The organism is Novosphingobium sp. 63-713, from assembly GCF_001898925.1.
Classification (GTDB): domain Bacteria; phylum Pseudomonadota; class Alphaproteobacteria; order Sphingomonadales; family Sphingomonadaceae; genus Novosphingobium.
This window is the reverse complement of the sequence record NZ_MKVS01000023.1, coordinates 1-57,671: the sequence shown is the minus strand read 5'-3', so window position 1 is coordinate 57,671 and position 57,671 is coordinate 1. Positions and strand designations below refer to the sequence as shown.

The 57,671-nt window shown below is 59.6% G+C and carries 45 protein-coding genes and 1 pseudogene (1 of these 46 running past the window's edge); 26 read left to right on the top strand and 20 right to left on the bottom strand.

Annotated features, from left to right (window positions below; genetic code table 11):
- A protein-coding gene (locus tag BGP00_RS10475; RefSeq protein ID WP_292693481.1) for a hypothetical protein crosses the window boundary here: on the top strand, positions 1–894 show its 3' portion. Its footprint begins 213 nt before the window's first position; 894 of the gene's 1,107 nt are visible here — the last part of the coding sequence; its start codon lies off the left edge, out of view; it ends in the stop codon at positions 892–894.
- On the opposite strand, the gene BGP00_RS25395 is transcribed toward BGP00_RS10475, so the two are convergent.
- The 4 genes and pseudogenes from BGP00_RS25395 to BGP00_RS10460 form a co-directional block, all read right to left on the bottom strand.
- Positions 895–1,113: a TIGR02391 family protein gene (locus BGP00_RS25395; RefSeq protein ID WP_366522350.1), complete on the bottom strand. Its 219-nt coding sequence runs from the start codon at positions 1,111–1,113 to the stop codon at positions 895–897.
- Positions 1,114–1,216: 103 nt separating this feature from the next.
- Positions 1,217–1,429: pseudogene (locus tag BGP00_RS25390) on the bottom strand (TIGR02391 family protein); the annotation flags it as partial.
- A gap of 235 nt (positions 1,430–1,664) precedes the next feature.
- Positions 1,665–2,450 carry a hypothetical protein gene (locus BGP00_RS10465; protein WP_292693475.1) on the bottom strand — a complete coding sequence of 262 codons (786 nt, stop codon included), beginning with the start codon at positions 2,448–2,450 and terminating at the stop codon, positions 1,665–1,667.
- Positions 2,447–3,331 (bottom strand): DUF4238 domain-containing protein, encoded by an 885-nt coding sequence (locus BGP00_RS10460; protein WP_292693472.1) that lies wholly within the window; start codon positions 3,329–3,331, stop codon positions 2,447–2,449. The genes BGP00_RS10465 and BGP00_RS10460 overlap by 4 nt, the downstream gene beginning before the upstream one ends.
- A 617-nt stretch (positions 3,332–3,948) precedes the next feature.
- Here BGP00_RS10460 and BGP00_RS10455 point away from each other — a divergent pair.
- Positions 3,949–4,895, top strand: a protein-coding gene (locus BGP00_RS10455) for an IS630 family transposase (RefSeq protein ID WP_292693469.1) whose coding sequence is annotated in 2 segments (ribosomal slippage) — positions 3,949–4,285 and positions 4,285–4,895 — 948 coding nt in all. Because the reading frame shifts where the segments join, the coding sequence is not laid out codon by codon here.
- 117 nt (positions 4,896–5,012) lie between these two features.
- Here the strand turns inward: BGP00_RS10455 and BGP00_RS10450 are convergent.
- On the bottom strand, positions 5,013–6,449 hold the full coding sequence (locus BGP00_RS10450) for a HEPN domain-containing protein (RefSeq protein WP_292693466.1): 1,437 nt from the start codon (positions 6,447–6,449) through the stop codon (positions 5,013–5,015).
- 101 nt (positions 6,450–6,550) lie between these two features.
- Here BGP00_RS10450 and BGP00_RS10445 point away from each other — a divergent pair, with 101 nt between their 5' ends.
- The 8 genes from BGP00_RS10445 to BGP00_RS10410 all read left to right on the top strand — a co-directional run bounded on the left by BGP00_RS10445 (position 6,551) and on the right by BGP00_RS10410 (position 16,262).
- A complete protein-coding gene (locus BGP00_RS10445) occupies positions 6,551–6,778 on the top strand; it encodes a hypothetical protein (RefSeq protein ID WP_292923173.1) in 228 nt (75 codons plus the stop codon).
- Positions 6,779–6,800: 22 nt separating this feature from the next.
- The gene (locus tag BGP00_RS10440) at positions 6,801–8,705 is read left to right on the top strand and encodes an NAD(P)/FAD-dependent oxidoreductase (protein ID WP_292693464.1); all 1,905 of its coding nucleotides are present in this window, start codon (positions 6,801–6,803) and stop codon (positions 8,703–8,705) included.
- A 143-nt stretch (positions 8,706–8,848) separates the two neighbouring features.
- Entirely contained in the window at positions 8,849–9,433 is a 585-nt protein-coding gene (locus tag BGP00_RS10435; RefSeq protein ID WP_292693461.1) for a sigma-70 family RNA polymerase sigma factor, read from the top strand.
- On the top strand, positions 9,402–10,388 hold the full coding sequence (locus BGP00_RS10430) for a FecR domain-containing protein (protein WP_292693458.1): 987 nt from the start codon (positions 9,402–9,404) through the stop codon (positions 10,386–10,388). Before BGP00_RS10435 ends, BGP00_RS10430 begins: the two co-directional genes overlap by 32 nt.
- A gap of 124 nt (positions 10,389–10,512) precedes the next feature.
- The gene (locus BGP00_RS10425; RefSeq protein WP_292693456.1) at positions 10,513–13,170 is read left to right on the top strand and encodes a TonB-dependent receptor; all 2,658 of its coding nucleotides are present in this window, start codon (positions 10,513–10,515) and stop codon (positions 13,168–13,170) included.
- Between the two features lie 250 nt (positions 13,171–13,420).
- Positions 13,421–14,476 (top strand): oxidoreductase, encoded by a 1,056-nt coding sequence (locus tag BGP00_RS10420; protein ID WP_292693452.1) that lies wholly within the window; start codon positions 13,421–13,423, stop codon positions 14,474–14,476.
- Between the two features lie 31 nt (positions 14,477–14,507).
- Positions 14,508–15,815, top strand: a complete 1,308-nt coding sequence (gene fucP / locus BGP00_RS10415) for an L-fucose:H+ symporter permease (RefSeq protein ID WP_292693449.1) — start codon at positions 14,508–14,510, stop codon at positions 15,813–15,815.
- A gap of 33 nt (positions 15,816–15,848) precedes the next feature.
- Entirely contained in the window at positions 15,849–16,262 is a 414-nt protein-coding gene (locus BGP00_RS10410) for a VOC family protein (protein WP_292693446.1), read from the top strand.
- Positions 16,263–16,994: 732 nt separating this feature from the next.
- Here the strand turns inward: BGP00_RS10410 and BGP00_RS10405 are convergent.
- The 4 genes from BGP00_RS10405 to BGP00_RS10390 form a co-directional block, all read right to left on the bottom strand.
- Complete coding sequence (locus BGP00_RS10405) at positions 16,995–17,801, bottom strand: shikimate dehydrogenase (protein ID WP_292693445.1); 807 nt, start codon at positions 17,799–17,801, stop codon at positions 16,995–16,997.
- A 47-nt stretch (positions 17,802–17,848) separates the two neighbouring features.
- On the bottom strand, positions 17,849–19,156 hold the full coding sequence (locus BGP00_RS10400; RefSeq protein ID WP_292693442.1) for an MFS transporter: 1,308 nt from the start codon (positions 19,154–19,156) through the stop codon (positions 17,849–17,851).
- Positions 19,157–19,695: 539 nt separating this feature from the next.
- Positions 19,696–22,092: a TonB-dependent receptor gene (locus tag BGP00_RS10395; protein WP_292693439.1), complete on the bottom strand. Its 2,397-nt coding sequence runs from the start codon at positions 22,090–22,092 to the stop codon at positions 19,696–19,698.
- 218 nt (positions 22,093–22,310) lie between these two features.
- A complete protein-coding gene (locus tag BGP00_RS10390) occupies positions 22,311–23,144 on the bottom strand; it encodes a GntR family transcriptional regulator (RefSeq protein ID WP_292693436.1) in 834 nt (277 codons plus the stop codon).
- Between the two features lie 164 nt (positions 23,145–23,308).
- On the opposite strand from BGP00_RS10390, the gene BGP00_RS10385 reads away from it, so the two are divergent.
- The 7 genes from BGP00_RS10385 (at position 23,309) to mobF (ending at position 35,734) form a co-directional block, all read left to right on the top strand.
- Positions 23,309–24,322: an SIS domain-containing protein gene (locus tag BGP00_RS10385; RefSeq protein WP_292693433.1), complete on the top strand. Its 1,014-nt coding sequence runs from the start codon at positions 23,309–23,311 to the stop codon at positions 24,320–24,322.
- A gap of 24 nt (positions 24,323–24,346) precedes the next feature.
- Positions 24,347–25,192 carry a PfkB family carbohydrate kinase gene (locus BGP00_RS10380; RefSeq protein ID WP_292693431.1) on the top strand — a complete coding sequence of 282 codons (846 nt, stop codon included), beginning with the start codon at positions 24,347–24,349 and terminating at the stop codon, positions 25,190–25,192.
- 21 nt (positions 25,193–25,213) lie between these two features.
- On the top strand, positions 25,214–27,268 hold the full coding sequence (locus tag BGP00_RS10375) for a hydantoinase/oxoprolinase family protein (RefSeq protein WP_292693429.1): 2,055 nt from the start codon (positions 25,214–25,216) through the stop codon (positions 27,266–27,268).
- Positions 27,265–28,878 (top strand): hydantoinase B/oxoprolinase family protein, encoded by a 1,614-nt coding sequence (locus BGP00_RS10370; RefSeq protein WP_292693427.1) that lies wholly within the window; start codon positions 27,265–27,267, stop codon positions 28,876–28,878. The genes BGP00_RS10375 and BGP00_RS10370 overlap by 4 nt, the downstream gene beginning before the upstream one ends.
- 1,136 nt (positions 28,879–30,014) lie before the next feature.
- Positions 30,015–30,314, top strand: coding sequence for a hypothetical protein (locus BGP00_RS10365; protein ID WP_292693425.1), 300 nt, complete (start codon positions 30,015–30,017; stop codon positions 30,312–30,314).
- Positions 30,298–32,766 (top strand): type IV secretion system DNA-binding domain-containing protein, encoded by a 2,469-nt coding sequence (locus BGP00_RS10360; protein WP_292693424.1) that lies wholly within the window; start codon positions 30,298–30,300, stop codon positions 32,764–32,766. Before BGP00_RS10365 ends, BGP00_RS10360 begins: the two co-directional genes overlap by 17 nt.
- Positions 32,651–35,734 (top strand): MobF family relaxase, encoded by a 3,084-nt coding sequence (gene mobF / locus BGP00_RS10355; protein ID WP_292693422.1) that lies wholly within the window; start codon positions 32,651–32,653, stop codon positions 35,732–35,734. Before BGP00_RS10360 ends, mobF begins: the two co-directional genes overlap by 116 nt.
- Before the next feature lie 180 nt (positions 35,735–35,914).
- On the opposite strand, the gene BGP00_RS10350 is transcribed toward mobF, so the two are convergent.
- Both BGP00_RS10350 and BGP00_RS10345 read right to left on the bottom strand, forming a co-directional pair.
- Entirely contained in the window at positions 35,915–37,351 is a 1,437-nt protein-coding gene (locus BGP00_RS10350; RefSeq protein WP_292693421.1) for a DUF6880 family protein, read from the bottom strand.
- 95 nt (positions 37,352–37,446) lie between these two features.
- Positions 37,447–38,217 carry a hypothetical protein gene (locus tag BGP00_RS10345; protein ID WP_292693420.1) on the bottom strand — a complete coding sequence of 257 codons (771 nt, stop codon included), beginning with the start codon at positions 38,215–38,217 and terminating at the stop codon, positions 37,447–37,449.
- Positions 38,218–38,629: 412 nt separating this feature from the next.
- Between BGP00_RS10345 and BGP00_RS10340 the strand changes: the two genes are divergently transcribed.
- The 3 genes from BGP00_RS10340 (at position 38,630) to BGP00_RS10330 (ending at position 40,588) form a co-directional block, all read left to right on the top strand.
- The gene (locus BGP00_RS10340; protein ID WP_292693418.1) at positions 38,630–38,923 is read left to right on the top strand and encodes a DUF1778 domain-containing protein; all 294 of its coding nucleotides are present in this window, start codon (positions 38,630–38,632) and stop codon (positions 38,921–38,923) included.
- Positions 38,920–39,411, top strand: a complete 492-nt coding sequence (locus BGP00_RS10335) for a GNAT family N-acetyltransferase (protein ID WP_292693416.1) — start codon at positions 38,920–38,922, stop codon at positions 39,409–39,411. Before BGP00_RS10340 ends, BGP00_RS10335 begins: the two co-directional genes overlap by 4 nt.
- Positions 39,412–39,676: 265 nt before the next feature.
- Positions 39,677–40,588: a hypothetical protein gene (locus BGP00_RS10330; protein ID WP_292693415.1), complete on the top strand. Its 912-nt coding sequence runs from the start codon at positions 39,677–39,679 to the stop codon at positions 40,586–40,588.
- Between the two features lie 153 nt (positions 40,589–40,741).
- On the opposite strand, the gene BGP00_RS10325 is transcribed toward BGP00_RS10330, so the two are convergent.
- Positions 40,742–41,050 carry a helix-turn-helix transcriptional regulator gene (locus BGP00_RS10325; protein ID WP_292693413.1) on the bottom strand — a complete coding sequence of 103 codons (309 nt, stop codon included), beginning with the start codon at positions 41,048–41,050 and terminating at the stop codon, positions 40,742–40,744.
- Positions 41,051–41,141: 91 nt separating this feature from the next.
- Here BGP00_RS10325 and BGP00_RS10320 point away from each other — a divergent pair, with 91 nt between their 5' ends.
- From BGP00_RS10320 to BGP00_RS25385, 4 genes are all read left to right on the top strand, one after another.
- Positions 41,142–41,918 carry a hypothetical protein gene (locus BGP00_RS10320; RefSeq protein WP_292693411.1) on the top strand — a complete coding sequence of 259 codons (777 nt, stop codon included), beginning with the start codon at positions 41,142–41,144 and terminating at the stop codon, positions 41,916–41,918.
- Positions 41,919–42,336: 418 nt separating this feature from the next.
- Positions 42,337–43,527, top strand: coding sequence for a PfkB family carbohydrate kinase (locus tag BGP00_RS10315; RefSeq protein ID WP_292693409.1), 1,191 nt, complete (start codon positions 42,337–42,339; stop codon positions 43,525–43,527).
- Positions 43,512–44,117 carry a 7-cyano-7-deazaguanine synthase gene (locus tag BGP00_RS10310; RefSeq protein ID WP_292693400.1) on the top strand — a complete coding sequence of 202 codons (606 nt, stop codon included), beginning with the start codon at positions 43,512–43,514 and terminating at the stop codon, positions 44,115–44,117. Before BGP00_RS10315 ends, BGP00_RS10310 begins: the two co-directional genes overlap by 16 nt.
- Positions 44,101–44,766, top strand: coding sequence for a nitroreductase family protein (locus BGP00_RS25385; protein WP_292693398.1), 666 nt, complete (start codon positions 44,101–44,103; stop codon positions 44,764–44,766). The genes BGP00_RS10310 and BGP00_RS25385 overlap by 17 nt, the downstream gene beginning before the upstream one ends.
- Here BGP00_RS25385 and BGP00_RS10305 read toward each other — a convergent pair.
- A complete protein-coding gene (locus tag BGP00_RS10305) occupies positions 44,711–45,082 on the bottom strand; it encodes a hypothetical protein (RefSeq protein WP_292923923.1) in 372 nt (123 codons plus the stop codon). The genes BGP00_RS25385 and BGP00_RS10305 overlap by 56 nt on opposite strands.
- A gap of 167 nt (positions 45,083–45,249) precedes the next feature.
- Between BGP00_RS10305 and BGP00_RS10300 the strand changes: the two genes are divergently transcribed.
- The gene (locus BGP00_RS10300) at positions 45,250–46,497 is read left to right on the top strand and encodes a reverse transcriptase domain-containing protein (protein WP_292693396.1); all 1,248 of its coding nucleotides are present in this window, start codon (positions 45,250–45,252) and stop codon (positions 46,495–46,497) included.
- Between the two features lie 474 nt (positions 46,498–46,971).
- Positions 46,972–47,199, top strand: coding sequence for a hypothetical protein (locus BGP00_RS10295; RefSeq protein WP_292693393.1), 228 nt, complete (start codon positions 46,972–46,974; stop codon positions 47,197–47,199).
- 21 nt (positions 47,200–47,220) lie between these two features.
- Here BGP00_RS10295 and BGP00_RS10290 read toward each other — a convergent pair whose 3' ends face one another.
- The 7 genes from BGP00_RS10290 to trbC form a co-directional block, all read right to left on the bottom strand.
- Entirely contained in the window at positions 47,221–49,290 is a 2,070-nt protein-coding gene (locus BGP00_RS10290; RefSeq protein ID WP_366556807.1) for a conjugal transfer protein TraG N-terminal domain-containing protein, read from the bottom strand.
- A 121-nt stretch (positions 49,291–49,411) separates the two neighbouring features.
- Entirely contained in the window at positions 49,412–50,464 is a 1,053-nt protein-coding gene (locus BGP00_RS10285; protein ID WP_292924852.1) for an IS110 family transposase, read from the bottom strand.
- Complete coding sequence (locus BGP00_RS10280) at positions 50,415–51,308, bottom strand: conjugal transfer protein TraG N-terminal domain-containing protein (RefSeq protein WP_292925746.1); 894 nt, start codon at positions 51,306–51,308, stop codon at positions 50,415–50,417. Before BGP00_RS10280 ends, BGP00_RS10285 begins: the two co-directional genes overlap by 50 nt.
- Positions 51,309–51,322: 14 nt before the next feature.
- Complete coding sequence (locus BGP00_RS10275) at positions 51,323–52,828, bottom strand: conjugal transfer protein TraH (RefSeq protein ID WP_292693389.1); 1,506 nt, start codon at positions 52,826–52,828, stop codon at positions 51,323–51,325.
- Positions 52,828–53,700, bottom strand: coding sequence for a conjugal transfer protein TraF (locus BGP00_RS10270; RefSeq protein WP_292693386.1), 873 nt, complete (start codon positions 53,698–53,700; stop codon positions 52,828–52,830). Before BGP00_RS10270 ends, BGP00_RS10275 begins: the two co-directional genes overlap by 1 nt.
- Before the next feature lie 4 nt (positions 53,701–53,704).
- Positions 53,705–56,827 carry a conjugal transfer protein TraN gene (traN, locus tag BGP00_RS10265; protein ID WP_292693384.1) on the bottom strand — a complete coding sequence of 1,041 codons (3,123 nt, stop codon included), beginning with the start codon at positions 56,825–56,827 and terminating at the stop codon, positions 53,705–53,707.
- Positions 56,824–57,492 (bottom strand): type-F conjugative transfer system pilin assembly protein TrbC, encoded by a 669-nt coding sequence (gene trbC / locus BGP00_RS10260; protein WP_292693380.1) that lies wholly within the window; start codon positions 57,490–57,492, stop codon positions 56,824–56,826. The genes traN and trbC overlap by 4 nt, the downstream gene beginning before the upstream one ends.
- Between the last annotated feature and the right edge of the window lie 179 nt (positions 57,493–57,671).

Genomic DNA, 57,671 nt, shown 5'->3' with positions numbered 1-57,671 from the left:
CGGCAGGCTTTCCACCTACAGAAATCATCATTGGAACTGAAGCTGGAGCAGCTTGGCAAGGGCGACTTCCTCAGCCTGCTGAACGCCCCCAAGATCGGCGCCTTCCTCGACTGGCTGTCTGCCGCTAATGTCTGTGTGCACTATCAAGTGCTGGACCCGCTCTACTGGTCGATCGTCGATGTCATCGATTCAATCATCGCTGAACATGGCGGCCCCGAACTCATGGCGATCGCGCCGCTCCTGAAAAACGACCTCTTCACGCTGCTGCGAGACGATCCTGACGAGACTGCGGAATTTCTCGGTCGCTACAACTATCCCGATGTCGGCCGAGCCAACCGAGCAGCTTTCATCGCGGAACTGCGCGACATGCTCGAAGTGCGTCGGGACTGGCTTCCCGATTTCAATTGCCAGATGCTCAAAGGGGTACTGAAGATCGCGGCGGGCCTCGACAGCCTGCCCTATCTGGAAGACGAAACTGCGAATGTGTTGATCGACGGTTTCGGCAGCTTTTATCTCCACCGGCTGTCCCTGTTTAAGCATTCGACCCACGTCCTAGACATCGAGAAAACGATCCAGGACTATCTGGCTGGCCTGAATCTCGCAGATGGTATGGCACCGCTGACGAATTTCACCTTCGTCGACTCCAGGACCTCGCCCTGGGTACAGGTTTCCGACGCCCTGACAGGCCTGGTCGGTAAAATGTTCATGTTTGCCGCCAATCACGACGTCGATGAGATCGGCGACGCACTATCCGGCCTGAACGACCGTCAACGCGCTACGCTCGACACGCTAAGAAACCTCATCGAGCGGTCAATCGACGAGTGTCAGGCCCTCGTCCAATATGTCATTTCACTTGAGGACCAGCGGCGCGGATCGCTCATTCTAGGCTTCTAGTCAGATCCGGGGCAGCATGTGACTGGCATCTAGCCGACGGTGGATCAGGGATACGATCGTAAGGAGATCCTCGGCATCTTCCTTCGTCATGTCCCAATTGATCTTTGCTTCGTGCGCCGTGGTGTTGCGGAACATGCCGAAGGCGCCTTTGACCAGATTCGCAAAGCCGGTCTGCTCGCTCTTTTCGCTGACCGTCTTCCGGGGATTGATAGCGATCATCGGCGTTTCGCCGCCAAACGCCCGATCGACGAGCACCCCCCCCATCGTCAACCAGCCCTGTCTTGCGTCGTACCTTGTCCGCGACGCTCTTCACCGCCTCCTGCACCGCATGGAAATAATTGTCCGCCAGCAGCTCGGCGCGGCAAAACGCGAGGACATCGGGATGGACCCCGCGCCCCTCAAGATCACTTCGCAGGTCGCGCGCGCGTCGCTGCGCCTCGGGAAGCGTCGTGACTTTCTCCACGTTCGACAAAACGCCGCTCTCGTCGACAGCCAGGCCGGCAAAGGACAAGGCCCGGTTGAGGTTCGCCCGCATCGGCTCATAGCGGTGAGGCTCTCGGCTATAACGCGCGGGGCTCATTGCCTGCCTTATGAACTCCAGGACATGCGTGCGATTCCGCTTCGTGTTCTGGCTGTCTGCAAAAGCATTATAGATCCGGATCCGCTTCGCCATCGCCCCCGGATCGACCATCTTCGCTGCCTGAAAGAGAAAGCCGATCTCCGGGTTGGTCAGACCGTCGGTCGTGTCGCCGAGTGCGCCGGCGATCGCCTCAAGTTGCCCCTGCGTGAAAAACGTCATCCGTTTTGGTGCCTCCCTGTTCCGCAATAGTGCGCCATCCTACGTCCCGGCACCATTCGATGATCGGGGATTGCAGGAGAATGAGCCGGTCAAACGGACCGTCTTCTAGCTGCTTCGTCAGCCGCGACATCACCTCAAGCCACTCATGATCCATGAGGGCCATCACGCGCGACAACGTCGCCCCTTCGGTGATCATCAGCCAGTAGGATGAGGCTGCAACGACGGTCGATGACCGCTTCGCATCGACGATCGTCATCAGTTCGTCCTCGGTGACGCCGATCCACGCTATGTCGAAATTCCAGCTCCAGCCCAGATATCTCACCGTGGACGCAGCGACCTCCACTCGGCTGACATATTTCCCAAGGGTCGGCCACCGTGCGGGGTCGATGGCGATGTTGGCGGGCAGGTCCACCGCGCCAGCGATGACTGCGATAAGCTGCGCGACGAAATCATGCGTTTCGCGCCTCGACGGCAGCTTGAGCGCCCTGAAATTCAACTCGACCTGACGGTGCCGGGGGAAATCGTTGAGCAGCATTGGCCACTGCCGGAGCGATGCCCAATGTTCCTCGACCTCACGGCGATTGCCGTCAACGTGATATTCCGTCACCTCAACGCCGATCGACACGCCGTCGAGGCGCAGAAGGAAATCAGGCCGCTCGGCCTGGTCGACCTTGCCGTCGTCGACCGCGATCACTGCCGCCGCAAGATAGGCGTCGAGGTTCCGCCGCTCCTCATCCTTCTTGGATAGCCGCGTCACGGACCGACCGCGAAAGCTGGAGCCAGGGTGTCGAATGCCACGACGTTCACACCGATCTTGTAGAGATTGGCCTCGATAAACGCTGCCGCACCGTCCCGCTCACTGGCCCAGATTCGGTCAGCGGCCGCCGCGATCGTCGTGAGATTGACCCGTCTGATCAGCTCAGCCGGCGGAATGTGATCCAATATTTGCTCCGTCGCTGCAGACCGCGCGCCAAAGAAGGCGCGGCGCGGGCCGAGCGGCAACTGGATCATAAAAGCTTCGCTGGTAAAGCCGCCTTCCCAATGGATCGGCAAATCTGAAAGCAGAAGCGTCGGCTGATCCGCATCGAACTCGCGAACCCACCATCGCATACCGGCGAACGCGTCCATGACCCCGTCGTGCAGGATCATCTTCGGGAGCCAGCTTGTCAGGGTCATCGCCTCCATCGCGCCGGGATGATTGCGATTGAACCATTCCTCGGTCGTCGGCCAACCCTCGGGCAGCGTTTCCCTGTCGTGTGCGGCCAACGTCGCCCTCAACCTCGTCATCCCTTCATTCCGCAGGAATCTGAGAACATCGGGCTGCCGAATCCGAAGCGAACTCAGGAAAAACGTCCACGCAATATGCTCATCCTCGGTCAGCACCGCGTGCTGTTCGAGCTTGTCGAGAACACTTGCCGCATTGCTGTCGATCGGACCGAAGAGCCGCTTCTCTAAGTGATCCTCGCCCACGCTAAGCGCATTTGCCAGGATTCCGTACAGATCCTTCTCAAATCCCGTATATTCGGGCGCACGCTCGCTACAGACGAGACGCCCGTTTCGGACGGAGAAACAGTGCAATCGGCCTGTTTCAGTGGTCCACCTCCGCAGAAGAAATTGAGGGACATAATGATGTTTCACGATATGAAACTGCCCTAGGTAAGTTTCGTCCGCAACATTTCTATTTGGTGATTTTATGGTTTTTCTTTCCCCAGGAATTGAAGCCCGTCCGCCTTCGATGCTGCGCTCAATGCGCGTCCGGGGTAGCGCGCCGGTCCCCTGACGGGTCCCCGCCGACGGTAACGATGGGAGTGTGATCTTCTACAAGCAGGTGAAGCATATGACGGTTATATCGCGGGACACTCGGGAACGGCTGGTTTCGGCGTGAACAGCCATTCACGCATCCCGACCGGACCGGCGTAAATTGGTCGATTGTGTTGAAAAAGTCCGGGGTAAGTAAAGTGCGCCCTCTGGCACGTAACATTTGATCACCCTGTGCCGAAAAACGCGATATGTGATGCCCTCGTTGGCATATTTCTGTAATTTTACTGCCAGCTCGGCCGGCGCTCGCGCCGTAGGCGGAGTTTTTCAACACAATCGGTCGGGTGTTGCTGGGACCGCCGTCAAACACGACTTTGGAGGCGCCCAACCGCTCCGTCGATGTTAGAGCGTTTTCCACACGACCTGACTCGACTGGGATTCCCATCGGCGGCCTGATGTGATTCACGTTTCCTGCTGGTGGCAGGAGGCCAGCCTGTATGGCACGCACGCTTTCACAGGATCTTCGGGACAGGGTTGTTGCCGCGATTGACGGTGGCCTGAGTTGCCATGCAGCGGCGGCCCGCTTTGGGGTCAGCGTGTCGAGTGCAATCCGCTGGCGCCGACTTGCGCTGGAACATGGCCGGGCTGTCGCCAGGCCGCGCGGAGGCGACCGGCATTCGGGCAGGATCGAAGCGCACGGCGACTTCATTCGGGAACTGATCGCCGAGCAGGGCGACATGACCCTGGTCGAGGTGCAGGCTCGACTGATCGAGCGCGGCGCGTGCGTCGGGATCGGTACGGTGCATCGCTTTTTCGTCCGTCACGCGATCACGCGCAAAAAAAGACCGGCCACGCGATCGAGCAGGACCGCCCCGACGTCCTGAGGCAACGCCAGCGCTGGTTCGACGGGCAGATCGACCTCGAACCAGAACGCCTTGTGTTCATTGATGAAACCTGGACCGCCACCAATATGACGCGTAGTCATGGCCGTTGCGCCAAGGGTGAGCGGCTGCGAATGGGCTTTCCGCATGGTCATCGCAAAACCACCACGCTGGTCGCCGCCCTGCGCATGACCGGCATGGTCGCGCCGATGGTGCTCGACGGTCCGATCAACGGCGACTGGTTCGAAGCCTATGTGGCGCAGGTTCTGGTGCCAGAGTTGCGGCCCGGCGACGTCGTCATCATGGACAACCTCTCGAGCCACAAGCGGGCCGCCGTGAAGGAACGGATCGAAGCGGCCGGAGCAACCCTGCGCTTCCTCCCGCCCTACAGCCCCGACTTCAATCCCATCGAAAAAGCATTCTCTCGCCTGAAAGCCATGCTGCGCAAGGCGGGCGAGAGAACCATCAGCGGGCTGTGGGGGCTGATCGGCAGGCTCGTCGACATTTTCCAGCCCAGCGAATGCGCCAACTACTTCAGTTCCTGCGGCTACGAGCCAGAATGAGAGGAAACCGCTCTAGCCAGTTGCAGACTGGCCTCTTCTGGACTGCTGATCATTCGGGATGACGGACACACGCGGTGCTGGGTGATTTACATGGCACCCGATCGGCGCGCGCCGAGACTAACCTAGTATAGTGCCGGGCTCTGGCAGCAAAAGGCCTACCGCGCGAAGGTCGCTTTTCATCCGCCATAATGGCCGATTGTTGTTCTTTTCGAGGTCGATCTGTTCCTTGTCGACGCCGATGATCGTCAGAAGATGCAGGTGATAGAGTGCCGAGAGCGCATTCGATTTTCTATCAAGATCCTGCATGAAGTCACCATAGCGTTGGTCCTTGCTACGCAACCCGCCGAAATGGGAAATGTCATTCCGCCGCGCCTGGCATTCGACGCAGAAGCGTTGCAGCGCGTCCTGGTCGAACGGCAGCGGCAGAAAGGAAAAAATGGAGTAAAGTCGCTCTGAAAGGTTGGGCTCTGCGGCATTTTTGAGCTTGCCTTGCAGCCAGCGTCGATCCTTGGGCGCGACAGCGCTCAGGATCCGGCTGATTTTGGCTTCGAGGGCCGCGGGCGGCTGCACGGCGCCGCGCCCATGCCTGTCAAGGGCCTCGAGACCCCAGATGAGGTTTACGAAGCGATGTTCAACGAACATCTCCAGCCCGCGCCGCGTGCCCAGATACAGGTAGATGCCCGGACCATATCGCTCTCGTTCCTCGATAAAGGCTTTGAAGATGTCACCGAAAGACGCTGCGATTCTCGAAAAATTAATCAGGCAATCGTGCGCGGCGGGTGGCTCGGCATCAGAACGATATCGCGAGAAATACAGCTTGGCGCGGTGCTTGCTGCCCCAGGGTATCAGCGTTGGCCAATCGAAATTATGATTGGAAGAGGTCAGGAGGATGAGCAATTCTTCTACGTTTTTATGATAATCCTGAGCGTCACTCAGCGACATCGCCTTTCTTGTCGTAATCACGATTGCAGCTGACTCGACCAGTCTTATTTCATTGTGTCGACTTCTACCGAACTGCGGACCGGTAAGGTCATACTCAATCGAGAGGGTACCAAAGGGGAGGGTAAAGCGACGATCCTTTTCGGCTTTGTAGTCCGCGACAAGCTTGTTTCGCTGCCGTTTGACCTGAATGGACCGAAGCCATAGCCAGTCCTTGAAGCCGGAGAGATCCACTTCCACGGTACGAAACCGGATCGGGGCATTTCCGTCGCGCCTGAACCGCTGGTCGCTGACTAGGCATTGCTGCACGAAGTATCGCTCTTTAGACACATTGTGGGTCCGCACCGCCGCGCCATTGCGAAACGCGTTAAGGAGCAGAACATGACCGGAATCCGTGAGCAGTCCCTGTATGTTTCGTCCGGCCGGCTTGCCCCCGTCGAGAAGGTTCTCGAACGGGTGCCTTTCGCTCGGCATGACGTCGTCCAGTTCCAGTTGAACGGAACCATCGTCTGCGATGGTGAGCTTGCCGCCGACCGACGCATCCGGGGCGAACTGCGTGGCGGGCACAGGCTCGTCATTCCGCCAGAATATCCCCCGATCCTCTAAAATAGCCACGTGCCCACCACTGTTCTGTCTCTGTTGCACTATAGAAACTTAGTAGCGTCAAACGTGGCCCGGTCACAGACGCAGCCTCAGTATTTTTTGCCATCTATCACTTGACGCTGGCCCGGTTTCGAGGGGCCGTGGTCGGCGATAAGCACCAGTTCGCCATTGATCCTAATGGCTTTCAGTGCCGCCCACATCTACCCAAACTGCCGGTCGATCTGCGGATACGTGAAAATTTCTTCTACCGCAATGTGTGGATCGCATCGCCTTCGAGCATCTACTCGATTGGCCGGTTCCAAGGGACAAGCGTCGAAATGCCGCCCGCTTGCCTTATCTGACCGATTTTGTGGAGCAATCTTAATGACTTCTGACCGTGAATTGGGTATGGACCGTGCCATCCAGCGCCGGGATTTTCTCAACGGTATGCTGGTTTCGGGCGCAGCGGCCATGGCGCCGGCAGGACTGGCGCAAGCGGCACATTCGGCATCACCTTATCCCCCGGCCCTGACCGGCATGCGCGGCAGCGGCTATCCAACGGCCAATGCCACCGGCCATGCCCTTCGCGATGGACAGTTTTGGCCCCACGGCAATCCGTCAGAAACAGCCGATACCTATGATCTGATTGTGGTGGGCGGGGGGATAAGCGGTCTGGCCGCCGCGTGGTTCTATCAGAAACAGTATAATTTTTCCAAAAAAGTGCTAATTCTCGACAATCACGATGACTTTGGCGGCCATGCCAAACGCAATGAATTCGGTGCCGGCAAATCGCTGCGGATCTCCAACGCTGGCACATTCAATATCTATGGCGGCGAACATGACACCGGGGCGCAAGCCGACCTGTTTCGCGATCTCGGCATCAATGTTCCCGAGCTCGCGCGCGACACGGTGGATACCGGCTTTTATGCAAGATTGGGCATGGGCCAGAGCGTCTTTTTCGACAAGGAAACCTTCGGGCGTGACGCTCTCCTGCCCGATCCTGCCCCCTGGACCGATTTCACCTTCCTCTATTCGCCAACCACGCCGCCGGATGCAGAAAAGCGCTGGGACAGGTTCATGCGGGACGCTCCGCTCTCCGATGGGGCAAAGAAGGATCTCTATCGGCTCTACCATGTCGATACCGACTATTTGCCGGGCCTTTCCACGTCGGAAAAGATCGAGCGGCTGACCTACAGCAGCTACGCCGATTTTCTTTCCGGGCCTGCACAATGCGATCCCATGGTCACCACCTATCTGCGCGATCGCACCTACGGCAGCGGCCGCGGCCTTTCGTCGACCACCGCTCTAGCCGCCCATGAACGCTTTGGCCTGCCCGGCTTTTCCGGGCTGGCTCTCCCCGCGCGCAAGGGCCGTCATGAAGGCGCCCAGCCCTATCGCTTTCCCGAAGGCAATGCGACAGTTGCCCGCCTGCTGGTGCGCCGGTTGATTCCGGGCGCGCTGCCGGGCCAGAGCGTGGCCGATTCCATGCTGGCCAGAGTGGATTACAGCAGGCTGGATCAGGCCGGCAATGCCACCCGCATCCGCCTGAATTCAACGGTGGTGAAGGTTGCCAACGAGAAGGGCGGCGTCAGCGTCAGTTATACCAGTGGCGGATTGAATGGAAAATTCCTCCGCACCAGAGCCAGACAATGTGTTCTGGCCTGCTGGAACTATGTTATACCCTATATTTGTCCTGATTTGCCCGCTGAACAGCGCGCGGCGCTGGCCTATAATATCAAAACGCCCAATCTCTGGGTCAATGTCTGGATGCGCGACTGGCAGGCCTGGTATCGGGCGGGCACATGCCTGATGAATGCGCCGGGCAGCTATTTTGCCTCGCTCCTGCTAGAACCGCCCGTTTCGGTGGGCGGCTATCAGCACTCTCCCTCGCCTGACCAGAGCGCGGTGATGTCAATGCTACGCGGCTATGAAACGCCCGGCTTGCCCATCAAGGACCAGTTCCGCCTAGGCCGGGCGGAAATGTATGCAACCACATTCGAAGAGTTTGAACGCAACACCCGCGACCAACTGGGCCGGGCGCTGGGCGCCCATGGGTTCGATCCGGCACGAGACATACAGGGAATTACGGTGAACCGATGGGGACACGGCTATTCCTACTGGTATTCTCCTCTGTTTGATGATTTCCTGAAAACCGGAGCACCGCCGCCACATCTGCTTGCCCGCAAACCTTTCGGGGCGATCACCATCGCCAACACCGATTCCGCGGGGAATGATACAACCGAACTGGCCATCAGTATGGCGGCCCGCGCCATCGGCGAATTGGGATGAGCCTGCTCCCGTCAGGACCGAAAAAATACGCATGGAAATTGCCGCAAATCCTGTCATGTCCATGATGAAACAGCCATGAAACCCCATGTCGGAAACCTATCCTGCCTTGGCATGCGCCTGTCCCCCTGGTCTGGGGGACAGGCATGAAGGCAGATGCCAGACGCCGCGCGGTTTGGCTTGCCGACGCCATGCTGCCCCATGAACCTTGGGTGAGGCGCCAGTTGCGACGCGGCAACACGCTGGGCTACGAAATCGACGATATCGTGCAGGAAGCCTATGCGCGCCTCATCATGCTTGACAGCGTGGAGCATATCACCAATCCGCGCGCCTATTTCCTGCAGGTAGCGCGCAGCCTCATCCTGCAATATCTGCGGCGCGCGCGGGTGGTGCCGATCGATCTGGCCTCGGACATAGACGCCATCGATGAGGCCGCCAATGAGCCGCTGCCCGATCAGCAGGTACAGGGGCAGCAGGAACTTGATCGCTTGATGAATGCGATTTCCACCCTTCCACCGCGCTGTCAGGAGGTCTACCGGCTCCGCAAGATCGAAGGATTGAGCCAGCGGCAGGTGGCCGAGCGATTGATGATAAGTGAAAGCAACGTCGAGAAGCACCTCGGTCGCGGAGTGGAACGCATTATGCTACTCTATTCCAACGATGAGCGATCCCATTCCAATGACCCAAAGATGAGCCCTGATGGACATGCGTGCAAAGCTCACAAGCGCTGAGATAGACCGCATCGCGGCCAACTGGGCGGCGCGCGAGGACCTGCGCCCGCTGGACCCGGGCGAGGAACAGGCGCTCGATGCCTGGCTGGCCGAGGACAGTCGGCACCTTGGCGCCTATGGCAAGGCAAGAGCTGTTCTAGAGCGCGCGGAAAAACTGCATGACGAGACGCCGATTGCCGACACGATCAATGATGCGGACGAGGCCCACCCGACGAGACGCCGGGTGATGGTTTCGATGGCGGCAAGCGTTGCGGCCATGGCCGCCGGCGTTGCCATTTTCATGCGAAACACCGCGCCTGCGGAAAAGCACTTCTCGACCGGACGCGGCGAAATACGCTCGGTGCCCCTCGAAGACGGTTCCACCGTCATGCTCAATACGGCCAGCGAGATCGCCGTATTGTTTCTGCCCGAGCAGCGCATCATCCGTCTTTTGGCCGGGGAAGCCTTTTTCCAGGTGGCCAAGGACGCGGCGCGTCCCTTTCTTGTACAAAGTGCGGGGCGGATTGTGCAGGCGGTGGGAACAGCCTTTTCGGTCCGTCGCACCAACGAAGGCCTCGGCGTGATGGTGCGCGAAGGTCGCATCCGCTATGAACGCCACATGGACACGGGCACCTCATCGGCCCTTCTGTTCGCCAATGCGGAAACCGAAATTCTCGACTACCAGGGCAACGCACAGCCTGCTCTCCAGCATCGATCGGGAGCGGAAATGGACCGGATGCTGGCGTGGCTCGACGACAAGATCGTCTTTGACGAGACAACGCTGGGCGAAGCGGCGGCTGAGTTCCACCGCTACAATGAAACACCGCTTCTGATGACACCTGAAGTGCGCAAATTGCGCGTGTCGGGCCGCTATTCGGCGGGCGACCCGGAGGCATTTGCGCAGGCCATTGCCGTCATTCTTGACCTAAAAGTGGAGAGAACCGCGCAGGGGATTGAAATTTCAAGTAAAAAATAAAAATGAAATATTCTGCAAAAAAGTGTCACACTTAATGTGTGGATTTGTGTCCCTCCATGCATCTCCCCAATGTCGAGCGCAAACGTGAGCATCTCGGGCGCCGATCAATGGGGGAAATATATTCATGTCCTATCGTGATTTTCTCTGTACCACGGCCATTGCGATTGTGGCCACTGTTGCGACACCAGCCTGCGCGCAGACGCGCGAAATCAATGTCCAGCCGCAGCCCCTTTCCACCGCCATTGCCGAACTGGCACGTCAGGCCGATGTGGAAATTCTGGCGCCTTCCACCGGCGCCATCATGCTTGCCAGCCCGGTTCGCGGGCGCATGGACGTGGCGCAGGCCCTGACGCAGATCCTGCGGGGCACCAATCTTACGTGGAGCAATGATCCTCGCGGCGCCTTCCTCATCAAGCGTCGCGAGGCCAGGCTGACCCCGGTTGCCTATGTGGCCCCTGCCCCGGCGCAGCGCGCGGCCCGGGCACGCGCCCCGGTCTCTCTTGCCGTAAAACCGGTTGAAACCGGTGAAGGCGAAACGATCATCGTCACCGGTACGCGCGATCCCAACGCGAAGGCCAGCGCGGCGCCCAGCCCTATCACGGTCATCAATGCGGACCGCCTCGCCGCCACAGGCCAGCCAGACCTGCGCGATGCGCTGACCCAGATCTCGCCCTCGATCTCGCGCTCGACGGTCACCTCGGGCAATGCCAACATGGTCGACAAGATCAATCTGCGTGCGCTCACCTCCAACCACACGCTGATCCTCATCAACGGCAAACGCCGCCACACCACCTCGGTCATCACCGATGCCACCGGCCCGGAAGACGGCACCGCGCCGGTCGATATCGGCCTGATCCCGACCTCAGCCATTGACCATATCGAGGTGCTGCTCGACGGGGCCGCCGCGCTCTATGGCTCGGATGCAATTGCGGGCGTGGTCAACATCATCCTGAAAAGCAACAATCACGGTTTTACCGCTGCGACCACGAATGGCCTTTATTATGAAGGCGATGGTTTTACCTCGGGCACCACGGCCAACTGGGGCACCCGGTTTGGAAACCAGGGCTTTTTCAGCCTCAGCGGCGAATTCCGTCATCAGGATCACACCAATCGCGGCGGGCCGGACACACGCGTAAATGCCAGAGTGAATCGCTATTTCGGCAACGCCGAACAGGATCGCGCGGCGATCTCCTATAATGCAGGCGTCAATCTTTCCGAGGATGTTAAGCTCTATTCCTTTGCCAGCTATGCCTATCGTAAGGCCGGTTCTTTCCAGAATTACCGCATCCCGACCCTGCTGCCGCAGGTCTATCCCAACGGTTTCAGTCCGCTCAGCCAGGTGACGGAACATGACTTCAGCCTCACCGGCGGCGCCAAGGGTACGTTGACTGGTTGGGACTGGGACCTGAACGCCACCTATGGCGAGGACCATACCGACTATAATCTTATCGACAGCGTCAATCTTCTGCTCTTCCGGGACACCGGCAGCACACCGACGCGTTTCAACGTGATGTCCTACGGCAATTCGCAGCTCACGCTCGAAGGCACGTTCCGGCGGTTTGTCGATGTCGGCTTGGCCGAACCGCTCAATGTTGCTTTTGGCGGCCAGTATCGCCGCGATACCTATGCCGTCAATCCGGGCGACCCGGCCTCCTATTACGGCGCGGGCACCCAGGGGCAATCGGGCCTGCAGCCTTCAAGCTACGTCCGCGCCCATCGCGACATCAAGGCCGCCTTTGTCGATTTCTCGGCCAAACCGGTAAAGGGCCTGCAAATCGGCCTTGCGGGCCGCTACGAAGATTACAGCGATGCCGGCGATACTCTGACGGGCAAGTTCTCGGTTCGCTATGATTTCAGCCCGGCTATCGCCATTCGTGGTACGATCAGCAACGGCTTTCGCGCACCCAGCATGCAGGAGCAATATTATACCAGCATCGGCGTGACGCCCAATGGTGCGCAGGGCGTGCTTGCGGTCAATTCGATTGCGGCGCGTATCCTTGGGGCACAACAGCTTCGGCCGGAAAAGTCGACCAATCTGTCGGCAGGCATTGTGCTGCACCCTGTGCCGCGCATGAACATCACCATCGACGCCTACCAGATCAGCATCCGTGACCGTATCGTAAAGGGCGGCGCCTATAACGGTCAGGAAGCCATCAATGCGCTTGCGGCCCAAGGCATTCTGGTTGACCCCAGCGTGCTGCCGTCTGCGGTCTCGGCGCAATATTTCTCGAACGGCGCAGACACCCGTACGCGCGGCCTCGATATTGTGGCCAATTATCGCACGCCCTTCGACTGGGGCACCATTGACTGGAACATTTCGGCCAATTTCAACAATACCGATGTTCAGCGCGTCGGTGTTGACCGCAATGGCCGCATATTGCTGACCCGGCAGGGACAGGCTTTCATGTCGACCTATTTCCCGGCCAACAAGTTTATCTTTGGCGGCCATCTGACGTCGGGTTCGTTCGATCTTGACCTGCACGAAATCCGCTATGGCTCGGTCAACACCTTGCGCCAGTACGTCGTGGGACCCGATGCCTATTCCACCAGCGTGTTCTACGACATGTACAACGCTCCAAAGTGGCAGACCAATATCGAGGTGGGCTACAAGTTGACGCCCTTTGCCCGCGTGTCAGTGGGGGCCAACAATCTTTTCGACGCCAGGCCCAGCATTGTGCCCGAAAACACCCGTTTTGCCGGTGTCGCCCTGTATGACACAGGCATGCAGCAATTGGGCATTAACGGCGGCTATTATTACGGCACGGTGAAGCTCTCCTTCTGAGCGGGCAATACACTCGACCGCGGGCTGCCTCGATGCAGCCCGCGGTCCATGGCTCCACGTTACCAGGCAAGGCCTCGGCAAGATTCAGGCCGCAGCTTGGTGGAAACGGGCTGACCGGCCAATTGTCCCGATCCAGCCCTGCTTCACGGTCACCGGCAGGCCCACTTCAATGCAGGCTTCACGCCGGCGTTCGTCTGTCTCAACCGGCCGCCTCCGGAACAACCTTCATTATTTCACAAAAGGACAGCAAGTGGTTAGAGTTGGCATCATCGGCTATGGCTTCGTCACAAAGACCTTCCACCTGCCCTTGATCGGTGCGAGCGAGGGCATTGAGGTCAGCGCCATTTGCTCCTCGCGGCCCGAAGTGGTGCGCGCCGAGCAACCCGGCATCGTCGTGTTTGACAGTCCCGAAGCACTGGTGGCCAGCGCGGCGGTGGACGTGGTGCTGATTGCCTCCACCAATGATACGCATGCTTCCCATGCCAGGCTTGCACTGGCGGCGGGCAAGCATGTGATCGTTGAAAAGCCGTTTGCCCTCGGTTTGGCCGAAGCTCGCGAATTGGTGGCGGCGGCCGAGGCGGCAGGACGCCTGATCACCGTTTTCCAGAACCGCCGCTGGGACAGCGATTTCCTGAGCGTGAAGGCAGCGATCGAGGACGGTTCGCTGGGTCGCGTGGTGCAGTTTGAATCGCATTTCGACCGCTTCCAGGCCTCTGGCGGGGATCGCTGGTGGGAAAAGGAGGCCCCCGGATCGGGCATATGGTTCGATCTGGCGCCGCATCTGGTCGATCAGGCGCTGCAACTTTTCGGGCTGCCCGACAGTGTGCAGGTCAATCTGGCCAATCTGCGCGACGGCTCGCTGGTAGATGACTGGGCCCATGCGGTGCTGAACTATCCGCGCCTGAGGGTCATCCTTCAGGCCAGCACCATCGTCTCGGGCGGATCGCCGCGTTTTATCGTCCATGGTGATCGCGGCACGCTGGTCAAGCCTCGCCTCGATAATCAGGAAAACCAGCTTCTGCGCGGGGTTGTGCCCGGAAGCGGGGAATGGGGCCGCGATCCGGACGATGTCCTGCGCTGGACGATCGACGGCACACAAAGCTGCGAGGCCGCCCGGCCCGGCGACCAGCGGGGCTTCTATCGCGCGCTGGTCCAAGCCGTGAACCATGGCGCACCCTCCCCCGTACAGCCCCATGAGGCCATCGCGGTGATGGCAATCATCGAGGCCGGCTTTGCCTCATCCGCACAAGGCCGCGCGATGGCGCCCGATCTGACCGCAGCAGAACGCGCGGCCTGGACACGATAAGCAGCCGCCAAGGCTGCATGGAGAGAATGCCATGACGGCGCAGTTCAACAATTCCGGGGCGGCTCCGCGCCGTCCTATCCTGGTGGAACGGCGGCATCTGCTGCCCTTTTTGCTGATCGCCTGCCTGTTCGCCACCTGGACATTTGCCGCATCGCTCAACGACGTGCTGATCCGGCACTTCCAGCATGCGCTCGACATTTCACGCACGCAATCGAGCTTTATCCAGATCGCCTTCTACGTTGGCTATTTTTGCGCGGCCATACCGGCCGGGCTGGTCATCCGGCGCCTGGGCTACAAGGCCGGGATATTGGCCGGACTGACGCTTTATGCATTGGGCGCCTTCCTGTTCTATCCAGCCGCCTCGCTTCAAGCGTTTCCGGCCTTTCTTGGCGCGCTTTATCTGATCGCCTTCGGTCTGGCCTTTCTGGAAACCAGCGCCAATCCCTATGTCGCCATCCTCGGCCCGTCGGTCACCGGCGCGGCGCGGCTCAATCTGGCGCAGGGCTTTGCCGGTCTGGGCGCGATCACCGGTCCGGCCGTAGGCGGGCTGTTCATCATTTCCGGCGTCGAACGCAGCCCCGCCGATCTTGCCGCCATGGCCCCGGCCGCACGAGCGGCCTATCGCGCCGCAGAAGCGGCAAGCGTGCAAATGCCCTATGTCACGCTGGGCAGCGCCATCGTACTGCTTGGCCTGCTGATCGCGATGACCCGCTTTCCCGAAGTGGGAACCGCGAAGAAGGATCTGCCGCAGGGCGGCGCGCTGCAGGTGCTGCGTCACGCCCGGTTGCGCTGGGCGGTGGTCGCGCAGTTCTGCTATGTCGGCGCACAGGTGGGCATCTGGAGCTTCTTCATCGATTTTACAAAGGACGCCCTGCCCCACACACCTGAACGCCAGGCCGCATTCTGGCTCTCGGCCAGCATCGCGCTCTTGATGACCGGCCGCTTTCTGGGAGCCTTCCTGCAACGTCTTGTCAAACCGGCCCGTATGCTGGGCGCCTGCGCCGCTGCCAATATCGTTTTGTGCCTGATCGCGACGGGATTGGTCGGGGTCCCCGCCGTGGCCGCGCTCTGGCTCAGTAGTCTGTTCATGTCGATCATGTTTCCTAGTATCTTTGCCATGGGCGTCGAAGGATTGGGGCATGAGACCGAAATGGGTTCCTCGCTGCTGGTCATGGCCATTGTGGGCGGCGCGTTTATCCCCCCGGCCATGGGCCTGATTTCGGAACACTGGGGCGGTCTGCACGCAGCGATGCTGGTTCCAGCCGCCTGTTTTGCCGTCTGCCTCGCATTTGCGGTTCTGGTGCCCGGAACCGGGCGCGTCGAAAGCGGCCCGGCCTGATCCCCTTCCCTCTCTCTCATTAATAGGAAACCCATGCGTTATATCCATGCCATGATCCGCACGCTTGACCTCGATGCAACGATCCACTTCTTCTCGCTGCTTGGTTTCGAGAAGACCCGCACGATCGAGAATACCGACGCGCGCTACACACTCGTCTTCATGGCTCCGCCACGCGAAGATCTGGAGGTTGAAATCACGTTCAACTGGGATCATACTACAGAATACGGTTCAGGCCGTGCCTTTGGCCATCTTGCCTATGAAGTCGATGACATTTACGCTCTTTGTCAGTCGTTGGTCGAGGCTGGCGTCACAATCAACCGCCCTCCGCGCGACGGCAAGATGGCCTTCATCCGCACGCCAGACGGTGTCAGCCTAGAACTGGTTCAAAAGGGGCAACTCGAACCGACCGAACCCTGGTTGTCAATGGCGAACACCGGCAATTGGTAGGGCTGTCGCCGACCAAGCCGCCACAAGATCCTTAAACAGGTTCGGTGGTGTACGCCGGCTGTGGTCTCCCCGGCGTCATTACTTTTATGTTGTCCGGTTTCTCTACGAACCGGTTCACTAAGCAGATCTCGTAAGTTTCGAAAAATCGATGTGAAAACGCCTGTTGTTTCAGGCAGCAGGTGTTTGCACATTGTAAGAATTTCTGTGCAGTCGGATTTTTTCGGGTTGCCTCTCTGTTGATTGCCGCCGAGAATTGGCCCTAGGGGGATGCGGATCAAAACTTGGACCACCAGAAGGTCGTTCATGCATTCCTACGCAGGCAGAATTCGAGCAAGCGAGTTAATGCGACTATCGGTCCGCGAGCGGACCCCATTTGATCTGCGCGACGCAGAACCTGTAGCCCATCGTCGGCATCGCAGGCAATATGTTATCGATACCGAACGCGTTGAGCGCAATGATCGAGGCGACAAAGACGACAATGCGCTTCGCGCTGGAGCCAGAAGCTGCCATAGGCTGCGCGCGTAAAAGCGCGTTACCAATCTCCTTTGGCAGCCTATCCTCTCAATCAGCTACAGCGCGGGACTAATTGGAAAAGACGCAGCAGCGCTAGAGAGTTTTCGAACCAGATGGAACATCTGGTGACTCGGAAAACGCGGTACAACAGGAATCTAGAGCGATCGGTCCGATGCAATCGGAACGGATTTCGCTCTAGAACGCTTAACGGCACGACGCTCACCGGAGATTTTTCAGCAGAGCGTCACGCATGGCTGCCGCCGGCGCCTCGAGCCCTGTGTACAGGGCGAATTGGTGCATGGCCTGGTGCAGCAGCATGAGCCAGCCTGGTACTGAAATGAGGCCAAGGCGCGCAGCTTGATTGCAAAGCGGTGTAGCCGAAGGATTGAAAACGACGTCGAATACGGCCTTCAGGTCCGGGAATCGCTCAGGTGCAAGAAAACCTTCTGAAATATCGATATTCGGTGTGGCGTTCACCAGAAGGTCGATATCCGGTATAACTTCGGCATCATGGCTCCATGGTCGGGGGAGATCGAAGTCCGTCGCAACCGCAGTTGCTGCAGCCAAGTTTCTCGCCGCGAGTTCGACGTGCCAGCCCGATTCCTTCAGACCAAAAATCAACGCCCTCGCTGCGCCGCCCGCACCGATCACGAGGGCGCGTCCGGGTTCATGAACGCCCGACTCCCGCAATGCATCCATCGCTCCGCGCCAATCGGTGTTGTACCCGGTCAGCCAGCCGCCGTTGTTCACGACGGTATTGCAAGCTCCAATCGCGTGCGTGTCGGGCGAAACCTCGGCAAGTAAAGAGAGAACCTCGCGCTTGAAAGGCATCGACACGGCGAAGCCGCGGAAGCCCAGCTCAACAAACGCGCCCACGGTGGCTCGCAAATCATGGGTTTCGGCGGAAACATATTTGAAATCGACACCCGCCGCCTGGTACCCTGCTTCGTGCATTTTTACGCCGAGGCCGCTTGGCGAAACGCGGCTGGAAATCGAACCGCAGAGTTGTGGTATTGTCCGGGTCACGATGATCGCCTTTCATGCTTGCTCATGTAGCGGGGACTGCTAATCGCTCACTCGACCGCCGAGCCCTGCCATTGGCGAGGATAAGCAAATGCTGCTGTCGCACAGGAAACAGCGCAAAGTGCGGCGAAATACCAGCCAAAGGCGATCTCGGATCCAGTCCGCGAGGCCAGCCACGTTGCCATTAACGGTGCTGTCGCTCCAATCAGCACGGAACCTACGTTGAAGTTCAAAGCCGCAGCCGCGCCCCTGACTACCTGCGGAAATGACAAAATGTACGCAGCGTTCAGGGGCGCCGCTACCAAATTGTTGATGATCGCACAGGTCAGCAGGCCCAGCAAAGTAAGGGGGACAGAAACGCCCATTGCGAGAAAAAGGGGCATCGCAACGACGGTATAGATCGCGAACGCGCCTATAAGAATTTGGCGTCCGCCAAATCTGTCGGCTAGCAAACCCCCTGCAACCGACGCAGGAATGCCAATTCCAAACAGGAGGATGGAAACAAACATCGCGAGCGACCCGCCGTAACCCAACCTGATGAGGGCGGTCACGAAATAGGCCTGAATACAAAATGTCCCAACGCGCTGCCCTGCACCCATCGCGATGACAGTAACGACCGTGCCCCAATGCCCCCGCAGTGCGACAAACAGAGAAACGCGTGCACGCGCTCGCAATGTCGGCACCGGGCTCGACCGTAGCCCGTCACTGACCATTTGCCGCCTAAGATAGAAAGCAAAGAGGCCAAGGGGAGCTGACAGCAGGAAAGGAATGCGCCAACCGCCAGCCTCAAGGAAAGGGTCACCATGAGACCACGCTAGGATCATTGCGATGAGGGACGCGAGCATCGGGCCGATATTCGCTCCCGCATTGCTCCATCCGGTCAAATACTGACTTTTTCGGGCAGGTCCCTGCTCGATGGCATAGCTGGTCGCCACGGTAAACTCCGCGCTCGCACCTATCCCTTGGACTGTGCGAAATACTACTACCAGTATAGGGGCCCAGATTCCAATGGACGCATAGGTCGGAAGCAACCCGATGCCGATCGTGCCGACAGTCATCATATTGATCGTCAGCATGAGAACGAAGCGATGGCCACGGATATCAGCGAGATGGCCCAATAGCACTCCCGCGATCGGCCTCACAGCATAGGCGATTATGAATGTCGCGTAAGTAGCTAAAAGTCCAGTATTGACATCTCTAAAATTAAAAAAAGCCTTCGCCAGAAATACAGCTAGGAGTCCATACAGTGTAGCGTCATAATATTCGATGATATTTCCTAATATCGCAACAAACAATGGCTTGCGATAGGTCGAAGATATCTGCGCGCCGTCGGCGATAACATCTGATGGCTCAAGCATGAATCAAACCTCTCCAGAGGAAGCTGGTCGAGCCGACAATGTGGTATCGTCAACTCGGCCGCTAGAATTTTTGGTGCTGATGGTTTCGGCCGGGAGCTGAATGTGAGGTTTGGTCCTTAGCGCCAGATGTAGCTTCGCTTGCAGAATGACCTCGGTAACGATGAGCGCAACGCGGTCAAACACCATCTGGGCATTGATGAGTGTCAGGAGCAGGGACACCATAAACCACCGTTGCGACCGCGCCCTCTCCTCAAGATCGACAATAGAGATTGCGCGAGATCCCAAGATACGGCTCCTTAAGCGCGATAGGCTTCACCACTCTAGATGACTTATTGGAATTGCGCGCAGCGCGCGCGTCAGATCTGCATTCTTGTCCTTCGATGACCTTATTTCGGATTGCAGATCGTATTGAGCACACTGCTTGTTGGCACGGTACGACCCTCACATGGAACGAACATACCACCCTGAAAATAATGGGCCGCCATTTCGGTACGCACCGGTCTGGCGGCCTCAAAGTGAGTGAACCTATACGAGGCTCCTCAGAATTTGGTCGAGAAGGTTCCCATGATCGCCCGTGGCGAAGACAGCCAGTAGCTAGGGGCGGCGCCGGCGATGACGGTTCCGTTAATCCCCGTGGTGGTCACAGCGTTCGGCTGCACCGATGAAGAAGCGCCCAGATACGGTTTGTTGGTCAGATTGGTGACCGAAACGCGAATAACCGGTTCGTTACCAACATAGCCAGCGGGGATATGGTAGCCGAAGCCCAGGTCAACCGTTCCGTACGCGGGCATCTTCTGGTCATTCATGAACGTAGTATACTGCGAGGCGGTATATTTATAGATAACGTTCCCGAAGAATGGGCCGTGTTTGTAGTCCAGACCAACAGTTGCGGTATATTTCGGAGCTTGTACGCCTTCCTTCCCGGCTGTCGGAAGGAAATCATTGCCAACCTGGAAGTTACTGGAATTGCGTGTCCACAGATACTGCCCATTTACGTAAGGGCTGAAGCCCCAGAATGACTTAAGAGCCAGTTCGAACGTGGCGCCGCGCATGATAAGACCACCGGCGTTATAGGCGCTGTTGACGCCTGCTCCATTCAGGAAAGCGAGCGAGGTCACGCTGTTGTTGTCCAGCTTCTTGTTGAAGAGGGCAACATCGGCGGTGAGCAAGCCGTCGTGGTATCGATAGCCAATTTCTTCGCCAAGCGAATGCTCGGGCTTGGCCGAAGGATTACCTAGCTGGGAAATCGCCCCCGTCGTGGCATTGTAGGTGTTGGGATAGGTCGTGATAGGCGCGTTGGTACGCGTTTCCGTCACGATGTTGGCATAGACTTGCATTTTGCTGTTGATGTCGTAGGAGACGGTCGCTCGCGGGAGCAGCTTCTCATACCGGAAATTCATCGCTGATTGCGTGCCCGGCAGGAGATTCTGCCCGGAGAGACGATAGATGAAATATTTCAAGCCCACCTCGACCTTAAGCTTATCATCGAGGAACGACTGCGCATCCTGAACAGAAAGGGCGTTGATGTTGGTGTTGAAACTGTAGTTGGCACCCGAGATCGCCTGACTGCTGGTCGAGCGCAGGATGGTGCTGGCCCAGTCCGGAGCATCACCACCCGCCGCGATGGGCGAGAAGCTGTTGAGCTGGGTCATTTGCCAATGATCATACCACCAGCCGAAGGTGATGTTATTGCTGGGAGTCAGCCTCACCTTCGCGGAGGTGTTCACGCCGGTTGCGAACTGCCTTTGCAGAACGTTCGTCTTGACCGGGATGTTGCCGTTAGGAAGCAAAAAAAGTCCGGTTGTATCAACTGCCTGCTTTTGGCTCCCCGCATAGACACTGTTCGGATTGAGCGCGGACTCACCGGGGCTATTCGAGAAGATCCACTGGTAGTACGGCGTGATGTGCAGATCGATCTTGTCGGTCGGGTGCAACTCGTTGTTCCACGCGAGCAGCAGGTTGCGGCGGGTATAGACTGCATACTTCCAGTAGTTATTGGTGTTGCTCTGGGGGTTGAAGGAAGACAGGTAATTACCGGCTGTGAAATCCCCGGTCGCCTGATCGGCGCGAAATTGCGCCAAGGTATAGGCCTGCGACCGCACGGCGCTCCAATCGCCATAGGACAGGAAGAGCGAACTCTTGCCCAAGTCACCCCAATCCTTGGCAATCTTAAAATCTACATGGAGGCGCTTGCCGATCGCATCCTTGGGCAAAGCAAACGTACCTGCCTGCGTGTAGGAGATCGAACCGAAGGCCTTGATACCCGAGTGGCCGATCAGGCCAGTATCAATGCCCGCAAAGATACGCTGACCCTGGTATGAACCATAGCCGTAGGAAGCTTGCGCACCGGGCTTATCCTCGGGATCGCGGATCGTCATGCTGAATTCCCCGGCGACAGCCGTTTGGACCGGGTCCGTGATGCGCGTCGAGCCGGGAAGAATCGTCAAGCCTGCCAGATTTTCGTTGTCGGCATAGGTTTCGGAATAAGGCTGAAGATATGCGCGGTCCATTGCGTTTACGCCATCGACCACCCAACCGATCTTGTTCATCGGCAAACCTCGCAGCTGCAAGGCATAGCGAATGCTCATCTGATAGGGATCGGACTGCCCGGTGTTAACGCCGGGCAGCGTAGCGACCAACTGGTACGGGCCAGCGATGCCCATCTTCTGCTTGATCGCTTCAGCGCTGATGCTGTTTGTGGTTTCAGGCTGTCGCTGGACGATCATTAGGCCACCAGCAATCGCCCGCTGCCTGCCAGAGACAACAATATCTTTCAGAATGTCTTCTGCAGCCACAGGAGCGCTGGACTTTGACTTGTCCGAAGCAGCCCCCTCCGCCGCAGGCGCACTTTGCGCCATTGCGGACTGGGAAGCAAAAAGACCGACTGCGGCAAGCGCGGTGGCGGTCATCAATTGAGTGCGAATTCCCAAGCTCATCGAAACCCTCCCTTGAATTCTCAATTCCGCCATCCGGCGATCGGGGACGAAGAAGGTGACAAACGGCATAAACCGCAGTGTCGGTTGGCCTAATCGTACCAGAGCGCTGCCTCAACATGGCGGATCTGACGGGGGTTACTATGATATTGGAATATACCAATGGCAAGACAATTTTTCAGTTTCGTGAAATTTGGGTGGCCGTTGGTATACGCATTGACTTAAACCAAGGTAGATAAACCAAATTCGGAAATGGCCTCCCGATTCGCCGCATTTTCTGAGTGATCTGGTGTAGACAGGTCGATCTGACCGGTCTTGAAGACCACTAGCTTGGGATGATTGACCGAGCGCATATATTCGATTGGCCGCCCCGCCTCGTCATGCACCTGTAATTGCAGAGAAAGACAGGCTGTACCTACGCCCAGATCCAATAACCGCGCCTCCATCTCGTTGCAGGTTGTAACACCAATCTCACGATCTCCGCGCATGGCGCCAATGCCGTACCTGCTGTGAAGCAGGCTGTAGAACGACTCACCACCCATCAAGTCCTGCGCCGCCAGATCAGGCACCAACGCGAGCGGAAGGTGGCTGGTTTCGATACAAACTGGGATATCATTGGCAGTCCACAGACGCCGGAACATCACAATATCCGCCCCAACCTCCAGTTTCAGGCGGTCTGCGACCTTTGAAGAGGCTTTGGCTTGCTCAAAGTGAAGAAGCTTATTGCCTGCCGTTCCGCCACCCGCTTGAATGATTCGGCGAATACCTTGGGAACCAAACGACGAATCGATCGGACGTGTTACGCGTGGCACTGGAATGCGCGTGCCGCTGGTACTGTTCCGCTCCAGCAGGCCCATCGTAATTAAGCCTTCAATCGCTTTGCGCACGGTCATCCGATTCCGACCGAGTTGCTCAGCCAAGGCGCGCTCCGAAGGGATTCGGTCTCCAGGATTATAATCAGCGCTGTCCAGAAGTTCCTGAATATAGGTCTGGATCTGCTTGTAGGCCGGACCGGCCGAACCATGCGGCTCATCTGGTTGCTTTGGGGGACTCACGGGATTTCTCCTTCACAAAACTTGGTTTGCATCATGCCACAAATCTGGACGCAGCCGTGACAACAATTATTCATACCACCGTCACAAAACTGGTGGACACCGAAAATGACATTGGTATAGTCCAATTCAGCAACCACACACTACCGACATTCTGGAGAATATGCATGGCTTCCGTCGTGACGCGTGATCAAGTGGCCGATACCCTGGATCAAGCCGTATCCTTGCTGCCGGAAGCCTTTGCTTTCGGGGAATCGCTCGCAAGCGAAATCGACCGCATTTATTTCGTCGCCCATGGTTCGGGCAACCGCGCGATGCAGGCCATCGGCTATTGGATTGAGCATTACAGCCCCTCGATCGAAGTGCGTCGCTACTTCCCGTCCGAGTTCATGGCCATGAACCCACCCCGCATAGACGAGCGCACTCTGGTGATGCTGTCGTCCAAGTCGGGCACCACGCCTGAAACCAATGCCGCGGCCGAGTTCCTGAAGGACAAGCCCTGCAAGGTGGTTTCCTTCACGATGAGGGAAGAGAGCCCGCTGGCCAAGGCTTCGCCCAAGACATTCATCGTCGGCGACAACTCGGAATCGTTGATCTCGCTTTTCATGGTGATGCAGGCTCTGGTCGGCGGCGTCATGAAGGGCCGCGACGGTTGGGCGCTGGGCGAGAAGTTGCTCTCCTCGCTCGCCGCTCTGCCAGCGGTCGTCGGTGCCGTTGCGGAATCAAGCGATGCGCGCGGCTTGGCACTAGCCAAGGAGTATTATCAGGATGACAAGATCTATCATGTCGCGTCGGGTCCGGGCTTCATGTCCGCCTACAACTTCGGCGTCTGCATCCTGATGGAAATGCTTTGGCTACACAGCTATCCGATCGAGGCCGCAGAGTTCTTCCATGGTCCCTTCGAGATTCTGGACGAGAAGACGCCCTTCATCCTAATCGTCGGTGAGGATCCAAGCCGTCCGCTTATGGAGCGTGTCATGCGTTTCTGTGAAAAGCACGGTCGCAGGATCATGACCTTCGACTCGCGCGATTTCGACATGCCCGGCATCGATCCCGAGATCCGTCCTATGCTGGCACCGCACATCATCCAGACGGCCCTAAAGCGCTTCTCCGAACATCTTTCGGATCTGCGCGGACAACCGCTGTCGACCCGACGCTATATGTGGAAGATGGAATACTGATTGGCGATTAGGGAGAACGCTGCCATGACCCGTATTCTCGGCCTGGGTGACAACACGATCGACACCTACGTCGATGCCGGGGTGCAATACCCCGGCGGCAACGCGGTGAATGTGGCGGCGATGGCCGCCAAGCTCGGCGCCTTCACAGCTTATCTGGGCTGTGTCGGCGACGACGACGGCGGTAAATTGCTTTGCGCCGCCCTTGCTGCAGAAGGCGTTGATATTTCGCGGGTCCGTACCCGCACAGGAGCCAACGCCCGTGCCTTCATCGGCCATGTTGATGGCGATCGCCAGTTCATCAGCAGCATCCCCGGCGTGCGGGCCGACTACCGCTGGGAAGATGCCGATTTCACGTACATGGGAGGATTCGACCATGTTCACACCAGCATCTACAGCGAGCTGGAAGACGTGCTTCCGCGCCTCGCTGCCAGTACGCCTTCCCTGTCGCTGGATGGCTCGAACCGGTGGACCGTCGAGTATCTCCAGCGGGTACTCCCCCATGTACGCTTCGCCTTCCTTTCGGCTTCAGAACTGACGGAACGGGAGGCGCTGGGCCTTGCCACACAATGCCTGGCCTTCGGCCCGCAAGCGGTGGTGCTGACACGCGGCGGTGACGGAGCGTTGGGCATGGATGCTGACGGAACGATTATTCAACCCGCGCTTCCGACCACTGTCGTCGATACGTTGGGAGCGGGCGATGGTTTTATCTCCGGTTTTCTCACCTGCATGCTCTCCGGGGGTACGCTCAAGGAAGCCATGACGCAGGGTGCAAGTTTTGCCGCTGAGGTCTGCCGTTGGCAGGGCGGTTTCGGCCATGGCGCGCCATGGGTTGGCGATGCTCAAGCGGCGCGCGCGGCCGCATCACGATAATCAAGACAAGGAAGGCAAAAAATGGTCTGGCGTATCGGGATCGATTCCGGTGGTACTTTCACCGACGTGTGCCTGTTCAATGAGGAGGACGGCCAGGTGCAGATCTGGAAAGTCTCCTCTACCCCCGACGACCCGTCGCGCGCCATCGCGCAGGGCATTACCGAGGGCATGGAGCGTGTCGGGATCACAGCAGAAGATGTCGGTTATTTCGGTCATGGCACCACGGTTGGCACGAACGCGCTGATCCAGCATCGTGGCGTGAAAACGGGCCTCATCACGTCGGACGGCTTTCGCGATCTTCTGGAGATCGGTCGCCAAAAGCGCCCAGATCTGTATGACCTTCAGGCCGACAAGGAGCCGGTGCTGGTCGCCCGTGACCTACGACTTGAAGTGCCCGAGCGCGTGCATCACGATGGCCGGGTCGAGACCGTCTTGGACGAGACCGCCGTGCGTGAAGCGGCGCGTGCGCTGCGGGAGGGCGGCGCTCAGGCCGTCGCCGTCTGCTTCCTCTATAGCTTCGTGCGCCCCGAGCACGAGGAAACCGCGCGCCGGATCATCGAGGAAGAGTTCCCCGAGGCCTTCGTCAGCACCTCTCATGAAGTCGCACCAGAATTCCGCGAATATGAGCGTATGTCCACTGTAGCTGTGAACGCCTATCTCGGTCCGGTGATGCAGGGCTACATTAACCGCCTTGCCACCCGCGTGAGTGAGCTTGGCCTCAAGGTCGCGCCGCGCCTCACCCAGTCTAACGGCGGCGTGATCGGCATCGAAGCGGCTTCGCGTTTCCCGACCCGCACTGTACTATCCGGCCCTAGCACCGGCGTAGTAGCCGCACAGGACCTCGCACGCCAGACCGGGATCACCGAACTCATCACCTTCGATGTCGGCGGGACCAGCAGCGACGTTGCTCTCCTTTCGGGTGGTAAATGCAAACTGGTCGGCGAGTCAGTCGTTCATGGTTATCCGATCAAAGCCCCAATGCTCGATATCCACACGGTAGGCGCAGGCGGCGGTTCGATTGCGGCAGTCGATAGCGGCGGACTACTCAAAGTTGGCCCGCGCAGCGCTGGCGCCTTCCCTGGCCCCGTCTGCTACGGTAAAGGTAATGAAGAACCGACGGTTACCGACGCCAATGTCGTGCTCCAGACCCTCAATCCCACGCATCTGCTGGGCGGGCGAATGGAGATCAACCAGGGCAAGGCCAAGGCCGCCATCGGTCGTCTTGCCGACATGCTAGGCATGGATGTCATGGACACCGCACAGGGGATCATTTCGGTGGTTGTCGCCAACATGGCCCGTGCCATTCGCCTAATTTCAGTGCAGCGCGGCCACGATCCCCGCGATTACACCCTGACAGCTTTCGGTGGTGCGGGGCCGCTCCATGCCGCGCGCCTTGCTCGCGAATTGGATATGCGCCGTATTCTAGTGCCGCTGACTCCCGGCATCATGTGCGCGACCGGCCTGCTTCAGACCGACCTGCGCGCAGATTTCGCCACCACCAGCATGACCCTGCTGAGCGCGGCATCGCAAGTCACTTTGGCAACCGCCTATGAAGGGCTCGAAGCTCGCGCACAGGAATGGTTCACCACCGAAGCCATTCCTCAGGATGACCGCGTGGTACAGCGCACCGTCGATGTCCGCTATGCAGGTCAGAATTATGAGATCTCGGTGGAGGTGCCTGCGGGCCCGGTCAATGAAGCGACGATCGCCAGCATCCGTGCTCGCTTCGAGGAGGAGCACCGGCGGCTTTACGGCTTCGTTGCCGAGCACGATCCCATTCAACTCGTGACCTTCCGCGTGGGCGCAACGGGTCTGGTCGCCAAGGCCGCCTTCCGTCGCCACCCGGACGCCGGCCCTGACGCGTCGGCTGCCCAAATTGGCCAGCGCGACGTATGGATGCCCGAGGCGGGCGGCTTCACGCCCTGCACGATCTATGATCGCGCCAAGCTCAAACCCGGCAACCGCATCGCGGGCCCGGCCATCATCGAGCAAATGGATACGACGACCATCGTCCTGCCTGATATGATGGTCACAGTTGAACCGCATCTCAACCTCATTCTGGAGTTCCTGGCATGACCCCGACCTCGGACGCCACCACTCGCATCGCTGTCGATCCGATCACAATCGAAGTCATCGGCAGCGCAATGATGTCGATTGTGGAAGAAATGGGTGAAGCGCTGGTGCGAGCCAGCCACTCAGCCAATATCAAGGAGCGCCGCGACTGTTCGACGGCACTGTTCGACAGCCATGGACGTGCTTTGTGTCAGGCCGATCACATCCCGATGCACCTCGGCAGCTTCCTTGGAATCATCCCGCATATCCTGAAGGCCTATCCGGCCAGCGAGATCCATCCGGGCGACATCTTCGTCGCCAACGATGCCTATGAGGGCGGCGCCACCCACCTCCCTGACATCGTGGTGGCAGAGCCCGTCTTCGTCGACGACACGCTGATTTGCTGGGCCGTCAACACCGCGCATCACGCCGATTTCGAGGATCGAGGCCATGCCCATATCTATCAGGAAGGCATCCGCATTCCGCCGCTCAAGATGGTACGGCGCGGCGTGTTACAGGAGGATCTGCAAAAGCTGATCTTGCTCAACTGCCAGGTTCCCAAGGAGCGCATCTCTGACTTTCGCGCCCAGTTCGCCGCCAACCGGCTCGGCGTGGAGCGGATGCAGGCGCTATGCGCTCGCTATGGCCGCGCCGTAGTGACCTCGGCAGGCGAGGAGCTGATGGACTATGCCGAGCGCAAGATGCGTGCTGGCATCGCCACCATTCCCGACGGGACCTATTCCTTCACCGACCGCTTCGACAATCCCTCTATAGAGGGCGAAATGACCTTCAGCTGTACCATCGAGGTCAAGGGCGACGAGATGAATCTGACCTTCGACGGGCCCGATCAGGTGCGCGCCGGCATCAACATGGTGATGACCGCACTGCTCGCAACGGTCTATTACGCAGTAAAATCCGTGGTTGACCCCAGCATCCTGCCGAATGCTGGCCTGGCACGACCGTTGCACGTCTCCGCGCGACAGGGCTCGATCCTGAACTGCGTCTGGCCTGCAGCGGTCAACGGCCGCATTGCACCGTGCCAACGAGTAGCCGACATCGTGTTCGGCGCACTTGGGCAGGCTGTGCCTCATCAGGTCACAGCCGCAGGCAATGGCTCCTGCTCGTCTGCAACCTTCGTCGGCACGAAACCCGATGGCGGCCTGTGGGTCTATCTCGAAACCATCGGCGGCGGCGCGGGCGCTCGTTACAACAAGGATGGCCTGAGCGGTGTCCATGTCCATATGACCAACACCTCCAACCTGCCCGCCGAGGCGCTGGAAACCGAATACCCCCTCACCCTGCTGCGTTACGAGATGGTGGACGGTTCAGGCGGCGATGGTCAGTTCCGCGGCGGTATGGGCCTGCGCCGTGTTTATCGTGCAGAGAACGAGTGTCGTATGTCCGTGGACGGTTCCCGCCAGATCAGTCAACCTTGGGGTCTGGCTGGTGGTCAACCGGGCGCGTCGGGCAGCTTCGACTTCTCTGGCGCATCGGACAGCTTTGAAGGTGGCAGCGGCGTCCTACGCAAGGGCGACACCATCAGCATCATCACGCCCGGCGCGGGCGGGTATGGCCGTCCTGAACAGCGGTCGCCAGATGCGCGCGCCCGTGACTTGGCCGAAGGCCGCGCCTGAGTCTCGCGTATTCCCCCGGTGCCAATGTTTCCCTTGCACCGGGGGAAAACAGTCTAGCGCCATCGCCACCAAATCGACCGGCGGTCCGTTAGAAATCAAAGGAATTTCTTTAATGGGCAACCTTCATCAGCTTCACCAGCCATCCTATTATCCCAAGAAGAAAAGCAACGAGTTAATCCGATCATCTGAGAGGCAGATCAAGCACGGCTCGATTGCTCCTGCAATTGCAGCGGCTCTGCTTTTCGTGAAACCGCTTTGATCAACCAACCCCGTGGTTGGCTCGCAGCGGGTGGTAGCAAGATTGATTTGGAGCGTATAGCTTGAGCGAGCGAACAGGACGCTATCGTTCACGGGTTCAATACGCTTGAAGGCTAGCTAGGTTCGTGATGCGGCCAGCACAGACGGGCCAATCTACTGATCGCATTTCGTGCGGCGAGCCGCCGTATTTCAGGATCAACGACGCGCACGCGCGACGCAACGCTTCGCCAAATTGCGGACCATGTGAGAGGCCTTGTCGCGTCAGGCTCTCCTCTCAAACGGGTATAAGTTTTCTGCATCCCTGCGGCCGATTTCAACGAGGCGAATCCAAGCCAAGCGAAGCCCAATTCGGTAGCAATTTGATACGCCCGACGGCCGGTTCAAGGTCGATGTAAAGCCGCCTTTCGAGCCAGCACTTTCCCGCCGCTTACCCGCGATTTTCCTCCCAAAAATGTACCGGCAATTTGCCCCCTCTGAATGGCTGTTGGGTAGCCCAAGGCCTCCAATGGGGTGGACTTCAGGCGCCCGGAGGGCTACATGCACCAACCGGAACGGCCAAGCTTTCGCAGATTTCTGCGGGTCACAACCCACAGGCGAACGCGGGGCCAGTTCCTCCAGTTCTCAGCACACCCTACACGGCTATCCGTAAGATTAAACCATTGGATAAGCGTATTTTTTTAGATTTTGAGCGGGATATAAGATACTAAATCGGCATTTAGCATGCTAAATGTTAGGCTCATTATCTACCAAGACATTGATATACCTACCCTATATAGGATTTAGCATCCTAAATCCCCATTCCCGGTTGGACGCAGCGATCCGCCTCGGCTAGAGTGTCTGTGCGATACCCAGACCATGCCTTTTCGAAAGGCTGGTTTGTGACACAAAGAACCAAAACCCTCTCGGTCTGCTTGCCGCTGGCCAGCGCCGATCAGATCCGCGATCTGGCAGAAAAGCGCGGCGCCAATGTCAGCCATGTTCTGCGCGAACTGGTGCAGGTCGCCCTGCCCTTTGCCACCTTCCTGCCCCAATGCGACCTTGTCCGTCTGGCCGCCAATCTGGAATATATTCAGGCCGCCATCGACTTTCAGATGACCCGCAATTTCCCCGAGGAAGCCGAGCAGCTTCCCGGCCTCGTGATCAAACGCATGGCGGTGCATCATGGCTATCAGGCCTGAGCGCGAGGACATCCGGTTCGACCGGAAGCGCCCTGCCCGCATTGCCCATGCTTCGGCGCGCGGCAATGTGGTGCGCAATGTCGGCAGCTTCACCCGCGGCACGCAATTGGTCCGTCTGCAATATATGATGGCGTGGCAGGGCATCAAAGTGCCCCTGCTGATTGCCCTCGCCTGCTTCCTCATCTTGCTCTGCGCCTTCCTCTCTATCCGCATGGATGAGCATGAGGTGCAGCTCGTCGAGATGCGGATCTATTCGGGTCTGTGGGACTGGGTGGATTTCAATCCGAGGCATCTGATCAACCTCACTCTGCCCGATGGTCGCATCGTCCATCTGCCGATGGGAGCGGTGCCTTATAACCCGCATGTGATGCTTGCCTGGCACAAGGCATGGCGGTGTTTTTGGGCCTCTTGCCTCGGCGCTGCCTTCTTCTCGATCCCGCTCACCATCTGGTTCTTCAGCCTTGCCCGCGAGCGCGGTTCGGACATCATGAAGGAGCGTCATGAACGCGGCGCGATGCTGGTCGAGCGCGATGTTCTGCTCTCCGAAATCACCACCTATAATCATCACAAGCTGACGCAGGCGGTGGCCGACAGGTATCCCGATCTTGATCCCGACAAGGTCGCTTTCGCGCCACCTGCCCGCCGTCAGAAGTTGGGCCTGCATGTCCCCTATGCGATTGCCGGCATCCCTTACCCTTGGGATCTCGAACGTACCCATGGCATGCTGATCGGCACCACCGGCACGGGCAAGACCACGGTCCTGCTCGACCTCATCGCGCAGGCGCGGACACGCGGTCATCGCTGTGTGATTTTCGATCTCACCGGCGTCTTCGTGCAGCACTTCTACCGCGCAGGTCTCGATCATATCATCAACCCGCTCGACACGCGCTGTCCGTCCTGGACGATCTTCTCCGATTGCCGATCCCATGTCGATTTTACCGCCGCTGCCGCCGCGCTCATCCCGTCGGATGGCGCCAATTCGGAACCCTTCTGGGTGATGGCCGCGCGCACGCTCTTCGTCGAGATGTGCATCAAATTGCAGGAGCGCGGCGAGACCACCAATGCCGCCATCGCCCACCGGCTGATGTATGCCAGCCTCAAGGATATCCATGCCCAGTTGCGCAACACGGTGGCCGATCCGCTGACCTCGGAGCAGGCCTCGCGCATGGCAGAATCCATCCGCGCGGTCTTCAACACCAATGCGCAGGTGCTGCGCTATCTGCCCGATGTCGGCGCCAAAGATCCGGCGCGCTTTTCCATCCGCCGCTGGATCAAGGAGGAGGCCAATCCCGGCTCCATTCTCTTCATCACTTCAACCCATACGCATCTCCATGTGACGCGTTCATTGATGACCTTGTGGATGGATCTGGCAGTCAACGCCCAGCTTGAAACTGAGCGTAATGTCGGCCTCAAAACGTGGTTCCTGTTCGACGAGGTGCATGCCTTGCACCGCCTGCCCGCGCTAGAACATGGATTGCAAACCGCGCGTGCTTACGGCGGCGCGTTCCTCCTTGGCATCCATAGTTTCGAGCGTCTGTGCGAGACCTATGGTCGCGAAGGCGCGACCAATCTGGCCGCCCTTGCCCGCACCAAATTGATGCTGACGGCGGCTGATCGCGCCACAGCGGATTTCTGCTCGGGCATCGTCGGCAACCGCGAAGTGCGTGAAGTCGATGAGGCCTATTCGATTGGCGCGGCCATGTCGCGCGATGCCGCCACCATCACCCCGCGCACCGAGGTCAAACCGCTCATCCTGCCCGATGACATCATGAACTTTCCCTCGCTCTATGGGATCATCAAATTCCCCGAAGGCTTCCCTGCCGCGCGCATCCATCTTGAGTGGCGTGCCTATCCGATCATCGCTGAGCCCTTTGCCGAGAAGAAGGAGATCCGCTTCTCCGAATTCAAACCCGCCAATGACGATGAGGGGGCGGGCGATGGTGGCCGGGAGAACGCTGCCCCCTCGCGTCCCGCCGAGCGGGCCGACATGCTGCCCGAAGCCGAACGGAAGGAAGAAGTAGGTGCGGGTGCAGCGCCCGATCAGAACCGTGTCGATGCCCGCGAGATCACCTCTGCCGATATGCAGGCCGATACGCGCAGCAAGGGCGCGCCGCCCAAACCCGCTGACGAGGCAAGCGGTGCCCGCCCCGCACCCGGAGCGGCCTTTGTCGAACAACCGCTCAGACTGGGCGGTCCGCCCGCCGAGCGTCGCGAGCGTGATGGGCAGGACAAGCAAGCCCCGCTGCCAGGCTCACCGGACAGCCCCAGGGACCAGCGGCCCACCCAGCGCGAACAGCAAGCGCTGATCGACCAGCGTACCGGCATTGGCGTGGTCGATGAGCAGGATCGGCACCACGATCATCATCATGCCCATGGCCATGACCATGGGCACGGCCACGGACCGCACCAAAGCGGGCCATCGCTTGGCGATGACAGCGGCATGGGGATGTAAGGCAATGCACTCAATCTCTTCTGTGCGCAGCGCGGGCGGTGCGGCCACCTATTTTGCCAAGGACGATTATTACACCGGCGAGGGCACCGCCGAGTTCAGTGCCTGGGGCGGCAAGGGGGCCGAGGTGCTCGGCCTTGCCGGGGAAGTCGGGAAACAACCGTTTCAGGATCTGCTGCAAGGCCAATTGCCCGACGGCAGTCTCGTCAATCAGGTCGAGGGGCGGCGCATGGGGCTCGATCTCACCTTCTCCATGCCCAAATCGGCGAGCGTGCTGGCGCTGGTGGGCGGTGACGCCCGCCTGCTTGAAGCCCATCGCGAGGCGGTCCGCGAGACCATGCGCTGGGTCGAGAAGACCCATGCTGAAGTTCGTTCCTATGAGCGCAGCCGCAATGGTGAGCCGGTGCGGTCGGGCAATCTCGTCTGGGCCATGTTCGAGCATGACACCAGCCGCAAGCTCGATCCCCAATCGCATATCCATGTCGTGGTCGCCGCGATCAGTCAGGCCGTCCATGGCGATTGGCGCGCCCTCTTCAACGGGGCGATCTGGAGCGCCAATGCCACCATCGGCAGCGTCTATCACGCCCAGTTCCGCGAGAAGGTCGAGGCTCTGGGCTATGGCACCGAGCTATCGGGCAAGCATGGCCAGTTCGAGATCAGCGATGTGCCCAGGGAAGTCACCCGTGCCTTCAGCCAGCGCCGCGAGGAAATCCTCGAGCGGGTCGCGGCGCTCGGTATTGCCACCCCTCGGGGGCAGGATGCCGTCGTGCTGGGCACCCGCGACAACAAGACCCATGTCGAGGACAAGGACACGCTCTATCAGGCATGGAGGGACCGTGCCGCTGAGCTCGGCTTTGACGCCAAGGCCATGGTCGAGCAGGCAGTGGCGCGGGCCGGACCAGATGTCTCGCTCAGCCAGCCTGTGCGGGATCCTGCCGTGGCTGAAGGGATTATCGAGCGGATCCGTTCGACGGCCGGTCTCTGGCTTCGTGCCGCAGACCCGCTCACCACCAACGGATTGCGGCGTCTGACACTCAGCCCGAGCGAAATCCGCACCGAGATGGCTGTGGCCTCGGCCATCCGCATTCTGGGGCAGCGGGAGGCCGCCTTTGGCTTGCAGGAGATCACCAAGACCGCGCTCGATCTGGGGCTGGCCAATGTCACCGTCGTGCGAGCCGAAAGCCGTGTGCGCCAATTGCTCAAACTTGGGCAGTTGGTCCCCGGCAAGAGTGAAAGGCTCGATGGTGTGGTGACGCAGGTGACGACGCCCGAGCATTTGCAGCAGGAGCGTCAGTTGCTGGCCGCCATCGATGCCGGACGCGAGCAGGGCCATGCGTTGTTTGGTCCGCAGGAATCCTCGCTCAAGCTGGCTTCGGTGGAACCAGCGCGATTGCAGAACCCGGCAGCGCTCACCGATGAACAGATGCGGGCGGCAACGCTGGCCCTTTCCTCATCGGACCGTATGGTTCTGGTGCAGGGTGTCGCCGGGGCCGGCAAATCGACCATGATCGACCGGATCGCCCGTGTCGCAGAGAGCGAGGGCCGCGAGGTCCTCGGGCTGGCCTTTGCCAACAAGATGGTGAACCAGTTGCGTGATGATGCCGGGATCAGGGCGCAGACCGTTTCCTCCTTTATCCATGCGCATCTGGCCAATGCCCGGCGCGGACAGGGGCCGGGCTTTGAAGCTTCGCGTACCGCGCTTGCGGGCAAGTTCCTGTTGCTCGATGAGGCATCGTTGGTGGCCAATGAGGCGATGGTCCATCTCACCACCATCGCCAATGCCTTTGCGGTTGATAAGCTGGTGATGGTGGGCGACCGGCATCAGCTTTTGCCGATCGATGCGGGCAAGGCCTTCGTGCTGCTGCAAAGCCATGCCCCCAGCATGGCCCAGATGCCCACCAGTCTGCGCCAACGCAGTGAGGCGATGAAAGAGGTGGCCAATCTCACGCGGCGCGGGGAAGTGGGCAAAGCAATGGAAGTTTTGAAAACCCAGGAGGCCCTCCATGAACACAAGGACGACTATCTCGAGCAGGCTGCGGCAGCATGGCTGGCCCTGTCTCCCCACCAGCGCGAGCGGACCGATATTTACACCTCGGGGCGTCTGTCGCGCGCGACCCTCAATAGGCTGGTTCAGGACGGGCTGCGCGCCGAGGGGCGGCTGACCGGGCCAGCGATCAGTCTTCAGGTGAACGCTACGGTGCATGCCACGCGGGAGGAGTTACGCTATCCCCAGACCTATCAGGCCGGGCAGATCCTCACGGTGAGCCGTCACAATGCGGTGTCAGGTCTGGCACGCGGGACCTATGCTGTGGTCGGGCATGGCAAGGGCGATAGTGTCCGCCTGCGTCAGGAGAACGGCAAGATCGTCACCTTCAAGCCGGGCACCATCGATCCCCATGATCGGCGCGAGTTGATCCAATTGGCCACCCGTGAAAGTGTGGCGCTTCAGGCCGGGGACCGCATCCGCTGGACGGCCTCGGACAAGGAGCGGGGTATCTTCAATTCTGATGGCGCGCGGGTGATGGCGGTGTCCGATGCCGGTGTTGAGGTGGAACTGGCCGACAAGTCCACCTTGCTGCTGTCGCCGGGTGACCGGATGCTCGAACGCCTTGGGCTGGGCTATGCGATCAACATGCATCAGGCGCAGGGGATGACGCAGGATCATGCCATTGGCGCGATGCATTCGTCCGAGAAGCATCTCTCCAATGCCCGCCTTTTCCATGTGATGGCGACGCGCGTGCGGGAGGGGTTTCAGCTTTTTACCAATGATGTGGCGGCGCTTACCGGGGCTATCGCTCGCAATGCCGGGGACAAGAGCAGCGCGCTGGAGGTGATTGGGGAGAAGGATCTCAAAGTTACGCCCAGCACTCCGAAACAGGGTCTGTCGGAAAAATCGTTCCGGGCGGAACCGGATAAACATGTCGGGCCGCAGCTACCCTTGCCTGAGAAGTCCATCGAGCTGGGGCTGTGACGGGACCAGAACATGTGAGCGCATTGCCGCAATAACTGACGCCAATTATAGTCTGGCCTCCAGCCTGCCCCTCACACGGCACGGCGCATCTTTTGCGGCGGCGCCGGCACCTTCATGCTAGGCCCACGAAGGCGCCAGTACCCCTGATCTTCCCGACTGGGTGCAACCTGGCAGCTACCTTCAGTCCAACGCGTTCCAGAAGCCGCTCTTGCGCCCATGGCGAGCTTTCAGACCTGCCACATAGGCGTCATGATCGAGGTGCTCCCCAAAATTCTCGATCCGTTTTGCCAGATAGCCGCAGGTCTGGAGATGCCGGGCGGCGTGTCCATAACGCTTGTATTTGGCCCGATCGAGGGAGAAATCAATCATCGATCGTAGCATCAGCGTGGCCGCCAAAGGCTCGCGCTGCTCCAGCGTTTCTGCCGCCGACGTCAACAGCCAATAATGGTCGCCATTCAATTCCGCATGCCGCTGCAGCACCAGTTCTGCAGCGAGCCCATGCGCGGGCCATTCCATCAGGAAGCCAAGGGCCCGATAAAAATCGGAATGCCCACGGACATAATCCAGCGCGCGATTTTCAGCTTCCTCATCGTCAAAGTCCGGCAGATGCTTGAGATGGGCACGCAAATAGTCTGCGCTCAGATTTTGCTCAAACATCGCCCATCTCGCGCTTTGAGCTTCGCCCGATTGCCCCAAGGCATCGAGCACATCGATCCGCACTCGTTTCCAATCTGGCCAATGACGCCCGTTTTCTGCGTTACTAGCGGCCAGACTGAGCGCCGCCATGGCGTCGGCGGGTCGGTGGCTCCCAAGCAACCGTTCCGCAATATCGGCTGCGATTTTTGGATTGGTGCGCTCCTCTGCCGAAAAACGGGCCGCATAACCATCAACATCGCCCAGCGCATCGGCAATTTCAGTCAGCGCCGACTGCACCCGCCGGGCCTTGTAGCGAGCCTCAAAATCATCCTGAAGCACCGGTCCTCGGGTACTGATGCTGATCACCCGCTGATCCGGAGCCCTGAGTTTTACAGGTGCCGCCGCCATCTCCTCGAACCTGGCCTTGAGCAACGCCAATCCCTCAGCCCCCAGCGCCCCTGCCATCAGGCCGATCACACCATCAAATTGACCATAATCATTGGTGTTAACGGCACTGAGAACCCGGTCCGCCAAGTGGCTTGGATCCGGTTTCGCCTCCATGGCGATAGTTCCCGCGTCATTCAGGGCCTCTGTCATGATGCCACCGATCGTCCCGCTGCTGTCATCGCAGCGCTCATAGATTGATGGCGCAAGCTCCAGCAGGCGCCAGAGCAGTTCAAAGGCTTCGGCTGGGCGTGTCGGCGCGATATGCTTGAGGATGGCCTCGCGCTGCATATCGAGATCCGCCGCGAGCACGCGAACCTTCTGCCAGTCGACAAAGGATCGCGACTTGCCGATGGTAGCCAATCGCTTGCGAACTTCCAGGGCAACATCCGCGCCGCCACTGCGGCTTGCAAGCTCGAGGCGCAGACGGCGCTTGGCGGCCGCGTCGCCCGCTGTCAGTTCGAGCAATAGTTCGGCAAGCCGCTCAGCGCCGAGACCGGCGAGGTTCTTGCTATTGAGGGTCTTGTCTGAAGCCATGATCCATCTTTGCGAGCCGGATTTTGCGGGTCAAGGTCATGATGGCCTGAACATCACCGTTCCTTGCGGCGTGGAACGTGAAGGAGCAGGTGGCGTCAGGCAAGCTCGGCGGCAAGGGCGACCAACCGCTCTGCGTTCATGTGGTCGCCGCGGGCCTGCACGAGAGAGATCATCTTTACAAGCTCCGGCAATGGAAGGTCGCGAGGTCCGCGCAGGTCGAGCATGCCCGCCGCCGCCGTATGAGCCCGCATCTCCATACACCATTCATAATAATCAAAGCGCAGGCCATTGGGATCTTCAACATCGCGCCACAGCACTTCTTTGCACAAATCGATTGCCAGATGCTTGTTCTGACGGGGACCTTCGCGCCAGTAATCGCGGGCCAGCAGGGCCCGGTTGGTCGCAAAATGCTCAAATTGCTGAGGATCCATGAAGCCAGGCTCGGTAATCGGCACACATGTTATCAATTTTTGTGCCGCACGCTCGGCTTTAAGCAGGATCCATCGCCGTTCGAAATCATCGGCTTGCGTGCGGGCAATGATCGCATAAGCGGCCAACTCGCGCGAATTGTTCTTCTGAACGCGCCGCGCAAGCGCATTGGCCGACGGATTATCACCGGCCTCAAATGCTTCTCGGGCCTGGGTCAGGAGGGTTTTGCGCCCAATCTTGCGCGGCGGTGCTTCCGCCTCATTATTGTTGGCAGGCCGCAGCAGCGCCCGCAAGGCGATGGCATAAGAAGCAAAGCCGGCGTCCCTTGCCGCCAGATCAAGCGCTTCATGATGGGGAAGCCCCAAGCGCTTGCGGTAGGATTTGGCGAGTCTTTTTATGCCTGCAATTGTGGTCGGGACAATTGGCGACGTACCCATCGGTGTTCTCCCGGTCTATGGAAGTGTTGCCCGCCAAACACCTCCGGGACCATTGGAAAACCCGGAAAGGATCCATCTGCGAATTCACTGTCGTCAACGACTTCGCGGCGGCGGGCTGCATGCCAGTGATACGGCCCCATGATGATATTCCAGAATGGGTGATTTGCAAGCGCCAGATCTCCACGGTATGCTCGGCACGGCATGCAAATCCTGCGCATCATGAATTGGCCCATGCTGACATTCTTCGGGCATGGAGCGTCTTTGCGCTGCTTTCGCATGCAGGCTTTGCAGCGGATCGCCGGGTACGGCCTGCGCCCTGTCTGTGGCGGGTGAGCATGAGCAATCCGTTCTTGAAGATGAGATACACAACGTGTATCATGGCGACTGCCTTACAGCAGAGGATCAGAGCACCATGCCCCGTACCACCGCCTCCTCATCTACCCCGCTGCAGGCGGTCAATCTGCGGGTTCGCACCGACACACAGTCCCTGATTGATCGGGCCGCCAGCATGCTTGGGCGCTCGCGCTCGGATTTCATGATTGAAGCATCGCGAAAAGCGGCGGAGGACGCCATCCTCGACCAGCGGGTCATCGCGGTTTCTACCGAAGCCTATCATGCGTTTCTGGCGATCCTCGATCGACCGGCCCAGGCAAACGAACTGCTGCGCAAGACGATGCAGACGCCTGCTCCTTGGGAGTCGCAGTGAGCTTTACCGGTCCTGTCCCGCTCGATGACAGCCATCAGTTCGACGAGTTTGTATCCGGCACCCCATCATTGGATGACTGGCTGATACGCCGCGCGCTGGCCAATCAGAACAACGGTGCCAGCAGAACTTTCGTGCTGTGCAAGGATGGCAAGGTCGTCGCCTATTACGCCCTTGCCTCCAGTTCGATCACCTGCGCCGACGCGGTGGGACGCTTTCGTCGGAATATGCCCGATCCCATTCCCGTCATCGCTTTGGCCCGTCTGGCCATTGATCAATCACTGCAAGGTCAAGGCTTTGGACGAGCGCTGGTTCGAGATGCAGGCCGCAGGGTCATCGCCGCCGCCGATCTGATCGGCATCCGGGGCATGATTGTCCATGCGATCAGCGAAGAAGCAAAGCTGTTCTACCTTCGCTGTGGTTTCCTCCAATCGCCGACAAGCGATATGACGCTGATGATCTCCTTGGCCGACTTGAAGGCTGTTGCCTGAGCAAGCAATCGGCATGGATCGACACTGGTAGGGGAAATCGCCGCCTAAGGCGACGTTCAGAGGTCCTTACCGCACCGTCAGAACCTGACCTACGTTCATTGTGCGCCTCTGACTACAAGTGCTCAAAGGAAAATGGGCGCCTTGGCTCGAGCTTCAAAGAAGGTGGCCCTTCTGGGCACGCAGCTGTCGATTGCACTGCCTTGTTTTCGGCTCCTGCGTGCTACCACCTTGACGGAAGTAGCAGGGCCGCTAGCGATCGCTGCTGATGCCGAGCTATTTCTTCCCGTGTCTGGCGCTGGTGCCCGGCGATTTGCCGCCGATCGTAAAGACTGCGCAGGCAGTGCTGCGCCGACGCGAATGGGAAACCACTACCTTCGACTTTGCGACGCTCGGTGCCTCGCACAAGCTGCAATTCTCTTGGCATCTGCTCGACGTATTTCTCAACGCTTGCCACCTCGAAATCGAAATCAGGGGCGCGCGGGACTTCACGCAAGCACAGGAGCGCGTCCGGATCTTGCAGGTGATGCTGTACCTGAAGTGGGTGTCGCCGTTCATCATGCCGGTCGGCATGACGCATACGCTGCGCGACTATAGTGGACTCAACTATCGCGATTCCGCAACGATGCGCTCCAAGCTGCCGGTCGAACTCCAGAGCGGCTTCGTGTCGGCAGACGGCAAGATCGAGGGCTGGCTGCATGAGCCTACCTTTAAGTCGATCACGGTTGGAGCAGAGCGGACCGTTTCGACGCAGGCGTTCACCGACGCAGTCGTGAACGCGGAACGTTGGGCGGCCCTGGAGGCGGCGCATCAGCCGCTCAAGGCCGCGCGTCTCGCCTTGCAGACGGCGCCCGCCATTCCGGATTTGTCCTCTTCGCTGCTGCATATCTGGCAGGGCATCGAAGCGCTGTTCCCCAATGTCTCAACCGAAGTGTCATTCCGGCTCGGTCTGCTCGTGAGTCAGCTTTGCGCGCCGGTGCGGAGCGACCGCCTCAAAACCTACGAGGAAGCGAAGCGCAGTTATGGGCGACGTTCGCGGGCGGCGCATGGCAGCGGCGGCAAGCTCGACCATCGCGACTGGGTCGACGCATGGGATCTCCTGATACTGTGCTTGTCGGCCTGCCTCGCGCGCGAAGCATTGCCGAGCGAGGACATGCTGACACGCGAACTGCTGGGCTGAAAAATACCGGGGGTAATGACCGCCCGATTAGTGGCGCAGGACGACAGAAATCGGGCCAACATTAAAGAATCGCAGCTAGACCTGCTCCTGATGCGTATCGTCACTCGTGGTAAGCGCTAGGGGGAGTCGGACTGGCAAGCTCAGTCCAGCATCTTAAGCATTATGGGATCCGTCGATCATCTCTCCTGGTAGCCCAGCCAAATGCATAAGCTCCATGCATTGCTGACGGATCGAGACAGCAAGCTGTTTCATGCGGCGGGCGGTCGCAGTTTCGTGCCCAGTGTCGGCCTGCGAGTTGATCCACTCCCGCATTCGCTCCTGCAGCTTCAATGAAAGCTCAGCTTTTCCGTTTATTACCTTGCTGTAGTGCCCCTGGGTCACGCCGAGCGCTAAGCCGACTTCAGCCTGCGAAATCCGTGCAGCAAGCCGGATCCGTTCGATCTCGTGGATCACTTCAGCCATTGTGCAGGAATAAAATGCATCATATAATGCATATATGCATTCATTAAAACGCTCGTCAAGGCAGCAGGTTCTCTCGTATCGCGATGGGGAGTTGATCGAACTGACGCTTCCTGCGGCTACCACGCGCGTCTTCGGACATCAGCTGCGATGGGGGCGGGCCGAGGAGATCGGCACTCCAGCCTATTGGACAGCGCAGGCATGGATGTGGGAAGCCGAAGATCCCGATCACTATCGGTTGGGTCGCACCCTTCGCGAAGAAATGCTCGCCTGCCTGCTTGGTGGCTATGGGATTCCGGCAGAAGTTGGCTTGGCCGCTTATGATCGCCTGCGGGCTGCGCCGGCAGATGCCTTGGAGGACGAGCATTCCGTCCTAGAGATGCTGACCACTCCGCTGGAAGTTAAGGGGCGCCCTGTGCGCTATCGCTTCGCGCGTCAGAAGGCGCACCATGTTGCGCTATGTGTGGCGGGCTTGGCAGACATCGATACGGACGCTGGTGATCGCGATCTGCGTGATGCGTTGGTCGGCTTATCAGGCATAGGCCCCAAGACAGCATCATGGATTGTACGCAATTGGCGCGACAGCGATGAAGTGTCGATACTCGACATCCACATCATCCGCGCATGTCATTCGCTTGGACTGTTCGATTCTGCATGGCGGGTGGAGCGCCATTATGCGCAGATGGAGGCAGCCTATCTTGCATTCGCAAAGGCTGTCGGCGCACGTGCATCGATATTGGATTCCGTTATTTGGATGACAATGCGGCAGCTTCCGCAAGATATCGTTGCGAATCTGAATCAAAAAGATGCACGTATTCAGAAAAATAAGACATCAAAAGCGGTCGACATTCGGCAGTCTGTATTGATATAACTCCAATCGGACGCGCATGTTGGATTGGAGATCTCGTGACAGGAAGTGGCGGTTCGCGTGACGATGGGTATCCAGCAACCCCTGCACGGGTGATGCCGAGCAAGCCAGGGATGGGCGGTGACGGCGGTGGTGCAGGCGGCGATCCGGACCCCTGCGATCTTGTTGAGACAGCAGCACTGAATAGCCTTCAGCCCGGCGCGGTCGGAGCGCTTAAGGTAGGCGACATCCTGACGGTCAACCTTAACCGCTCAGGTCCGAACCCAGTCGTGGAGGTCTTGGGACTGGGGGGGCAAAGGGTCGGCGCGCTTACACATCGCGGGCACGTGCGCATCATTGGGTGCATCGATCAGGGCCGCGAGTATGTGGCTGTGGTACTGTCCATCCGGGGCGGCGCTGTTGAGGTTCGGATTGAGCCTGCGTGATCACAGTCGCCGGCGGGCTTTACGTTGAGCGGTGCATCGAGCCGCGATGGGATGACGCCTATGGATCTGGCGGACGAGCGGCGGCTGCCCTGAGCGGCGCGGTTCCGGGCATTAAGCTTCACACCTATCGCAACACCAGCCTAGAAGATGCAGAAGCCAGCTTGAAGTCGGCTTACGGCATCCTTGTCGATGGACCGATGGCGGATCGAGAGATCGCTTTCGACTACTTCCATTCGTTGGCCACACCTAAGATCACGCCGAGACCGGACGCCATCCCGCGCCATCCGACCTTCGAGGTAAGCGGAGATGTGGTACTGCGTTTCGGTATGTTGGAAGGCGACGCGAAGGTATCAGCCAAGGTTGCAGTCTACGATCCGCAGTCAGCGTTCGATCCCCGCCCATTTGCGGAGAATGGATCACGCGCAGACAAGCTCGCCGTCATTCTGAACCGCCAGGAGGCCCGCCAGTTCTCCGGCAAGGATGACCCTTATGAGGGTGCAGTCGCTTTACTTGATCGGAACGAAGCGGACGTCGTGGTTCTCAAGATGGGCGGCCATGGCGCGCTTGTCGCCACGCGCGATGGTCAGTGGCAGGTGCCAGCCTACCGTAGCGAGACCGTGTTCAAGATTGGCTCGGGAGACGTGTTTTCGGCAGCTTTCACGCAGTTCTGGGCGCTGGAAAAGCGTTCGCCTGCGGAGGCTGCCGATTTGGCTTCGCGCGCAACAAGCCATTATGTGAACACGCATGGGTTGCCCATCCCGTCGGCAGAGGCCCTGATGATGATGGTGGCAGAACCGGTCATACCGGGGTCCGGCAAAATCTACATTGCTGCGCCGTTCTTCAACCTCGCGGAGCGCTGGGTGGTCGAAGAGGTCCGCGACCAGTTGCTCGCCATGAATGTTCCGGTGTTTTCGCCGCTGCACGACGTTGGGGAAGGCCCCGGGGAAGTTGTGGCTCCCTTGGATTTGCAGGGGCTCGATGAGTGCCAAGCTGTATTGGCTATCCTCAACGGGGCGGACGCTGGCACGATCTTCGAGATTGGCTACGCGGTCGCACGTGATATTCCTGTGGTAGGCTTGGCACAGAACATGCGGCCGGAGGATGTAAAGATGCCAGCTGGCAGCGGATGCCGGATCGTCGGTGACTTGGTTTCCGCGATCTACCACGCCGTATGGGCGCTGCGGTGAGAGCGGTACTGCTTTCGGGCGGTGTGGATTCGATTGCGTTGACGCACTGGCAGCGGCCTGAATATGCGATCACCATCGACTACGGTCAGCGTGCGGCCGAGACTGAGCTCGCCACCGCTGCTCATGTCGCGGGGTTGCTTGGTGTCAAGCATGAGATCATCCGCGTTGATTGCAGTTCGCTGGGTTCTGGCGACATGGCCGCTCAACCTGCATCGGTCCATGCACCGGTTCCGGAATGGTGGCCGTTTCGGAATCAGTTGCTGCTGACGCTGGCAGGAATGCGAGCGACGGCCATTGGCGTTGACGAGCTGATGCTTGGATCAGTGGCTTCGGATGGGTTTCATGCCGACGGAAGACCTGAGTTCTACGCTCAGGTTGACTCTCTCATGGCGATGCAGGAAGGTGCTATTCGTGTGACGGCGCCCGCGCTAGGAATGTCGACGGTCGAGTTGGTGCAGCTTTCTGGTGCACCGCGCGAGGTCATCGGTTGGGCACATTCCTGCCACACCGGACCCTTGGCGTGTGGCGGCTGTCGTGGGTGTGTAAAGCACTACGAGGTTATGAGAGACCTGTATGGCGAGCCATACTGATCTGGAACCGGCACCCCGCTTTGACGGGAATCCCAGCCGACGGTTGATTAAGTCCGGACCGGTTAAACTCCTGCCCCGCGACGTGCGGACGCCAGATATCGGCTTCTTCGAGGTGTTAGGGGCCCGTCGGTCTGGCATCGGCGGCCCGTTGGGCATCGACGACCTCTCTGCTCTCCTTTGGCATGCGACCGCTTTGCGCAGCCGGACGCCGGGGCGGTTTGGGGTACCGGCCGAGAGCAGAAATTCGCCATCGGGGGGTGGGCTTCACCCCATCAGATTGCTCGTCCTGCCCTTGGAGGATGGCACTGCCGGTTTCTATGATGACCAGCAGCATGGACTTATGCCTGTTGGGGCGGCTGCCTTAGCGGTTAATCGTGAGAGCATCTCCACAATCTTGGGCCATGGTCACGGAACAACTGTCCAGTTCGCTGCCGATCGGGATTTGCTCGATGCCTGCTACCGCAATGCGAGCAGCATTCTGTGGCGAGATGCTGGAGCGCTGGTCGCGACGATGTGCCTAGTTGCAACGGCGCTGGGCATTGTCGCATGCCCGGTTGGACGAGTTGGCAATGATGTGGTGGATGCGGCGGGCGTCAAAGACGGCTTTGTTGGAGCCGGTGCGGTCCACTTTGGGAGAGCCATTGAATAGCGCTTTGCGTTCGAACTGCCGTCATCATGTGAACCGGATTGGGACTCGCGCGAGATAATCCATTGGCACTTGCAAGATTATCGATGACAGTCATCCTAGCCCCCCTCCTCCGGCGGGGCATCATCGGTGCATCAGCCGCCAAAAAAAATCGCGCCCCCCCTTGAATGTTTCTGATCCGTTCCCACAATGGCTGTGCCCTTGGAATTGGCCAAAGGGTGCGGTCGTTTACACTGTCAACCTGCATGAGCGCGATGATTACGGCGATGCCGTGGATCAGCCACTCGGCGAGTTGCAGCGGCGGGACTTCGATCTTCATCGTTCGGACCTCCCAGACCACACAATACCACCTAGCGTTAACAGGCTCGCGTGGTTGCATTTTCGAGAAGGCAACCACGGATGGTGGCGTGCCTCTGGGGGGTCTCGCGGTTAAAACCGGGTTCAGAGCCAGAACTGCCCCCCAGAGACTGCTAGAAATGAGGGGGGATGACAAAGCCGCCTTGGTTTAAGCCGCGACAATACAAGCACTTCGACGTACCGATTGGCCGAGAGTGGGCGACTGAGCTGTCCTCTGATCAGGTTGCAGCTCATTCTTGGTCGCCCCTTCTCCACTGGATCAAGGAAACGCCGCGCTACCGACTGAACGATCAAAACGTGATGGAGTTGAAGGTAAAGGCGCGTGACATCATGCACCCTTCGCATCGCGACGCTTGCATCATGTCCAAATATTCGCACGACCTGACCGGTAAGCTGGACGCATGGTACGCAGCGAATGGGCTGGCCGAGGCCGTCATCGCATATCGTTCGCTAGGTAAATCAAACTACCACTTCGCCGCGACGGCTCAGGCCTATGTGCGGGACCATCAATCGGTCGAGGCCATGTGCTTCGACGTGACCGGATTTTTCGACAACATTGACCACAAACGCCTCAAGCGTCGCTTGAAATGGCTGCTTGGCGTCAATGAGCTTCCCGATGACTGGCATCGCGTGTTGCGGGCCGTCACCCGCCATAGCCATGTCCGCAAATCAGATTTGAAAGTCCATCCGGTTTTCGGTCAACGGTTGAAGCAGCGAGGCGCGGATCGTCCATTGGCGACCGTCAAGGAGTTGAAGGCGGCAGGCATCCCCATCATTTGCAACGGGACAGGCATCGGCGTCCCGCAAGGCACGCCAATCAGCGCAAGCCTGTCCAATCTCTTTCTAGTCGATTTCGATATGGCGATGAAGGCGCTGGCCGATCAGCACGGGGCACTTTACCAACGATATTCTGATGATATCCTTATCGTCTGCGAACCCGAAAAGGCCGACAGCCTTGCCGCAGCCGTGGAAGCGGCGCTCAAGCAGGAGGCCCTCGACCTTCACGCGGAGAAAACGGTCCGTCTCCGTTTCACTGGCGATGAGCGGGACAATTTCCAGTACCTTGGCTACCAGCTTGGCCTTGGGTCTGCACTGATCCGGCCCGGTTCCCTGTCGCGGCAATGGCGGTCGGCCAAGCGGGCTATTCGCCGCTCCGAACGGAAAGCGGAAAGGCTCGCCAAGTCTGGGCAGAAAGATAAGATCTACACTAGCAAGTTGCGGGGGCGATTAACTCACGTTGGCCTGTGCAATTTCTTGGCCTATGCTGATCGATCGGCTGATGAACTTGAAAGTAAGGCGATCAGGCAGCAAGTGAAGGCGCTGGGAAAGTTCACTCTGAGCGGTCTAGCGCGGATAAAATCCATCAAAAACAGCTAGAAGCACCCACGCCTCGTCAACGGCTCTTGCCGCATTCTTGCCCTTCCAGCACAGAGGGGCATGACTGATCGTAGCCCGCCCCTCATCGACCTGCGTTATGATGTTGCAGGAATGGAGGAGGAGAGGACCAAAGGAGACTTACCGGACTGTCCGCCGTTGCAGCCACGACCCTCTGCTCCCAAAGCAGATGCGCTACCCAGCTGAACGAAAGGCAATTCGGAGCGCTTCCAAAACCAGAGCTGCCCTTCCGGAGTGTCCGCCAAAGCCCTCTTTATCAGCCACTACGAAAAGCGTCGGCGACAAAATGCTGGCGTATCCGGTACCGAGTCCGTCAGGAGATGTTGTTTGCCCCTTTCGGCTGCGCATGTCGCCCTGCTCGTGGGGCTCGGCTCAACTCCGCAATCTCGTGCCCAAACACCTCGAGCCCTTCACAAATTCCTTTCCTTCAGCCATATGTAAGAAAAGGAATTTGTGATGGACATTCGCGCTCGAAATTTGGCATTGGCCCCATTTACGGATACTGGTGATCCAGCCGATTGTTCTTGGCTGACGAAAGCAGCAGCCCTTGGCGCATTCGACGAGGATCATGACTCTGACGAAGGCACCATCGAACATTATTCGGCGGCCCAGCGCATCGCGATCGCGATCATCGGTACGATCGCACTTGCCGCCCTATTGTTCCTTTTTTTCAAACCATTCTAAAAACCGAAAGCCGCCAAATCTCTAGCGCGGTTTGACCTCCTCAATCACCAAATGATTGGCTTGGCGTAAATTTTCGCGCGCATTCTGATGCTGCTCAGCCAGCTTGGCCTTGCCTTCATCAACCCCACTTTCAGCCTGAGCAATTTCCTTTGGCCGCTCACCGGTGGCCGAGCGCCGCATCGGCCCCATTGAACGCGCCGGAACGGATTTACGAAGATCAGCCTCACTAAACGACTTTGGCGGTTCGACAAAGCTGCCCATGGCCCCGCCTTTTTGCGGCGCCTCCATGCCAGCCAAACTGCTATATTCTTGCAAGACATCGGCCACGATCGTGTTGCGCAATTCGCGCTGGCGGGCTGTCAGATCGACCTGATTGAGCGTAGGCGCCCCCAACCCTGCGTAGCGAGAATTGGCCATCGCATTGTAACGACTGGCGACCACCTGGCTCATATCGTCAGAAATCTGCCAGCCCCGATGCTGGGCGTCGGACACCACATGATCGAGGCGATTGCCTTGCTCTTCGCTTCGGGCGGCCTGCTTCTCGAGCGATTGCGCCTCGCTGAACCTTTTCTCTATGGAATCCCGCGTCTCGCCAAACGCATCGTAACGGTAATAGCGACCGTTGGAGGTAAAGCCTTCCTGCGAGAATGTGACGGCCTCACCGTTTGCGGAATACACAGTGTCAGAAGTGCTTTCGCCACTACGTGAAGAGGTTTGCGCGCCCTGATCCCGCTGGTCAGTTCGAGCCCAGTTACGGTCAATACCAACACTGGCTGTTAGACTACCACCAGCTGGGCTCCCACCACGGCCACCCGCAATTCCAAGTGACCCCATTCCGGTAGAGCTCACACTTTTGGCCGTCCTGTCACTTGCCGTCCGCGACACCCCAACCCGCTGGCTCACATCATACCCGGAATTCACCGTATCCCCACTCTGCAGGGAATCCGTCTGCGAGCTCTGATGCTGCCCACTGGTCCGCGTCCCGCTGGTGATGTCGCCACCCTCATGCGTCCCAAACCCGCGCGTCAACCCATGCACACGCGAGAGCCCCACAGAATAGGTCTCGCTCGCCGCCTGCCTGTAAGAGGTCGCCTGATTGTGATACTTGGCCGCGCTATCGGAAACATTGCGCATCGCGCCCTCAACTTCGCTCGGCGTAAAGCCCAACCGGCTGATCCCAGGCGTATTGTTGTAAATGACCGAACCATCGGCCGACCGCGCGAACTCGGTCCCATTGGCCGCCACAAAACTCGAGATCCCCGCCCCATCGCGGTGGGTGGCCGCCGTATTCCACTGATTGCCCGTCACATTGCCATAGGAATAATTGCCCGTGGTGCGCTCCACCGCTGCGGCATCGGCTCCTTGCTGGACCGGCGCCAACATCGCGCCCGCACTATGGGCCAGCGACATCGCCCCCCTCGCCATCCCGCCTGCCAGAACCGGCACGGACATCAGCAGGAATCCGGCGAGCACCGCGCTGTTCTGATTGATCGCATCGATCATCGGCATGGCAGCCATGGTCATGCCATTGCCGCTCGCCGCTGCTGTTAATTGCGCGGCGGCTTCGGCGGTCACGAACATATGCAGGACCGCAGAAAGCGGCCCCCAAGAGGACAGGTAAAAGAACCCGGCAAGATAGGCCTTGAGCGCCGGGATCCCGCTCTGCGGCAACAGAAACAACGGAAAGATCACCGGAAACATCGCGTAGAAAACAATCGTCAGCACCAGATTGAGCACCGGTACCCAGGTCATCGCCTGCCGGGCCGAGGCAATCATCACATTCTGCGTCTGAAGCTGGGCATGCATGGTGGCGAAGGTATCGCCGTCGCCGGCACCAAGATTGGCCCGCGCCTCCATAAAGGCCTCGACCAGCGAGCGCTGCTGGAAGACCTGCTGCGCGCTCATCGCGCTGCCATAAAGGCCTTGGGTGATCTGGGGCAGATCAGACTGCAATTTGCTCACTGCCTTGTCTGGACGGCGCTCCTCGTCAAGGGGTTGTGAGAAGTTTTGAGTTAATCGGGAGCGGTCTTGTCTTCGGCCTGTTTTTGCGGGTTTAAAGTCCGCTGGCCCTGATGAATGTCCGCTTGCGATAGCTTGCCCCGATCTGCGGCACGACCTTTATCGGCCAAGGCAGTGAGCGGGCTTGACTATCGCTGGTGTCCGTTAATCACATCACTTCATGGGTCCCTTGAGCGATCTTTGTAACGATAGATCAGGCCGGTTGCATGACCTTGATATAGTGGCCCTGACCTTTCAGGAGGGCATAGATCAGGCGTGCCATTTTGTTGGCCAGGGCCACCGCGACCAGTTTGAAGGGCTTGTTTGCGATCAAGCGCCGGACCCAGATGCGTAAAGCGTCATCATGTTTGTCGCGATGGCACAACACCGCATGGGCGCCCACCACGAGCAGCTTGCGAATATACTGGTTGCCCATCTTGCTGATCTTGCCCAGTCGCGTCTTGCCTCCGCTGGAGTTCTGCCTTGGCGTCAGCCCGAGAAAGGCTGCGAACTCGCGCGGGCCGCAGAATTGGGCAATCCCGTCCGAGCCTAGCGTGGCTGTTACGGCATGGGCGGTGTGCGCTCCTATCCCGGGGATGGTCATCAGACGGCATGCATCGGCATCCGCTTTGGCGGCAAGGGCCAGTATCTTGTCGAGCCCGGCAATCTCCTCATCAAGCTTTTCGATTTGCCTGACCAGAGGCTGTAATGCCTGAGCGACTGGCACCGGAATATCCTCGTGCCCACTGGAAAGCAGATTGGCCAAAGCTCGGACATTGCGGGCACCTTGTGCAGCAATCACCCCAACCTCGCCAAGATGCGAGCGCAAGGCATTGAAGATCTGCGTACGTTGCTGGACGAGCATCTCGCGCACCCGGTGATGCATGAGATGGGCCTGATTGTCGATAGAACGCACCGGGACAAAGCGCATTGTGGGACGGGTAACCGCCTCGGCAATCGCAGCAGCATCCATGGCGTCATTCTTCTGACGGCGCACATAAGCCTTCACGTAGGCAGGCGGCATCAACTTCACCTCATGTCCGACACCAATAAGCATGCGGGCCCAGTGATGCGCAGAGCCGCAAGCCTCAATCCCCACAAGGCAGGCTGGAAGGCCACGAAAAAAACTCAAAACCTCTCGACGTTTAAGAGCGCGGTTGACAACAATGCGGCCTTGCCCATCAACACAGCAAACCTGAAAAACATGCTTGGCCAAATCAAGCCCAACGACCGTGACTGCCGATAAATCGCGTGATAGCTTGTTCATGGATGGTGCTCCGCTTTGGTGGATCTTTGACAATCACACCGTGAGGTGTCGCGTAGCGCGACTCAATTCCCTCTTGGAGCGCCGTCCACACCATCTGCGCAGGAGTGAGATAGGGATAAAAGGACGGCGCGATCTGGGCAAAACTCTCGCTTGCCAATTGCCCGTAAGCGGCCTTGATCCGGGCATAGGCATCCGAGCACAGGATCACTTCACCGCCGCCCTCGCTTACAAATTGCACCATGCGCGCCGAGGATCCCGGCCCCAGTGCGGTGAGCAGATCGGGCGAGGCGGCCAGTTGCTGGAGACTGGTCGCCGCGCTTGAATGGATCATCACGCCGTAAAGGTAGCACTGGGTGATATAGGCTTCGACGTTTTGCTTCAGGATCGGATTGGTGATCACGAACTGGCGCGAGAGCTCATTGACCCGCGTGGGATAAAGCATGCCATATTGGCTCAATGTCAGCGCGCCGGGCTCAACAAAGACCGCTTCAGCGGTACGGGTGAGCCAGTCGCTCACCTGACTGGAAAAGCTCGCCATGGCGGCAAGGCCAATCGGCACATGGGATACGCTGCCATTGCCTGCGACCGGATTGACCCGGTCAATGACCACCACATTGGTCGTCGGCACGATCAGGCACATATACATGGCCGTCGCGGTGATGAACCAGTTGAAGGCCGCTTTCCAGTTGAGCGCGAGAGCCATGATCAGCAGGGCATAGGTCAGCCCCATCACCATCACGACCTGCAGCATCGAGCGAAAGCCCCCGCCCCCGCACCAGGCGGCGACCGCATTGAGCACATTGACGATATGCTGCCCGCCGCCGAGCGTCACGATTTCCAGCATGGTGTTGGACTTTCCTAACGGCTCATCGAGGTGCGCAGCGAACGGTCGAACTGGAGGGCGGCCGACATTTGCGGGGCCATCTGGTTGCGCAGGGTCGCCTCGATCTTTTGCGCGCGCTCGACAAGGATCTGGGCGCGCTGGACCCGCGCGCCATTGGCCTGGGCCTGCGTCTCGATGGCGCGGGCCACACTGTCGAGCTGGGCGCGCCACTGCGCCATCGACTTGTCGTCAGCATTCTGGAAGCTGCCCTGGGCTGCCACCACCTGCTGGATGAATTTGCGTGTCACCGTCTCGAGCAGATCGGTCGCCACGGCTTCGGAGAGCGCATAGAGATCGGCCTGCATGAGATTGCCATAGCTGGCGGCGGCATCGACGATCAGGATCTTGTAGAGCGGGATCGAGGTCGCGCCGAGCAGACCGATTTCCTCGCTGGTCAGGCTCTGCTCGGCCATCATCCGGGCGCGAATATCGCTCACCAGCGCGTAAACCCGGGGCTTGAGCGCGACAGAATTCGATATGGTCACGCTCTGCAGGCTGGGGCTCAGGCAATCCGCGTCCCCACCGCAGCTATAGACTTTTGCCCCCGAACCACCGTCGAGCAGCGCGGTGATAAGGGCATCATCACCCCCACCCAGAAAGGCAAAGCTGCCGGTCGAGGTGTCACTGGCAGGCGCGGTGTAGATGACGGTGCCGACCAGCGACATCAGATATTGCTTAAAGCCCGCATCAAAATTGGGGTAGCTCTGGCTCAGGCTCGCCCAGGTGTAATTGTAGCTTTTGGACGGGATGCTCACGTCGCTATTACGCCGCAGGGTGCCGGCGGTCTGCCCGCCATTGCCGCAATCCTGCTCGCCCTTGGCCCAGTCGGCAAAGAAGCCCTGGGCATTGCCGATCATCTTGCACATCTGCGAATTGCGGATGCCGACGCTGCCCATCAGCCCGGCCGCCGCCGTGGCGCCCAGTTCACACGAGCTCTTGCTCTGCTGGATCATCTGCTGAAGCTTCTGGAGATTGTCCATCAGGGTGGAATCAATCAGCGAACTGATCGATTTGAGTGCCAGCTGGAAGACAAACATCAGCGCGCCATTGGCGACCGCCTTGCCGGCGGCCACCAGCTGGTCGGAATTGATGAAAGAAAAGCCCCCGGTGAACAGATCAATCCCCCCGCAGCCGGCCTTGACGCTGGGGAGCTGCAGCGAGCCGAGGGTCAATTCGGTTTGCGGCACGCGCGCCCAGATATGGCCGCCGGTGTAATAGCCGCCCAATTGCCCATTATAGGCCGCCGGACCGCTGACATTGGCGGCTCCCCCCAGCCCGTTGAAAAAGCCATTGAGCTCGGAATTGACGTCAGCCTGCGCGACATCGATCCAGACGAGATTGAAGGCGGCGAGCAACGCCAGCACGGCGCCAAAACGCGGACCCTTCCCTGCCCGCAACCGCGCCCGTGTTCGCGATCCCGCCCGCTCCCGCACCTCACGCTGGCGGCGACGCTTCCAACCTTGCCAAAGCGCACGCAGCATCAATAGTCGCTCCCGACCTTGACGCTGGTGAGGGTGAAGATGCGCTGCATGACCTCATCGGCGGCCATCACGCCGTAACCAACCGGGATCGGCTTCTTGGTCACGGTATCGAACAGGACAAGCGCAGGCACCTGCCCGCCCTGAAGCCCCATGCGCTGATACTGGCCGTGATCGACGACGTAATTGCGGAAGGTGGCATTGGGCCCGCCATCCATCGAGATGGGCAGAACCGAGAGGGCATATTGCTCGGACAGACCCTTCAGCACCGGCGAGAAGGCCTCGCAGGCCCCGCAGCTGGAGGAATAGAAGAAGAACAGCCCATAACGCCGCGAGAGCGCGGCCATGGTCGCGGCCTGATCATTCTTGCGAGCCTCGAGCCAGGCATTTTTGCCCAGCGTGTTGACCGGGCGCTGGAGCGTGTAATCGAGCGAGGGATCCTGCCAGATCGCGCGCTGCCAAACGTCGGCAAAGGTTGAGGCCCGATCGAGCTGCTCGCGCTGATAACGGATATAGGCTGCAACATTCTCGGTGCTGGGTTCGAGGATCGCCCTGGCCCGCAGTTCATCAAGCGCCTTGGTGATGAGCGCGAGGCGGTCGATGGCTTTCGCGGGGGCTGAGACGGCCTCGGCCGCTTTGGCCGGGGACTTTGGTTTCGGGCTTTCACAATAGAACCAGGTGCCCAGCTTGCGCTCGGCGCAATAGAAGGGATCCTGCCCGGTGGGCGGCGGAGCGTCCTGCGGCGCGATTGTGTCGGTTTCCGCCAATACCGGAGGCGGCGCGCCTGTGCCCTCCTGCGCCACCACAGGGGCGGCGGCCTGAAGGAGCAGCACAAAGGCCAATGAAGCGCGGGTGATGGGGGTTGAAATGATCATGGGCCTAGCTTCCCTGATGGGCCTGGTAAAAGGCCTCGATCCGGCTTTGGATCTGAAGTGAATTGGAGATCGAGGCGGGGACGGAGACCGCGCTGGTAAAATCGGCGTAGATTTCCGAGAAATCCATTTTGGAGAGATCAAGCCGGGAGAACTCCTCGACCGTAAAGCCGCTGCAGGAGGGCGATTTGGCGCTGCCCCAGCCCTTGCCGAGCTGGACGCGGCCCTGCTCCTGGATCAGCCGGGCAAGCTTGCTCTCATAGCAGCAATAATTTTTGCGGATCGAACCGCAGACGAAGAGCAGCTTTTGCGAGCAATATTCCCCGATATAGTGACACTGACCCATCCGGTCTTTCACATCGAGGAGCTTCTCCTCGCTCGAACAAAGGAACTGGGTGAGGAGCGGCGTCACCAGACCGGCAAAGAGCGCCGAGCCCGGACCCGCGGCCAGCGCCGCCGCGCCGCTGGCCGCCGCAATCAGCCCGGTGCTTTTGCCCGCGCAGCAATTGATGAGGCCAAAGAGCGGCTTGTGACAGCCCTCGGCCGTGCCGCCGAAGAGCTCGAGGCTGTTCTCATCGAACTGACCGGTGGCATCGCCCATCGCATGGATCGCGGTCAGCGCCTGGGCAAAATCGGGCGAGGCCTCGCGTTTGACCTGGGTGCAGTCGCCATTGAGACAATAGATGTCGCCGCTGCAGGCATAGGTCTCACCACTCGCAGGCCCCGCCGGCGTGGTGCATTGAAAAACCCGGCTTTTGGTCTGGCAAGCCTCATCGAGGCAGATCTCATGATCGAGATGGCAATTGGGCTTGGCCTCGAGCTCGCCGCAGTCATTGGCGCTGGTCAGCTTGGCGCATTGATAGCTCCGCTCCCAGGCCCAGCACGAGCGGGTGACGGGAACCCCGCCGACCTCGCGCGTGGTCGGCGAAGCATCGACGCAGGTTTCGACCGGCTCGGTGCAGCTCATACCCTGCGTGGTGAGCGGGGCTGTATAGGTGAGGCAGTTGGAGCCGGAAAGGATTTGCCCCGCCGCACAAAGATAGGTGACGGCAGGCATGGTGCTGCCACCCTGCAGGCAGATATTGCCCGCGAGCTTCGCGCCCTCCGGACAGGCATAGGCAGCGGGCAGCGCCGCGCTGGTGGTATGGCACTGGTTGTCCATCAGCGTCGCGCCAGCATCGCAGGCATAGGTCGGCGTGGCGGCGATCGTTTCGGTGACGCTGCAGAGGGACCCGGTGAGCGCGTAGCCTGCCGGACAGGTCCAGCTGATCGCAGCCGGTTCGCTCAAGGTCTGCCAACAAAGACCGCCATCAAGGTTGGTACCGTCGGGGCAGGTCTGGATCAGTGCGGCGTTCTGAGTGGCGGTGCTGTTGCAGCTGCTGCCGACAAGCGTGCCGCCCGAGGGGCAGGCATAGGCGCTGCTGGCCGCGCTGGCGGCGGGGGTCAGGCACTGGTCACCCGAGAGGCTCCCGGCGCTGCAGCTATAGGTCACATGCGGCCTGAAATAGCAGAACCACAGATTGACCGTGTAGCCTGTGAGCGAGGTGACAAACTCTTTGTGGTCGAGGGTCAGATTACCCGCAATCGCCGAGCAGTTCGAAAAGCTCGCGACGCTGCCGACGCAGAAACCACCCACCATCTGCAGGGAGGTGGTCCCGCAATCCTGGGTGCTGGTCGCCGGGCTCGCCGCCTGGCTTACGCAGCTGCTCCCATCGAGTGTCCCGCCATTCGGGCAGCTATAGACAAGGCTCGCACCATAGGAGGAGGCCTGGGTGCAGAGCGTGCCGTCGAGATTCCAGCCCGAGGGACAGCTGTAGCTGGTGGCAGGCGCTGAAGAGGCGGCATAGAGGCAGTTGCTCCCCGAGAGCGTCTGACCAGCCGGACAACTGTAGCCACCAAGGCTGGACGCCGCCGTGATCACCCGCGTGCAGGTCGTGCCATGAAGATCATAGCCATCAGGGCAGGCATAGCCCACTATATGAGCAGGGGATGATGCAAGGCATTCGCTGCCGACAAGCGTGGCATCGCCCTCGCAAGCGTAAGCGGCAATGGCAGCATCGCTCCCTTTGGTGATCTGGCAGGTCTCGCCGACCAGGGTCCAGCCCGTCGGACAGGTCAGACGGGTGACCGCCGGAGTGGAGACCACGCAGCTCCCATCACTCAGCGTCGAACCGTCCGGGCAAAAGGCGCTGCCGATCTTGCTGTCGCAATCGCTGGTGTCGAGCGCGCTGCCGCTCTCGGTCTGGCTTGTGCCGAGCAGCAGGGCGCCCGAAACCCCGGTGACGCCAAGCGGGCTTTCCATCTGATAGCTGGTGTTGTTGATGGCAAACATGTTGGAGGCGCCGCTGCCCAGATTGCCCGGGGCCGAGCAGCGATAGGTGTCATCGCTCTGGCGCACCGTCCAGTTGAGACCCCAGCCGCTCGCCCCGCCGGCATTGCCGAGCGCATTATCCTGCGTGGCGATCCTGGTGCAGGTCGCGGTGACAGGAAAATCGCCGCAATCGCTCGCCTGGGCGAATGGCATGGTGTTCAAGGTCAGCCATTTGGTGTGGCACTGATACTCATAGCTGGTGGCGAGCTGCGGCTTCCAGCCGACATGGCAGGTGAAAGTGACATCGCTCTCGGCCTGACCGATCTGGCAGGAATCATAATACGTGCTGCTCGTCCCGCTGGTGGCGGGCAGCGGTTCGCATTTCCCTGCGGTGCCCCCGGCGCCTGTGCCGCCGGCATAATTGGCGGGCGCGGCCTCGATGGCTTTGGCATTGGTGAGATCGATGGTCGAGCTATCAAAGCTCGGCCGATTGGGGTTGGTGGTGAGCGCCACGCCGACACTGGTGAGCGAGGCGGTGGCCCCGGCGCTCGCCAGCTGGTCGGGCGCGTCATAATAGCTCGTCTGGGGCAGATCGCTGCCCTGATAGGTAGGCACGGAATTTGGCGCGTCACCATTGGTGACGCCCGAGGTGATCGCGCCTTGCAGATTTTGTCCGAGCGCGCTCGCGACCTCTTTGGCCGCACTGACATTCTGCGCCTGGCTTTGCGGTTGACCTTGTATCTGGCCCAGAGCCTGGCCCTGCGCGCTGACCCAGGCCAGCAGCGCGGCCAGAGCGATGGTGCGGCGCGCCCGACTCATGGCTGCTCCGTCAGGTGATGAAGCGCGCGGGCCGCCAGCGTGGCGCCCGGTCCCTTGCCCTCAACAAAGGTTTCGAGCGCATAACGGGTCGTCACATTGCCCGCGATCCGGTCATGGGGCGTGGGCGTCGTCGTGCAATCAAGCTGATCGCAAAGCGGGAACGGCGCCGAGACGGCGACATAGGTCGGCACCTCGTCGACCCCGAAGCTGCGGAACAGCCGCGGATCGATGACCACCCGCGCCGCGCTGCCCTCGGGCACCGCCTTGCGCAGGGCATCAAGGAAACCCCGACTCCCCTCGGCCGCAAAGCCGCGAAACACCACCGTGCCGCCTGACTTCGTGACATCACCGATCAGCCGCTCGAGCGCGTCGGCGGGCATGGAGGTGCTGGCAAAGGCGAGCAGGCCGGTTTCGTTGGTGGCGCCGCCCGCCTTAACGCTAGGCGAAAGCGGCGCCTGCATCGCTTCGGCGAGATCCTCGTCCAGCCCGGCAGCGAGCCTGGCAAGCGGCGCGCCCACCTGATGGGCCTGCGCTCCGTTCGCGACCTCTTGCGCCTGCCCATAACCCTTGGGGATCTTCTCGAGCAGTTGATGCACAAAAGCCTGGGTCGCGCCATCGACTGCCTCGGCCTGCCGCGCAATGTGACTGAGATCGAGATCGGGCAAGGTTTGTGCAGCGAGCGCACCACATGCGCTGAGCAAAGCCAAGCCTCCAATAAGGCAATGTTTCTTCATCGAAAATCTCACAGTAGAGTAAGACGTGGGCGCGGCGCGGTGTCTCCACCGCCCGTTTCCCACGCCTTCTCTCCGAACCGGACGTGCACCTTTCGTTGTGCATCCGGCTC

What these genes read in the sequence shown, in the direction of transcription:
- BGP00_RS10395 (WP_292693439.1), bottom strand. Translation starts at nt 22,092, where the DNA reads ATGAGCTTGGGAATTCGCACTCAATTGATGACCGCCACCGCGCTTGCC.
- BGP00_RS10425 (WP_292693456.1), top strand. Translation starts at nt 10,513, where the DNA reads ATGTCCTATCGTGATTTTCTCTGTACCACGGCCATTGCGATTGTGGCC.
- BGP00_RS10310 (WP_292693400.1), top strand. Translation starts at nt 43,512, where the DNA reads ATGGGCGCTGCGGTGAGAGCGGTACTGCTTTCGGGCGGTGTGGATTCG.
- BGP00_RS25395 (WP_366522350.1), bottom strand. Translation starts at nt 1,113, where the DNA reads ATGATCGCTATCAATCCCCGGAAGACGGTCAGCGAAAAGAGCGAGCAG.
- mobF (WP_292693422.1), top strand. Translation starts at nt 32,651, where the DNA reads ATGAGCAGGATCGGCACCACGATCATCATCATGCCCATGGCCATGACC.
- BGP00_RS10330 (WP_292693415.1), top strand. Translation starts at nt 39,677, where the DNA reads ATGCCGAGCTATTTCTTCCCGTGTCTGGCGCTGGTGCCCGGCGATTTG.
- traN (WP_292693384.1), bottom strand. Translation starts at nt 56,827, where the DNA reads ATGAGTCGGGCGCGCCGCACCATCGCTCTGGCCGCGCTGCTGGCCTGG.
- BGP00_RS10300 (WP_292693396.1), top strand. Translation starts at nt 45,250, where the DNA reads ATGACAAAGCCGCCTTGGTTTAAGCCGCGACAATACAAGCACTTCGAC.
- BGP00_RS25385 (WP_292693398.1), top strand. Translation starts at nt 44,101, where the DNA reads ATGGCGAGCCATACTGATCTGGAACCGGCACCCCGCTTTGACGGGAAT.
- BGP00_RS10380 (WP_292693431.1), top strand. Translation starts at nt 24,347, where the DNA reads ATGACCCGTATTCTCGGCCTGGGTGACAACACGATCGACACCTACGTC.
- fucP (WP_292693449.1), top strand. Translation starts at nt 14,508, where the DNA reads ATGACGGCGCAGTTCAACAATTCCGGGGCGGCTCCGCGCCGTCCTATC.
- BGP00_RS10360 (WP_292693424.1), top strand. Translation starts at nt 30,298, where the DNA reads ATGGCTATCAGGCCTGAGCGCGAGGACATCCGGTTCGACCGGAAGCGC.
- BGP00_RS10435 (WP_292693461.1), top strand. Translation starts at nt 8,849, where the DNA reads ATGAAGGCAGATGCCAGACGCCGCGCGGTTTGGCTTGCCGACGCCATG.
- BGP00_RS10400 (WP_292693442.1), bottom strand. Translation starts at nt 19,156, where the DNA reads ATGCTTGAGCCATCAGATGTTATCGCCGACGGCGCGCAGATATCTTCG.
- BGP00_RS10385 (WP_292693433.1), top strand. Translation starts at nt 23,309, where the DNA reads ATGGCTTCCGTCGTGACGCGTGATCAAGTGGCCGATACCCTGGATCAA.
- BGP00_RS10350 (WP_292693421.1), bottom strand. Translation starts at nt 37,351, where the DNA reads ATGGCTTCAGACAAGACCCTCAATAGCAAGAACCTCGCCGGTCTCGGC.
- BGP00_RS10295 (WP_292693393.1), top strand. Translation starts at nt 46,972, where the DNA reads ATGGACATTCGCGCTCGAAATTTGGCATTGGCCCCATTTACGGATACT.
- BGP00_RS10440 (WP_292693464.1), top strand. Translation starts at nt 6,801, where the DNA reads ATGACTTCTGACCGTGAATTGGGTATGGACCGTGCCATCCAGCGCCGG.
- BGP00_RS10430 (WP_292693458.1), top strand. Translation starts at nt 9,402, where the DNA reads ATGGACATGCGTGCAAAGCTCACAAGCGCTGAGATAGACCGCATCGCG.
- BGP00_RS10305 (WP_292923923.1), bottom strand. Translation starts at nt 45,082, where the DNA reads ATGAAGATCGAAGTCCCGCCGCTGCAACTCGCCGAGTGGCTGATCCAC.
- BGP00_RS10410 (WP_292693446.1), top strand. Translation starts at nt 15,849, where the DNA reads ATGCGTTATATCCATGCCATGATCCGCACGCTTGACCTCGATGCAACG.
- BGP00_RS10375 (WP_292693429.1), top strand. Translation starts at nt 25,214, where the DNA reads ATGGTCTGGCGTATCGGGATCGATTCCGGTGGTACTTTCACCGACGTG.
- BGP00_RS10285 (WP_292924852.1), bottom strand. Translation starts at nt 50,464, where the DNA reads ATGAACAAGCTATCACGCGATTTATCGGCAGTCACGGTCGTTGGGCTT.
- BGP00_RS10275 (WP_292693389.1), bottom strand. Translation starts at nt 52,828, where the DNA reads ATGCTGCGTGCGCTTTGGCAAGGTTGGAAGCGTCGCCGCCAGCGTGAG.
- BGP00_RS10270 (WP_292693386.1), bottom strand. Translation starts at nt 53,700, where the DNA reads ATGATCATTTCAACCCCCATCACCCGCGCTTCATTGGCCTTTGTGCTG.
- BGP00_RS10325 (WP_292693413.1), bottom strand. Translation starts at nt 41,050, where the DNA reads ATGGCTGAAGTGATCCACGAGATCGAACGGATCCGGCTTGCTGCACGG.
- BGP00_RS10370 (WP_292693427.1), top strand. Translation starts at nt 27,265, where the DNA reads ATGACCCCGACCTCGGACGCCACCACTCGCATCGCTGTCGATCCGATC.
- BGP00_RS10345 (WP_292693420.1), bottom strand. Translation starts at nt 38,217, where the DNA reads ATGGGTACGTCGCCAATTGTCCCGACCACAATTGCAGGCATAAAAAGA.
- BGP00_RS10280 (WP_292925746.1), bottom strand. Translation starts at nt 51,308, where the DNA reads ATGCTGGAAATCGTGACGCTCGGCGGCGGGCAGCATATCGTCAATGTG.
- BGP00_RS10340 (WP_292693418.1), top strand. Translation starts at nt 38,630, where the DNA reads ATGCCCCGTACCACCGCCTCCTCATCTACCCCGCTGCAGGCGGTCAAT.